Origin of the sequence: Dokdonia pacifica (assembly GCF_900188275.1) — a bacterium.
GTDB classification, from domain to species: Bacteria; Bacteroidota; Bacteroidia; order Flavobacteriales; family Flavobacteriaceae; genus Dokdonia; species Dokdonia pacifica.
The window spans coordinates 461,372-519,042 of sequence record NZ_FZNY01000003.1; the positions used below are offsets into that span (position 1 = coordinate 461,372).

Annotated in this window: 47 protein-coding genes (1 of these 47 cut by a window edge); 11 read left to right on the top strand and 36 right to left on the bottom strand. The window is 34.0% G+C overall.

The features are described from left to right. The 19 genes from CHB80_RS12215 to CHB80_RS12305 form a co-directional block, all read right to left on the bottom strand. Positions 1-592, bottom strand: partial view of an amidohydrolase family protein gene (locus CHB80_RS12215; protein WP_089371748.1) — the 5' end (the start) only. It extends 974 nt beyond the left edge of the window; 592 of the gene's 1,566 nt are visible here — the first part of the coding sequence; the start codon lies at positions 590-592; the stop codon falls past the left edge of the window. Positions 593-598: 6 nt separating this feature from the next. Further along, on the bottom strand, positions 599-1,084 hold the full coding sequence (locus tag CHB80_RS12220; protein WP_089371749.1) for a hypothetical protein: 486 nt from the start codon (positions 1,082-1,084) through the stop codon (positions 599-601). Between the two features lie 219 nt (positions 1,085-1,303). Beyond that, positions 1,304-2,398 (bottom strand): ligand-binding sensor domain-containing protein, encoded by a 1,095-nt coding sequence (locus tag CHB80_RS12225; protein ID WP_179218146.1) that lies wholly within the window; start codon positions 2,396-2,398, stop codon positions 1,304-1,306. Positions 2,399-2,541: 143 nt separating this feature from the next. Continuing rightward, entirely contained in the window at positions 2,542-3,222 is a 681-nt protein-coding gene (locus CHB80_RS12230; protein WP_089371751.1) for a transglutaminase domain-containing protein, read from the bottom strand. 10 nt (positions 3,223-3,232) lie between these two features. After that, positions 3,233-3,643 (bottom strand): carboxypeptidase-like regulatory domain-containing protein, encoded by a 411-nt coding sequence (locus CHB80_RS12235; RefSeq protein ID WP_089371752.1) that lies wholly within the window; start codon positions 3,641-3,643, stop codon positions 3,233-3,235. Between the two features lie 117 nt (positions 3,644-3,760). Continuing rightward, complete coding sequence (locus tag CHB80_RS12240) at positions 3,761-4,990, bottom strand: hypothetical protein (protein ID WP_143337118.1); 1,230 nt, start codon at positions 4,988-4,990, stop codon at positions 3,761-3,763. A gap of 112 nt (positions 4,991-5,102) precedes the next feature. Beyond that, complete coding sequence (locus tag CHB80_RS12245) at positions 5,103-5,468, bottom strand: DUF2200 domain-containing protein (protein ID WP_089371754.1); 366 nt, start codon at positions 5,466-5,468, stop codon at positions 5,103-5,105. 188 nt (positions 5,469-5,656) lie between these two features. Then, entirely contained in the window at positions 5,657-6,304 is a 648-nt protein-coding gene (locus CHB80_RS12250; RefSeq protein WP_089371755.1) for a GDSL-type esterase/lipase family protein, read from the bottom strand. 21 nt (positions 6,305-6,325) lie between these two features. Next, positions 6,326-7,090: a hypothetical protein gene (locus CHB80_RS12255; protein WP_179218147.1), complete on the bottom strand. Its 765-nt coding sequence runs from the start codon at positions 7,088-7,090 to the stop codon at positions 6,326-6,328. Positions 7,091-7,216: 126 nt separating this feature from the next. Next, positions 7,217-7,735: a GNAT family N-acetyltransferase gene (locus tag CHB80_RS12260; RefSeq protein ID WP_089371756.1), complete on the bottom strand. Its 519-nt coding sequence runs from the start codon at positions 7,733-7,735 to the stop codon at positions 7,217-7,219. An 85-nt stretch (positions 7,736-7,820) separates the two neighbouring features. Continuing rightward, positions 7,821-8,453, bottom strand: coding sequence for a hypothetical protein (locus CHB80_RS12265; protein ID WP_089371757.1), 633 nt, complete (start codon positions 8,451-8,453; stop codon positions 7,821-7,823). 45 nt (positions 8,454-8,498) lie between these two features. After that, positions 8,499-9,185: a DUF6624 domain-containing protein gene (locus CHB80_RS12270; protein ID WP_229746846.1), complete on the bottom strand. Its 687-nt coding sequence runs from the start codon at positions 9,183-9,185 to the stop codon at positions 8,499-8,501. An 8-nt stretch (positions 9,186-9,193) separates the two neighbouring features. Next, positions 9,194-10,078: a hypothetical protein gene (locus CHB80_RS12275; protein WP_089371758.1), complete on the bottom strand. Its 885-nt coding sequence runs from the start codon at positions 10,076-10,078 to the stop codon at positions 9,194-9,196. Positions 10,079-10,217: 139 nt separating this feature from the next. Next, complete coding sequence (locus tag CHB80_RS12280) at positions 10,218-10,994, bottom strand: tetratricopeptide repeat protein (protein WP_089371759.1); 777 nt, start codon at positions 10,992-10,994, stop codon at positions 10,218-10,220. A gap of 104 nt (positions 10,995-11,098) precedes the next feature. After that, positions 11,099-12,685 carry a glycoside hydrolase family 30 protein gene (locus tag CHB80_RS12285; protein WP_089371760.1) on the bottom strand — a complete coding sequence of 529 codons (1,587 nt, stop codon included), beginning with the start codon at positions 12,683-12,685 and terminating at the stop codon, positions 11,099-11,101. Between the two features lie 139 nt (positions 12,686-12,824). After that, the gene (locus tag CHB80_RS12290; RefSeq protein WP_089371761.1) at positions 12,825-13,484 is read right to left on the bottom strand and encodes a hypothetical protein; all 660 of its coding nucleotides are present in this window, start codon (positions 13,482-13,484) and stop codon (positions 12,825-12,827) included. A gap of 33 nt (positions 13,485-13,517) precedes the next feature. Next, positions 13,518-14,360 (bottom strand): GNAT family N-acetyltransferase, encoded by an 843-nt coding sequence (locus tag CHB80_RS12295; protein ID WP_089371762.1) that lies wholly within the window; start codon positions 14,358-14,360, stop codon positions 13,518-13,520. Positions 14,361-14,430: 70 nt separating this feature from the next. Beyond that, positions 14,431-14,889 carry a hypothetical protein gene (locus CHB80_RS12300; protein ID WP_089371763.1) on the bottom strand — a complete coding sequence of 153 codons (459 nt, stop codon included), beginning with the start codon at positions 14,887-14,889 and terminating at the stop codon, positions 14,431-14,433. A gap of 101 nt (positions 14,890-14,990) precedes the next feature. Then, on the bottom strand, positions 14,991-17,504 hold the full coding sequence (locus CHB80_RS12305) for a M14 family zinc carboxypeptidase (protein WP_089371764.1): 2,514 nt from the start codon (positions 17,502-17,504) through the stop codon (positions 14,991-14,993). Positions 17,505-17,636: 132 nt separating this feature from the next. On the opposite strand from CHB80_RS12305, the gene CHB80_RS12310 reads away from it, so the two are divergent. The 3 genes from CHB80_RS12310 (at position 17,637) to CHB80_RS12320 (ending at position 21,218) form a co-directional block, all read left to right on the top strand. Continuing rightward, a complete protein-coding gene (locus CHB80_RS12310) occupies positions 17,637-19,013 on the top strand; it encodes a hypothetical protein (RefSeq protein ID WP_089371765.1) in 1,377 nt (458 codons plus the stop codon). Between the two features lie 103 nt (positions 19,014-19,116). Beyond that, positions 19,117-20,034 (top strand): TolB-like translocation protein, encoded by a 918-nt coding sequence (locus CHB80_RS24625; protein ID WP_089371766.1) that lies wholly within the window; start codon positions 19,117-19,119, stop codon positions 20,032-20,034. A gap of 41 nt (positions 20,035-20,075) precedes the next feature. Next, positions 20,076-21,218 (top strand): metallophosphoesterase, encoded by a 1,143-nt coding sequence (locus CHB80_RS12320; RefSeq protein ID WP_089371767.1) that lies wholly within the window; start codon positions 20,076-20,078, stop codon positions 21,216-21,218. Positions 21,219-21,347: 129 nt separating this feature from the next. On the opposite strand, the gene CHB80_RS12325 is transcribed toward CHB80_RS12320, so the two are convergent. Both CHB80_RS12325 and CHB80_RS12330 read right to left on the bottom strand, forming a co-directional pair. Then, the gene (locus CHB80_RS12325; protein WP_229746848.1) at positions 21,348-22,124 is read right to left on the bottom strand and encodes a DJ-1/PfpI family protein; all 777 of its coding nucleotides are present in this window, start codon (positions 22,122-22,124) and stop codon (positions 21,348-21,350) included. Further along, positions 22,121-23,365, bottom strand: coding sequence for an MFS transporter (locus CHB80_RS12330; RefSeq protein WP_089371768.1), 1,245 nt, complete (start codon positions 23,363-23,365; stop codon positions 22,121-22,123). Before CHB80_RS12330 ends, CHB80_RS12325 begins: the two co-directional genes overlap by 4 nt. A gap of 255 nt (positions 23,366-23,620) precedes the next feature. On the opposite strand from CHB80_RS12330, the gene CHB80_RS12335 reads away from it, so the two are divergent. Further along, on the top strand, positions 23,621-24,262 hold the full coding sequence (locus tag CHB80_RS12335) for a DUF1684 domain-containing protein (RefSeq protein WP_179218148.1): 642 nt from the start codon (positions 23,621-23,623) through the stop codon (positions 24,260-24,262). A gap of 124 nt (positions 24,263-24,386) precedes the next feature. On the opposite strand, the gene CHB80_RS12340 is transcribed toward CHB80_RS12335, so the two are convergent. From CHB80_RS12340 to CHB80_RS12375, 8 genes are all read right to left on the bottom strand, one after another. Next, a complete protein-coding gene (locus CHB80_RS12340; protein ID WP_089371770.1) occupies positions 24,387-25,295 on the bottom strand; it encodes a glycoside hydrolase family 17 protein in 909 nt (302 codons plus the stop codon). Between the two features lie 5 nt (positions 25,296-25,300). Next, complete coding sequence (locus CHB80_RS12345; RefSeq protein ID WP_089371771.1) at positions 25,301-27,628, bottom strand: MFS transporter; 2,328 nt, start codon at positions 27,626-27,628, stop codon at positions 25,301-25,303. 188 nt (positions 27,629-27,816) lie between these two features. Next, positions 27,817-29,325, bottom strand: coding sequence for a glycoside hydrolase family 30 protein (locus tag CHB80_RS12350; protein ID WP_089371772.1), 1,509 nt, complete (start codon positions 29,323-29,325; stop codon positions 27,817-27,819). A 5-nt stretch (positions 29,326-29,330) separates the two neighbouring features. Further along, the gene (locus CHB80_RS12355; protein WP_089371773.1) at positions 29,331-30,620 is read right to left on the bottom strand and encodes a glycosyl hydrolase family 17 protein; all 1,290 of its coding nucleotides are present in this window, start codon (positions 30,618-30,620) and stop codon (positions 29,331-29,333) included. A gap of 74 nt (positions 30,621-30,694) precedes the next feature. Beyond that, positions 30,695-34,165 carry a hypothetical protein gene (locus tag CHB80_RS12360; RefSeq protein WP_089371774.1) on the bottom strand — a complete coding sequence of 1,157 codons (3,471 nt, stop codon included), beginning with the start codon at positions 34,163-34,165 and terminating at the stop codon, positions 30,695-30,697. Positions 34,166-34,358: 193 nt separating this feature from the next. Continuing rightward, positions 34,359-35,225, bottom strand: coding sequence for a glycoside hydrolase family 16 protein (locus CHB80_RS12365; protein ID WP_089371775.1), 867 nt, complete (start codon positions 35,223-35,225; stop codon positions 34,359-34,361). Positions 35,226-35,355: 130 nt separating this feature from the next. Continuing rightward, complete coding sequence (locus tag CHB80_RS12370) at positions 35,356-37,638, bottom strand: carbohydrate binding domain-containing protein (protein WP_089371776.1); 2,283 nt, start codon at positions 37,636-37,638, stop codon at positions 35,356-35,358. A 6-nt stretch (positions 37,639-37,644) separates the two neighbouring features. After that, positions 37,645-40,761, bottom strand: a complete 3,117-nt coding sequence (locus tag CHB80_RS12375) for a glycoside hydrolase family 2 TIM barrel-domain containing protein (protein WP_089371777.1) — start codon at positions 40,759-40,761, stop codon at positions 37,645-37,647. Positions 40,762-41,197: 436 nt separating this feature from the next. Between CHB80_RS12375 and CHB80_RS12380 the strand changes: the two genes are divergently transcribed. Together CHB80_RS12380 and CHB80_RS12385 are read left to right on the top strand one after the other, a co-directional pair. After that, a complete protein-coding gene (locus CHB80_RS12380) occupies positions 41,198-44,002 on the top strand; it encodes a helix-turn-helix and ligand-binding sensor domain-containing protein (protein WP_089371778.1) in 2,805 nt (934 codons plus the stop codon). 434 nt (positions 44,003-44,436) lie between these two features. Next, positions 44,437-46,605: a carbohydrate binding domain-containing protein gene (locus tag CHB80_RS12385; protein WP_179218149.1), complete on the top strand. Its 2,169-nt coding sequence runs from the start codon at positions 44,437-44,439 to the stop codon at positions 46,603-46,605. A 260-nt stretch (positions 46,606-46,865) separates the two neighbouring features. Here the strand turns inward: CHB80_RS12385 and crcB are convergent, their stop codons facing one another. Beyond that, a complete protein-coding gene (gene crcB / locus CHB80_RS12390) occupies positions 46,866-47,237 on the bottom strand; it encodes a fluoride efflux transporter CrcB (protein WP_089371827.1) in 372 nt (123 codons plus the stop codon). Between the two features lie 21 nt (positions 47,238-47,258). Then, positions 47,259-48,281, bottom strand: coding sequence for an SRPBCC family protein (locus tag CHB80_RS12395; protein WP_089371780.1), 1,023 nt, complete (start codon positions 48,279-48,281; stop codon positions 47,259-47,261). 91 nt (positions 48,282-48,372) lie between these two features. Here CHB80_RS12395 and CHB80_RS12400 point away from each other — a divergent pair, with 91 nt between their 5' ends. Beyond that, positions 48,373-50,412: a dipeptidyl-peptidase 3 family protein gene (locus CHB80_RS12400; RefSeq protein ID WP_089371781.1), complete on the top strand. Its 2,040-nt coding sequence runs from the start codon at positions 48,373-48,375 to the stop codon at positions 50,410-50,412. Positions 50,413-50,483: 71 nt separating this feature from the next. Here CHB80_RS12400 and CHB80_RS12405 read toward each other — a convergent pair whose 3' ends face one another. Then, on the bottom strand, positions 50,484-51,275 hold the full coding sequence (locus tag CHB80_RS12405) for a DUF6503 family protein (RefSeq protein WP_089371782.1): 792 nt from the start codon (positions 51,273-51,275) through the stop codon (positions 50,484-50,486). Between the two features lie 7 nt (positions 51,276-51,282). Continuing rightward, positions 51,283-52,179: a T9SS type A sorting domain-containing protein gene (locus tag CHB80_RS12410; RefSeq protein WP_089371783.1), complete on the bottom strand. Its 897-nt coding sequence runs from the start codon at positions 52,177-52,179 to the stop codon at positions 51,283-51,285. A gap of 90 nt (positions 52,180-52,269) precedes the next feature. On the opposite strand from CHB80_RS12410, the gene CHB80_RS12415 reads away from it, so the two are divergent. Next, positions 52,270-53,067, top strand: a complete 798-nt coding sequence (locus tag CHB80_RS12415; protein WP_089371828.1) for a TrmH family RNA methyltransferase — start codon at positions 52,270-52,272, stop codon at positions 53,065-53,067. 52 nt (positions 53,068-53,119) lie between these two features. Beyond that, positions 53,120-54,355, top strand: a complete 1,236-nt coding sequence (locus tag CHB80_RS12420) for a M48 family metallopeptidase (protein WP_089371784.1) — start codon at positions 53,120-53,122, stop codon at positions 54,353-54,355. 48 nt (positions 54,356-54,403) lie between these two features. Here the strand turns inward: CHB80_RS12420 and CHB80_RS12425 are convergent, their stop codons facing one another. Together CHB80_RS12425 and CHB80_RS12430 are read right to left on the bottom strand one after the other, a co-directional pair. Further along, positions 54,404-54,865 (bottom strand): hypothetical protein, encoded by a 462-nt coding sequence (locus tag CHB80_RS12425; protein WP_089371785.1) that lies wholly within the window; start codon positions 54,863-54,865, stop codon positions 54,404-54,406. After that, a complete protein-coding gene (locus CHB80_RS12430; protein WP_089371786.1) occupies positions 54,858-55,571 on the bottom strand; it encodes a peptidylprolyl isomerase in 714 nt (237 codons plus the stop codon). The genes CHB80_RS12425 and CHB80_RS12430 overlap by 8 nt, the downstream gene beginning before the upstream one ends. Before the next feature lie 2 nt (positions 55,572-55,573). Between CHB80_RS12430 and CHB80_RS12435 the strand changes: the two genes are divergently transcribed. After that, positions 55,574-56,218: an NUDIX hydrolase gene (locus CHB80_RS12435; protein WP_089371787.1), complete on the top strand. Its 645-nt coding sequence runs from the start codon at positions 55,574-55,576 to the stop codon at positions 56,216-56,218. A 58-nt stretch (positions 56,219-56,276) separates the two neighbouring features. Beyond that, positions 56,277-57,080: a lysophospholipid acyltransferase family protein gene (locus CHB80_RS12440; protein ID WP_089371788.1), complete on the top strand. Its 804-nt coding sequence runs from the start codon at positions 56,277-56,279 to the stop codon at positions 57,078-57,080. Here CHB80_RS12440 and CHB80_RS12445 read toward each other — a convergent pair. After that, entirely contained in the window at positions 57,077-57,616 is a 540-nt protein-coding gene (locus CHB80_RS12445) for a hypothetical protein (protein ID WP_089371789.1), read from the bottom strand. The two genes, CHB80_RS12440 and CHB80_RS12445, sit on opposite strands and share 4 nt — an antisense overlap. Between the last annotated feature and the right edge of the window lie 55 nt (positions 57,617-57,671).

Consider the following 57,671-nt stretch of genomic DNA (forward strand, 5'->3'; position numbering starts at 1 on the left):
CTGCTCCAAAAAACTTAATTCCATCGGCTCCTTTTTTTGCATTATCACGTACCCATTGCCTTGCTTGTTCTGCTGTTGTAATTGGGGTTTTACTCCCTTGTCCAAACCCTGTATGGGCAACAATACGAGGTGCAATAATTTCATTTTTTGCCGATCTGCGTTTTAAATCTAAGGCATAATCTATACCTCTTCCTGAAGGTTCGCGTACTGTCGTTATTCCATGTGCCATCCATAATTTAAATACATAATCCCAATCTGCACCTTGCGCAACGCCTCCTATATGACCATGCATATCTACAAAACCAGGAAGTAAATACATCCCATTAGCATCTAGCTCTTTCCCTCCACTTTTAAGTTGAGGTCTTTTTGCATTATCAATTGGAACACCTGGATAGCCTACTACTTTAACTTCTTTAATTATATTGTTTTCTACAACAATATCTACAGGACCAATAGGCGGTGCACCATCACCATTTATAACGGTAACACCACGTATGATTAATTGATTAAATGGGCCTTGCTGTGTTTGCGCTTTCGCGAAAGCGTATACACTCAAAATAATAGCTAAAGTGAGAAGTAGTTGTTTTTTCATGGATGGTTATTTAAGTAGAGTAAAACTTTGTGCAATTTTTTTTCCGCCTTCTACATCACCATCATAACAATATATGGTTGCTTCGTATATCAAATTTCGTTCTTTGTTATACATTACAACTGCGTATACAGGAATTTTTTTGCCTTCATCAATATCTGAACATCTTACATAATATCCATTGACAACATTGGGTAGTTTTTGAGCAGTTTGCACCTCTTTTAAACTAAGCATACTCGCTACTTGTTCTGTGGTACGTGCAAGATCATTGAGATAGTTTTTTGATACTTCGTTAGGAAAGAAAATCTCTGTATCTACAGCTTTATCATCACTTTCATACCCTATAACACGTTTTGATTCGGTATCATATACTTCCAAATCTGACGATGCTTGAAATGAGAAATAATATTTTTCTGTAGTATGTGTTACTTGAGAAAATCCTATATGAGAGAGGCTTAAAAAGATAATAAGTGTATAAATAATCTTTGTATTCATGGGTTGTTGATTATAAAGGTGTTTTATGAAAATTGAATGTTCACTGCTAAAGATACGTATTGTGAGGGAAATGTAGGTATTAGATTTTATAGTGGCTTTATACGCTTTAACGCTTCGCTCTCTTGATTGTCGTGAACCTGCCTGCCGGTAGATAGGTCTCACAAGCTCGATTTCGCGAAAGCGTAGACCCTTTTCAAAATATCAGAGAACAAATGATTCTTATTTCCATGGACCATTAATAGAAACACTTACAAAAGTATTTTTTTCCTTTCTGAAGAGTCCTTGCCAACCTCCAGCCCAAATCTTTCCTTGACGATCTTGAAATACAGATTGTACTCCATTGGTTGTAAGACCTTGATCTTTATAAAAGTTTGTAAATGTAGTACCGTCATAGCGATATACACCGTAATGCTCTGCTGGAAACCAAATATGTCCGTTTTGATCTTCATATAGACTCCAAACTTCATCACCAGCAATCACACCGTCTTTTGTATAGTTTGTAAAAGTGGTTCCATCATATTTACTAATTCCTTTAAAGTGAGTAGCCAACCAAAAATTCCCTTGTGTATCTTCTAAGATATCATTGACCGAATTATCACTTAATCCATCTTTTTCAGAAAGATTAGTCAATGTCTTTCCATCATATATATAGGCCCCTCCATTGGTGCCAAACCACATACGGTTTTTACTATCCTGCATAATACTATGCACAATTTTTTTACTAGTCACACCTCTTCTGTGATCTTCTTCTGTTTCAGGAAGTAGAAAGGACTTAAATGAAGCACCATCAAAAGTATTTATTCCTTGTAAAGTGCCTATCCATAGCATCCCATCTTTATCTATCGTCATACTCCATACATTGTTATCTGCTAATCCTTCTTTTTCTGTATAGTTTGTAAATGTAGTACCATCATATTTTGTGACGCCTCCATTAGTTCCAAACCAGATGTTTTTATCACGATCTTCTAAAATACTTCGTACGGCTGCTCCTCCAAATCCCTCTTTAAATGTAAAATATTCTAAAAATTTTCCATTATAACGTGCCACACCATCTCCATTTGTACCAAGCCATAAATTTCCATTAGAATCTTGGAATATTCTACGTACAAAATCACTTATAGGCGGTGCAGTAAGTTGTATGGTAGGGTATTCAACGAGCTGAGGAGTGGTCTGTTTTTTTTGAGAATTTACATTTTTTGCTATTGTAATTTCTTCTTGCACGTTTGTACCATCTTGATCAATACAAGAAGTTATGCAGATTGAAACTAATAGAATGTAATATTTCATCCTATGTAAGAGGACGTTATTTTTCATAAATGATATGTTATGCTCATTAAAGATAAACATATAATCCTTTAAAAATAAAAGATGTTATATACGCTTTCGTACTTCGACTGAGCTCAGCATAAACTTCTACGTCACTCTGCTCCTTGAAAGCGTATACTCATTCATATCTGTTATAATTTTTGAGGGAGTAATGTCCATGCTTCATCTTCTGGTTGATGGGTCTTTATAAATACCGATGGATCCATGAGGAAATATGAATTGTCATAATCAAATTCAAATAGTTCTGTCGTTACATCTGTAAAACCACTAGACCAAGTTGCATCGCAGACATACCATTTTCCATTAAGTTTAATGACATTCCAGGAGTGGTTAGGCATTTCTAAGTTTTTTGATTTCAAACTCCCGTCTAAACCATATCCATTAATAATTTTACATTCTAAACCAGCCAATCTAGATAACTCCTTAATTAAATAGGCATATCCAGTACAGAGTGTTTCTTTATCGTTGATTAATTTTTTAAAGACTTTTCTTTTAAACTCATGATTCCAAGCATGTAATGCTTCAGGATTGTCTTTCAGTTTTTGACGTTTGCGATTATTCTTTAGCATCATGCCATACTCGCCTTTAATGTTATGGCATACCCAATAATAAATAGCTCTAAAACGCTCTACATCGGTATCTAAGGTATATGTTAGATGATGTGCAAGTATGGGTAAATTAGTAAGTTCTTCACCTTTATATCGCTCTGCATTGTTTTCAGCTTTTGTAAAATCGATGTTTTTAAAATCGCTTTGTTGCGCTTGCAAGAACTGTATAAAAGTGAAGAACACTAAAAGAAGGTACCTTCTCATAGTAATATTATTAATTCTTTTCTATATCAGATGGAGGTACAGTAGCTTTGGTACGTAAAGCTGCTATAATAACAAGCGGGATATCATCTAGAAATGGCTCGATATACGTCATATTCCCTGTGATTTTAATCTCTCTATCCTTATATCCTAAGGATGTGACTACCAATACATCATTTTCTTTAAGTTTTTGAGGAAATGTAAACTTCCCATCATCATCACATACCACACCGATATAGGTGCCTTTTAAAAGTACAGTAGCAGCAGGTACAACACCATCTGTAGAAGTTACTTGTCCCGTTACGGTTCGTTCAGTTTCTTGTGCATTTACGGTGGTTGTAACTAATGAAAGAATTAGAACCATCCCGAATGCCATACACGTTTTTAATACGTTTTGTTGTTTTGGAATACATAGTGTTTTCATAATATATTTGTTTTGTTTCTATCAAACTTAGAGATACATCGTATGTATAAAAAGCTATAATGAGGTAACCCTACCAATGCTTGAGTAAAACAGCTATATTGACGAGTATTCTAATAGTTAGTTAACAATCTGATCAAACGTATAGGATTGTTTTCCATTGGTGACTACCATGCTGTAGGTGCCTTTTTTTAAACCAAGATAACAGCTATCAGCACTCGTTTTGACTTCAGTAATATCAATAGGAACAGCGGTCATAATGTCTTCTCCTTTTACATAGGCTAGTACCATAACGGGATATTCAATTGTGAGATCATCTAACGGTACAGCTGTAGGTTGATTACCATGCTCAAATAACCAATTGGGTCTACCATTCACATAGGTTGTGTTGGGATGAAATACAGCAATGTCAGACCAAGCTTCTCCTCGTTTGTATCTTAAAGGGTTTTGAACTGTATCTATGACCACAGAAGTTTCTTTTATATCCAATGCTTTTAATAACGGATGATTATACGCTGTATTCCCCTTTTCACTATATACCACTTGATTAATCGTAAGCGGGTTGATACCTGTGTATTCTGTTAATCTTCCAGCCATGGCTTTTTCCCAAGATGAATGCGTTCCTTCTAAAGCATGATCAAAGCCACAATGAATTAGAAATTTTTCATTGGGTTTGCTTTGAAGTACTTTTTGGATATTTTTTGCTTGCTCAATTTCTCTTAGTTTTCCATTAACATTAGTTGTTTGTTCATATGGAAAAACGGTATATCCAATTTGTAGAGCAGTTCTAATTAAATCACCAAACAGAGGATCTTTAGTATAATATCCCGTTTTTTGAATAGGATATCCGCGTTCATTTAATAAAGAGTCTACTTTCTCTCCATTTTCTATGGCTTCAAGACCTAAATTTCTATACCCTAGTTCATATAAATCTTCAAGAAGGGATTTTGTAAATACCCGATGTAATGAATTATGATGCGCCTCATTTATAATCACTACTTGTGTACGTTTTGCTTGTTCAATGATATACTTAGAAGCGTTTACTTTGGTATATTTTTTATGAATAGAATCTATTTGAGTAGGAGTATAGTTTTGTTCTCTTCCGCCCATTGCTAAATCCCAATCGGTGAGGGCATTTTTATAAGAACCTTTTGTGGCATAATCTGAAGCCGAGATTTGATATTTCCAAGGTACAGTATCTTGATCTACCTTTTGTTGGATGTGTTTATTAAACTTATAATCTGAAGTAAACACTATTTTTTCTATGACTCTTTTATCTTCCTTACAGCTAAAAATAATTACTAGCAGCATTAAAGAAAAGAATACATTAAGACTATTTTTGGAAGACATAACTTTCTAAATTAATTGCAGTTGTAAATATAACTAAATAATTAGTTTAACTAATTATTTAGTTTAAAAGAAAGTTTTTGAATAAAATGTAAGTAATACTAGGGCAGGAGTATTATGCTTTGCGCAATATCTTTTCCATCTTTCTTCCTCTAGCAAGTTCTTCTATAAGTTTGTCTAAATAGCGACACTGTTTTGTTAAGGGCGTTTCAATTTCTTCTATTCTATAGCCACATACAACTCCCTTAATTAATGATGCATTTGGATGTAATTTGGCTCTTTCAAAGAAGGTCGCAAAAGTTACTTTTTCATCTATGAGTTTTTGGAGATCACTTTCATTAAAACCTGTAAGCCATTCTATTACTTGATGTAATTCTTCTTTAGTTCTCCCTTTTTTTTCTACTTTACTTACATAGTGTGGGTAAACAGAAAAAAACTTCATATTGGCCACACGTTCATCGTGTTCTGGAGTTGTTGCCATGATTTTGGTTTTGTTGGACATACAATATATAAAAATAATTACGCTTTACCATTTCATTCTCCCTCCGGTTGTGAACCTCGTAAGTTCGCTTTCGCGAAAGCGTATACAGCATCATATATATTAAAATTGTGATATTTATAGTCTATAAACTTTCAAATATGAGTACCATCAAATGGCATTTCTAATGACTATTTAGTAGTAGAACAGATGATATCTTTCCATAATAGATATCCCTGTCTATTCATATGTAAGCTATCTTCAATAAAAATCTTTGATATGGGACGTCCATTTGGTGCGAGCATTGGGTTCCATACATCTATGTAAGAAAGTTGTTGGTTACTATCGCAATAGGCTTTTAGTAACGAATTAAATGCTAGGTATTGCTCTTTATATTGCCAACGAGAGGGGCTGGGTTTAGCGCTAATAAAATAGATCTTTGTTTTTGAATTTGATGCTAGAATTTTAGCAGTAATTTGCTTAGCAGTTTTTAGGATATTTTCTGGTTTTTTTTCTGAAGCAATGTCATTATCTCCTTCATATATATACACTGTTTCTGGTTGAAATCGTATTACTGTCTGGTCTATAAAATAGAGTAAGTCAGACATATGCGATCCTCCAAAGGCTGTATTGATGGCTACTACTTCATTACAATCATCACTTAGGTTTTCCCAAAAACGTATACTAGAACTTCCTGTAAAAATAGTAAGGCCTTTCTCTTTAGGAATAGGCATCTCAGCAAATTTCGCCATATCTTCATCAAAACGATGTGGGTCTTGCGCAATTAAGTTTGCTGTAGAAATGATTAAAAAAAGTGAAGTCAATACTATTTGCTGCATATCTGGTCCTATTTAAAAGTGTTATCTGATTTCTAATTCTAAAGTGTATAAAATTAAGTTTAGTTGTTTCATTAGCGGAATATAATGCGATTGCTCTGTTGCTTGACTTGTTAAGTAAAACATTAAAATATTATTTTCAAATTCTAATGATTCAAGTAAGTTTAAATTGCTAACGCTTTGCTCTCTTTTAGAGAGAGAGATTCCAGAATTAAGGCTGGTTTGTTCCAAAATAGTTCGGATGCTATTCTTATCGGTTCTGAACATATCAAGGACCTTAGCTCTTTGAATTCCAAGTTCTTTTTCTTGTCCAGAAATGTCCTCAATCGTAGAAACCCAATTTGTTAAATATATCCTTAGTTGATCGTTTGAAATATCTTTTAGACTTCCAGAATTAATCATTTCGTTTAAAAGTGAATTATTTGCATTAAAAGAAATATCAAAAGAGAAAGATTTAAAAAGTAATTCAGAAAATTCTTTTTCAGTGAGTGTCGTGCTTGGGTTTGAAATATCTTCCAATATCTTTTTAGCGCCTAAATAGTTTTGCTTATTGACGTCTATCAGTTCAGCAAGTTTTAATCTACTAGTCACAAACTCACTTTTTAAACCTTTGAGGTAGGTCTGCTCTTTTTTTTGTAAAACCTTATTTTGCTGACTATTATTTATTGCTACAGCAATTAATATTCCAATGACAACTAGAATAATTTCCCCAAGTGCATAGATTAGATATTTGCCTACTTTGTTGTCTGCAACCAATTTGTGTCTTACTTTTCTTAAAAAACGGATCATTGTTTTGTAGTATCTTTTAAATATACGCAGTTCTTTAGAAAATTAAGTAGGAGCACTAAGAATTAGCGAAAGGAACTTTTCCTTACTCACATATTCTGGTTGGTTATTGCTTTTATTTACACGCTTTCAACCCAATACTTTATTCATTACTAAGTTTTCATACGTATTAAATTCCATTGGAAAATCTACATTACCTATTGAAGTATATCCTTGCCTTTCATAAAAAGATATAGCTCTTGTATTCTTTATATATACTTCAAGATTGAATTCTGTAAACCCATTATGAAGCACTTCTTTTTCTGCTTCCTGTATAAGTCCAAACCCAATTCCTTTCCCGTAAAATCTTTCTAAAACATACAATTTACTTAATTCTGGAACAGCTATTTCTCTAATTGGACAGTTGCTATTATAAATTATTTCGGCAACTCCAACGGGGTTTTCATTTTGAGATGCAACTATTAATTGACTAGGGTTTTCTTTTATAATATTCTCAATATTTTGAGTTGAAAATCTCTTCGTTATAAAGTTTGCAAATTCAAAGGTTATTCCATCTATAGCGTATGTTTGAATATAAACTGTTTTTAGTAAAATAGAAATTCTAAGAGCGTCAGATAGCTTTGCTTTTTCATATGAAATATCGTTCATTGCCAACTATAGTTTTAGTAAGTTTCTATAAATCTTTTTCTATTATCTAAATTGAAAGTTAATAGAATCCATATTAAAATCATAACTATTTTCTTGGATATCTGTAATCAATCATAATTTCATCTTCCTGTTTTACCAATCTTTTTTTTGCAGGCATTGGAAACCCATTTTCATCTAATTCAGCTCCAAAAGAATCTTCTTCAAATTCTATAAGTTGTATATCTGTATAAGGAATTATATAGACTTCAGGAAAATTAGTATCTATATTTAAAACAGCAAAGCGTTTTGATTTTTCAAAATATATCGTGAATTCCTTCATTCCAGTATTACGATCAAAAGAAATTAATTCATAAGTTTTTGTTTTTACGGGATAGCAAAAAGATCGCTGATAAGAATATGTTTTAGAAGGTGTTTTTGCTTCAATAATTTGAGAACTATCTTTAGATATAATTTTAATTTTATCTGCTAATCCGTAATATAATATTTGAACTACTTGAGAAGTATCATTCTTAATTCTACTTTTCTTTTTAGCAATATAATTTCGAGCTTTTATTTTTTTTCTCTCCGTAAAGAGATTCCAATGCGCTATGTCTAGAGTATCAAGTGAAATTGGATGTTCAGTATGGGATTCAATGTTTTTAATTTCAGCATATTCAATTTCCTGACAATAGGTCTTTGAAAAGATTAAAGTCAATATGATGAAAATGAGTTGACGCATTGCTTGTAAATTGTTGAGAGCAGTTGAGGTTGATATTTTATGATGTTATTTCTGCTTTTTTTTCTCAAATTCTGCTGTTCGTTTTATTTGCTCTTCTAGATTCCATTCAAAATCAAATCTATTTTTTAGGAATATTGCTATTGAATCAAGTCCTATGGCAGTTCTTCGTTTATCTATGTTTTTTGGATCTAATACGGGCCATAGGTTGAAGCTTTTCGTCTCCGGATAATACTTCATTTGTCCGCCATAAATTTGCAGTTCTCCTTTTTCGGTAGCAATTCTATCTTCGGCCCTGACTAAAAATCGGGGTTCTAGTTTTTTTTCTTCCACAGCTTTTCTCATCATGGGAAGGTATTTTATTCGAACCTCATTATCGGAGTGTTGAATCACATTGCAAATTGTGAAATTCCCTTGTTCACCAGCCATTTCTTTTGTAGGCCAGCCATATTTATCGAGTATAGCAATTACTTTTTGTTCATTAATGATATGATTTCTTTTGTAGATGGCTTGCTGTTCTTTTACTAAGTCTGATTCATCTCCATGTATTTTCATTAAGGAGTCTCTTAATGTAATAGGACGTTGTTCTGTTCTCCAAATAGTATCAAGAATTGCTATTAGATTTTCAGGCTTCTTATCTGCTTGTACTACTTCTTTTGATTTGGTGTTATTAGAACAACTTATGGCAAATAGAAAACTAATAAGAAGGATATATTTCATTTGGTGATATGTCATATGTAGTTTTATTTATCAAATGTATCAGTTAGAATATATAAGCCATGTATAGCTTCTTTTCCATAAATCGCAATTGCTGTTTTGGATGAAAAATAATAGTAATCTTTATTTTTGAGACTACAACTACTTTTCTTTCCCGCTCTTGCTTTGATAAAATCTTTGTATTTAATTTTTATACCGTTGTCTATTACAATGGGATGGCTTTTTTCTGAGTAAAATCCAATCCCACCAAGATATAGCACTTCAGGCCTCGCTTTTATAACATATTCAGAATTAATTTCTTGTTTGGATAAAATATAATCAGTGGTTTCATAACCAAAAGGAATATCTTTTTTATGCGCAATATGTTCATATGATACCCTGATAACATTATCGTTATCTATTAATTCAACGGGTAATTCAATTAAGAAAGTTCCATCTTTTTGACTATAAACGCTCACTATTTTTTGAATTGTAACAAAAGTAATTTTAGCGTTTTCAATAGGCTTTCCATTTTTTATAGAAATGATACGTCCTCTAAAAGATGTAGTGGCTTTACTTTCTTTATGTTTTGAACTTGTTTGGGGTTTATTGTTTTCTGATTTCAGTCCTGAATCAGTTTGTTGAACATATTCAGTTTCAAATTGTATAGTTTCAGCCTGTGCTTTTTGAGACATTGTTAATGTAGTAGCTATCATCACTCCAGCAGCTACATTAGAAAATGGAAAGCTATATTCTTTAGCAAATTTTTCATCAATGAGTGGCTCATTTAGTTGATTTTGAGAGAAACGAGCGCATATAGACCCTTTAGTCTCTTTTACGATATTTGAAATCTCATTTGAATTTAACTGGGCGAAATCTATTACATTTTTTGAACATGAATCACAAAAACTACCCTTTGCGTTAGGCTTCATGTTTTCCCACTTTTCCTGACAAGGATTCGTAAGTTTTAAATAGTTACTTTTCATAAGTAGTACCTATCAAAATGAATGCCAATAGTCTCAAATAACGATGCGTAATGATTTATTACTATCAATTCATTTGAATCCATTTTTATTCACACAATGTTATTCCAAGTTTTTCAATACCATTTCTGTATTTGTCATTGACTCGTACTTCGCCTAGTTTATTATTCCCGATTGGTGTACTACTTCCTGAAATGTTTATATGATGTTTTTTGAGGAATTGCTCTAAGCTATCAATATTTTTTGTACAAATAATCATTTCAGTTTTACGCTGAAATTCCAGCGTTCCGTTTGCTTGATAAAATTCAAATTCGTTTCTGAAAGTTTCCAAGTAGTCTTTATTTACTTCACTCAACCATTCAATTTTTAATGCTTCATTTATCCTATCAACAGCTTTTTCTTTATATCCAGCATAGGTTTCAATCATAGCATATCCAACAAGTGGATTTAAATCAAACTCATTTTTAATTTCAATAACATCACTTAATTCATAAGCTTTGATATAATTTTCTTTTGATTTTTCCATTTTGCCTTCTAATGCATAAATTTCTGCTTTTGCCGTATAATAATAAACGGCTTTCTTTTGTTCTTTAGATAGTTTATTTACATGCTCTAAAGCTTTGTCTACTTGTTTTCTTTGTTTATAAATGCCAAGTAAATCATAATGAATATTTAGATTGGTCTTGTCAATTTCAAATGCCTGTTTGTAAAGTTTTTCTGCTTCATCTAATTCCCCACGTATCATAAACTCTAATGCTTGATTATTTAATTCCAACGCTTCTTTCTTATCTAAGTCAGATACCGTATTATTCTGGCAACTTGCCAATATAAAAAGTTTTACTATTTTTATTGTAATGTCCTTCATCTAAAATATAGCTTATTGTTTAGTATACGTATTGTAATTGGGTGAAACGTTACTTTTTATTTTCTCTAAACCTTAAGAGCTAATCTATTTTTGCCCAAAGTAGATTATCTAGACATTGTATTTTGAATATGAACGGTTTGCATAGCTCGTGGTGCAATTTCTGTTCTATACGTATTTTCTTCAAGAGAAAATGATATCTCGTATGGTTCTTCATTTTTATTAAAAATGATTACAGCTAAAGAGCCATCTATATTTTTTGCGGCGGTATAGATAACACCTTTAACTTTATCTCCTTCTAATCCGATTCTAACTGCTTGTGGGCGAATAAATTTACTAAAATGACTTAATAGATAATAAAGAGGCGTATAAGTTACTTCATCTGTTTTTGGGTTTATTAAGACAGGGGCACTATTAAAATTATCATATGGATTTGGTTGTCCTTGGTTATTGAGAATCATACACCATTCTATATATCCTTGAGTTCCATGATTTAAATCTTTAATAATGTCATAAGCATACGTATCAAATGGTACAAATGTACCAGCATAATCTGTACTCTCTCTCCAATATTGACCAATAGGGTCTTTGGAATCAATATCAATACTTGATTCAGAATGGATCAGTCCTTTTCCAGGCCAAGAGCTTCTATGCGTATCTAAATCTTTAGTAAACCAATTGTTTTCATCAAGTTCAGAATTTGCATACCAATGAAATGCAGTTCCCCATGCATATTTGGCTGCCTCAGGGTCGTTATAGGTAGGAGTTACATAGTTGTTCATGGTAGATTTATTATGATCATAAATTAGTACTTTCAATCCAGCTTCCAAATCATCAACATTTAAATGACCATCTTTTACAAGTTGAGGTCCAAGATGATCTCTTAAAAAGTCACGCCCCTGTTCAGGTGTAAACCCGTTACTATCCCATCGAGCGTCATGTGCATGCAATGGCTCATTTTGTGGTGTAATTCCCCATAAATTAATTCCTTGCGCTTTATAATCACTTACGTATTTTGATAAGTATTCTGCCCAAATTCCATAATATTCTGGAAGTAAGGAACCATTCGTCATTTCAGCAGTTTCACCAGCTTTCATCCAAGATGGCGGACTCCACGGTGAAGCGATAATTTTAAAATCTGAATCAGGTACTTCAGAAGCTTCCAAAATCATAGGAATGATATCATATTTGGAATCTACTAATTCAATATCACGAACTTGATCATTCTCGTCACCAGTAAACCCTTTCATATCTTCATATACACTAAATGTTGAGAGGGTTTTATCTCCTTTTTCAACATAGGTATAATGATTGTTAGAATAGTCACTACTATTGATGTGTGTTCGAGTAAGGGAAAATCCTGCGCCTTTAGAAGGACTGAATAAGTTCGTTAGGACTTCTTCACGTAACTCAATAGGAATGGTAGCAAGATTCCATGCAGACGATTCGGTAAAAGAAGCTCCAAAACCAATATACTCCTGAAATTCCTGATCAGGCAAAAGTTGAAGATGGATTTTTTTTGCGTTTGTATGTACCTCTTTCTGAGAAATTAATTTTAAGTTATCGCCAGTTTGTGATGTTTGATAAACATTAATGCTATAATCATGAGATGGTGCTTTTTGATTGCAGCTCCAGATGGAAAAACATAACACAATAATTGATAAATAATTACGGTTCGTATGTAGTAGTCGCATAATGTATTCGTTTTTGATTGAAAATAGCAGTGATAATAGATATATGGTTAATATAGTGGTATTCTGTAAAAGGATATGTGTTTTTGTTCTTACTCTTTAATAGTCTTTAATTTATGGGTAGCGTTTTCATTTTTAGGATTTAATTCAAGAGATTTTCCATTCTATTTTTTATAATCTTTAGCAACTCCTCTTTAGTCATTAGTGTATTTAGAAAAATATTTAATGGCCCTTCATTTTCAATTTCACAAAAATAACAGTCTTCATTTGTAGTATAAACTGTTGGGTTTTCATGATTTTTATCTGATGTGCATATATAGTAGTAAACAGCTTCAAAACGACCATTTCTTAAAAACTGACACGTATAAAATAATTCAACAAATTCAGGTTTAGAATTTTGAACTTCTAGCATTAATTCTTTCAAACATTCTTTATTAAAACTATATGAATCAAGTGTTGTTTTATAATCTTCGGTACCATACTTTAGAGGAGTATATAGCGTAGCATCGCACTTGTATTGTCCTATACAGCCCTTCTGATAAGATGTATATTTATCAATTATTTTTTTGTCTAATTCTGTTACATTGGTTTTTAATAAACTTTTATTTTCCTTTATAAAACTATCCAAATCAAAGAGAGGTTCTTTAAATCTATTAGTTGTAGTTGGGATATATTCAGGATTTTGATAAAGCGGATTATTAAATTTTAAAGAAAGAAAAAAATCTTCTAATGAAGTAGGATTGGAGTTGGATACCTCTCCACCCAAAGCCTCAATTCTTTTCAAAATATTTTTATGTAACATTTCAATATTATTACCTATTTATCACTACTATTTTTAATCAAGATCTAACTCCATTTCTAATTGTTCAAGATTCGTTTTAAGTCCTATACTATGTAGAAATGCATTTATGGGTTTCGAACTTTTGTCAACATTAATTATTGAAATAGTATTACCAAACGTATTGATCAATTCTAAAACTAATGTAGAGGCTATTTTCTTTTGCCTAAAACCTTTCTTTACGGCAATTTGTTGAATTCGTTTATTCGTTGGATTATAAATAATATAACCCACCAATTGATTTTCAAAATAGGCACCTAATGATACATTGTTATATATTAATTTATTGATAACGTTCTTTGAGTTTTGCCAAGTAGGTTGAATATCGCCAAAAGATTCCATTAATTCCCAGTTATAGTCCTGTAATTTCTCAATTTTTATAGTACTGTTAGTGTTTGTTATGACAACCTCTCCTTTATAGCACAAGAGATTTCTATTGATCTTATAACCAGACTTCTCATAAGATTTAATAGCTTGAATATTTTCAATAATTACTTCAAGCATTAGCTTGCTTATTCCTTTTTCTATTAATATTGGTAAAATGAAAAAATACATTTGTTTTGTTAATCCAAAACCTCTTTTTTTAGGAATAACGCCAGTTCCTCCGTTGTATATTACTTTCTGATTGTTAATTGTATCAAAACCATGTAAAATGAAAGCGATTAATTTTTCGTTTTCAAAAACACCTACAGATACGCTAAGATCTGTTTTATCAGCTAGCATTTTTGATGCTAATTGTTCTTCTGTTAATTTAAATGGGATGAAATAGTCAGCAAAAGAATCATTAAAAACGTTTAAGATTTCTTTTTTACTGATTCCCTCTAAAGTTTTTATTTCCATTTGATTTTCTCAATTATAACTAGCACCCTCTTCTATAAAACATAAATATGAGCTTACATATTTTTATGTTTTATCTAACTTTACTCCTTAATAGTTCAACTAGTTCAGTTAAGTTATCATTAATTTCTTCATTAACATTCCAGTCCATTTTTTTATTGTTAATTTCAAACTGGCAAAATAGCCCATCAAGAACGATCCCTCCCCAATTTGTAAGATCAAGTTTAGTATTTAATAATCTATTAATCCTTTCTAGCTCTTGTCCTGTTAATTCAACTTTTTTGTCAGTTATTGCCAATCTATCTAGATTAAAAATCCTTTTACTAAATCTCTTGTTATCATATGCAGCATCCCAAACTTTTACTATAAGTTGTGTGGAGTTTCTTTTTGTTTGTGCTATTGAAAAACCATGGGACAAAAGTTGTCCCATTTCGAGATATTGAAATCGAAAATCTTTAGAATCATATCCATTCAGTAGCTCTTTTTGAATCTGATTCCAGTAAGCTTCAGTACTATTTGAAAACCTTTCCATTTTTTTACTTACAGGTAACGGAAAGTACGTTCTTTTTTGTGCTCCGCATGTTACAAAAAACAACGTACAACCAGCAACATTCCGTTGGCATATCGTATTATTTAGTTGATTAAACTCCCAAAAAATAATGCATTTAAAAACAACTTATTTGTACCATACCAACTCCCTCTAAAGTTAGGATTATCAGCAAAAAGAACAACGCGACCATTCCCTTGCGGACTCACAACTAGTGAAGCCGATGGTTTTAAATTATCTTCTAGATTTTCTTCAGAAATAAAACCATCTATATGTGGGTTTTTAGTATACTTAGCTACGGTGTTATATTCACTTTTGCTAGGTGCTAACCACACATTATTATTTTTATAAACAGGCAAATCGCGATAACGATACCCAAATCCAAGCGGATGTGTAAGATCTAAGTCTACTTCAAAAATAGCACCTCCCAAACGTTGTTTCCCACGATTAGCACGTGCATCTACATAATTTTTACGCTCTGTGACCTTACTAGTATCCTTTTTCTTTTCAGTTAGTTTTCCAGTAGCCACTTTTCTATTAATCGCCCAAGAAGTAGCCCTTCCGATAGTAATAAGTGTATTCCCTTGTGATACCCACGTTTTAAGCTTTTGAACATCCCCATCTGAGAGTCTGCTATAATTTCCAGAAACCATGACTAAAGTATTGTACTTGCTGAGATCTGCAAATCGGAAGTTATTCATTAGGATTTTAGTGATGGGCATATGCACACGTGTATCTAATAAATGCCATACCTCTCCAGCTTCATACGAGCTTGTACCATCACCAATAAGCATAGCCGCTTTAGGTGTATCTACTTTTACATAATTTCGGCTACCTAGGTCAATTCCATTGACACTAAAACCAGTATTTGTGGCATAAATAGGCACCTGATAACGCTGTTGCGCTTCCGAGACAATAGTGTGTACCTTTGTTGCATCCATAGATTGTCTACTTACAGGCACTAGAAGCGCTCCATAATTAAAATCTATGGTACCACGCTGCGTTTTTGCAGTAAACGGCTTAAAAGCTGTCGAAACGATAATTCCTTTCTGTTGTAAATGATATAGTAATGCAGTTGCATTATAATCATCATAATTAATCAAGTATGCATACTTTGTTTTTGAAACTGGAGTAACAGTAGCAATCGTTTCGGTACTAGTAATTTCATCTCGTAGGTTAGGTACACTATTTAACCCTTTGTAACGCATATTATAAAAATTGGCAACACTCCATGCACTCGCATCATAATAGACGCTATCTCTGTATGTACTATACGTTTCAAAGAAAGATTGCACCATACGTTTTTGTGGTTGTGCCATCGGTACTACATATCGGCCATCTCCTTTTTTGTAGGTTTTAATGCGGTGTAATAAGAGTTTGTCTATAAATGCTTTGGTACGATTACGGTCATTAGGATCTCCAAACTCGTAGGCTGCAGCCTGATCTGTTTTTGCTTTCGCGAAAGCGGATACAAAAAAATCTTGCTGGTATTTGCGTAAGGTTGCTTTATTTTCGACAGCAGCTTTTACGGTAGCAAAACTAGAAGTGTATTGATTACGAATGGTAAATGGAAAAGAAATGGTTCCAAAGTCGGTGTCTTGTAAATGCCCTCTACTACTGGCTTGCTCAAAAAGTAAAGCTAAAGCACCTTGTAAATCGGGATACGAACTTCCATAGCCAGGATAGGTGCCATCAAAGGCTTCTTTAGTAAAATAGAAAGACCCGATTTGATCTAAGGCATCTGCAAAATAGGGTGCAAATAGGTTGTTGAGGTCTTCATAATTTTCCTTTGGCATGATAGGATCTAAACTTCCTATTGGGAGCATCGGTTCAAAAAAGTGTGTGCTATTGGTGCCCATTTCGTGAAAATCGGTTACCACATTTGGATACCACTCATGATACCAGTTTAATTTTCCGCGACTTTCAGGATTGATTCCTAATAACCAATCACGATTTAAATCAAACCAATAATGATTGGTACGACCTCGTGGCCACATTTCGGTATGTTCTGCATCTATATTATCAGAGACAAGCGGCGATCCTTTAAAGCTGTTAGCCCATTGTGTATGGCGATCACGTCCATCAGGATTAATAGTAGGGTCTATAAAAATAATAGCATTTTTACGGTAGTTAACGATATCAGCATGCTGAGAAGCAACTAGAGTATAGGCTGTTAGTAAAGCCGCTTCCGAACTAGATGGTTCATTACCATGTACATTATAACCTAGTTGTATAAAAACAGGAACCTGATCATAATTTGTAGCTTTTTGTGAAGTATCTGTAAAAGCAAGATGTTGTGTTTTAATACGTTCTAGATTGGTATGGTTTTCTGGAGTGGTCACAGTAAGCATTACTAATTTTCTGCCTTCATGTGTTCGTCCATATTCAGCTATCGTAGCACGGTCTGATACTTCGGCTAGTTTTTCTAAATAAGATACAATCTGATCATGACGTGTATGTTGATCTCCAATACCATAACCTAGAAACTGCTCTGGTGTCGGGATGTTTTGTTGAAAAGGAGCATATGCTGCAAAGTAATAATCTTGCGCTTTCGCGAAAGCGGATAAAAAAAGAATAATAATGAGTAACGAACGTTTCATACACAAAGTTTTAGTAGACTAAAAATAGGCAAAAAATAATAGGGGATGAGTGGATATAAGTTCATTTATTTTTTTATTAAAGTATTTCTTGCACGATATTTGATATAAATTGTTGAAAATTTAAAATAGTATATGCGTTATATAGTACTCCTTCTCTTCGTGACCCTTCCTGCTTTAAGTCAAGACATTGTTCCAGGCACCATTATTTCTCAAATAGCCTTGGATGATACTAAAAATGAAACGTACGCATTATACCTTCCCAGAGCTTACGATGAAAATGGAAATTATCCTGTTGTTTTTGTTTTTGATGAAACCAACCAAGGAGATCGAGCAGTACAGCAATTTACCATTGGAGCAGAACTCACAAATAGTATTATAATAGGGGCAAATTTTGCCATAAAAGATTCTTTGCAAACTGGATTAAAACGTACAGAAAAACTAATTAATACGCTATATCAACGCTATGCAATAGACGCTACAAAAATTATTCTAGCCGGGAGAGGAGACGGTGCATTAATAGCTACTGCAGGCGCTTATAAAACACAAAAAATTAAAGGAGTTATAGCCATAAATGATATCTATTTAGACAATACGATATTTCGTAAAAACTCAAGGATTAAGCTTACCCTCATCTCTGGAGATGAAAACCCTAATTATTATAAGTTAAGAGCTTATCAGGGCGTATTACGAAGTAGTTCTAGTTTTGCGGGCTATTATGAATATAATGGTGGTAGTGATTGGCCAGAAGCAGGATTCTTATCGGCAGCGATGGTTGATATTTTAATGACAAGAGCCACTCCCGTAGAAGATGTACAACGTTATTATGAAAGTGATTTAGCTTTTGGAGAATTGTTATACAGACAGCAAAAACACCTCCCTGCTTTTAGTTTTGTTCAAGATTTAAAAAAACAATATAAGGATCGGGTAGAGATAGATGCACAGAAGAAATTATTAAAAACAATACGCGGTAATGCTACTTTTAAAGCAAAACGATCTAGAAGAACATCCGTAAAATATGCAGAGATTTTATTGGCAGAAGACTTTCAGTATTACCTTAACGAAGATGCAAAGAATTCTTACTTTGATAATCTGGGCTGGTGGAATTTTCAAATGAATGATTTGGATGCAAAAATAGATAGTACGGCTTCCAATAATCAAGAACGTAAAGCTTCTATTCGTTTAAAGGGATTTGCAAAAACACTTGTAGAAGATAAATACAAAGAGATTTTAACGAAAAATCCTAAGATTGAGCAATTACTTTTTATGAATGTATTGCGCACCCTTGTAGATCCTAATAATCAGCAAGCATTTGTAAATGCAATCTCTTTAAGTGCCAAAGATGGAGATGTAAATGCATCTTTATTTTACTTAGAAGAGTTACTTAAGAGTGGTTTTAAAGATTATGAACTTCTATATACTATAGATGGAACTACAGCATTGCGTATAGGTGAAGAATGGAATGCTATTGTAAAAGCTTACCTAGGGAAATCTAAGTTTTTTGATGATTAATTATCGTTGAGAATTTATCTATTTCGCACTCATAAATAGGTGTATATACGCATAAATATCACTGTATCTTCTTTTATATTCGTATTTCTAAACTTTTGGAAATATGGAAGTTATCGATATACATGCTATCACACAAGTTGATTCAAGTGGATCCTCTTATGTAGATGGGCGTCCTTGTTTTAGTCCCGATGGAAGAACAGTACTTTTTGAACGAAGTGGAAGTGGTATCTCTCTTAATGAATTTTGGTCTGTACCTATAGATAATCCAGGTTCAGAAAAAGTGTATTATACATCAAGTACCTATAATTGTCTTCGTGCTGCTTGGTCATGGAATCCTAATCAAAAGAATAATCAAATTGCTTTTACTGCAAACTCTAACGGCATTTCTAAAATAATGCTTCTTGATGCTGGTGGTGCTCCTAATAGTGCTCAGGAACTTACTATACAAGGATATCAAGCAAATATAAAACTTTCGTATCCTGCTTGGTACTCATCATCAAATGCTGATGAAGAAGCATTGTTGATTACAGATTATAATGCTTTAAACCTTATAAAAGCAACGACCCATGGCGAGTTTTTAGGAGTTGTATCCTCTGCTACGAAATGGACAGGAATGGGTACTGTATCTGCCGTAAATAAAAATGTGATTGCCTATGCTGGGCAGTCAATGAGTGCAAATGGATATAACCAAAATGTAAATCAAATATGGATACAAACCCCTGGTCGTGCCCCTGCTTTATTTTCGAGTAAAGATAAAGGCACTATTGGAAGAGCCCCATGGATAAGCCCAGATGGAAAGATGATGGCTTTTGAAGCATTATCAAACGGAACATCTGGAAATATGCAAATATTTCTTAAGCAAATAACAAATGCTCCTTATGATCAACCTATTGTCTCAGTAAGTAATGCCAATAATCCCTCACAACATGCTAAGTTTTCGCCTGATGGTACAAAATTAGTATGGATGCAAACTACCGCACCAGGTAAAACACAAATTTTTTTGGGAACAATACATATGTAACTTTATACCAATTCTAACCATTATTTAAAATTAACCATCCTATGAACCGTATTATGTGGAGTAGCTTTTTAGCACTCATTTTAGTAAGTAGTTGTAAAAACAACACAGAAACAACTCAAACAACAAGCAAAGAAGAAGTCAAAGAAACTGTAGTTAAAGATTCTATTTTATTTAGTTTTTCTTTTATGGGATGTAACCGTGTGAATAGAGGAGATACAACAAGCTCGGTTCCTTCTACTGCCAATAAATATGCATTACAACGTATTTTTAGCGAGCTCACTCATAAAAAAGATCAACCAGAATTGTTTTTCTTTTTAGGAGATTTAGTACTTGCTGAGAGTACGCTTCCTAATTTAGATTCGCAATTAAAAGCATGGGATTCACTATATAAAAGTGATGCATTTAGTTCTTCAAATATTGAATTGGTAGCAGTGCCAGGAAATCATGAAATGCTGTATTCTAAGGAAGTAAAGCCTAATAAATGGAAAGAGTTTCCGTTAAAAGGAAGTACAGATATCTGGCTTACTCATATGAAGTCTTATATGCCTGTAGGACGTAAGACAGCACCAAGTTCTGATATACTGGACAATAGACTTACATTCTCATTTAAACGTCATAATGTTGGGTTTGTCGTCATGAATTCTGATAGCTATAATCCTGATAGACCAAGTAATCCTTATGGATTAGGATTGGAAGGTCAAGTTCCTGTTACTTGGGTAAATGATCAGGTAAAAGCTTTTAAAGCTGATACAGAAGTAGACCATATTTTTGTATTAGCGCATCGTCCATACTATGTAGATGGGAATATAGAAACTGGGCATGCCGGATTACCGCAAGGAGGAGAGTTATGGCCTGTATTTCAAGAAAATAAAGTGGTAGCATTATTATCGGCGCATGTACATGATTATCAGCGTTGGCAACCTATAAATGATAGTTTAGGAGGAGGTACCTATCAGATTATTGCAGGAAATGGTGGTAGTGAAGGCGCGGCTCCTTTTTTTGGATATAGTACTATCTCTGTGATGAGTAGTGGAAAATTAGCGTTTGACTCTGTAGGCTTTTGTATTGGAAATCCCTATACAAGTGCTGTTCCAGATCATCCAACAACCTCAAGAGATAAGATTACCCTCACATGGCAAGAAAATCCTAAGAAGTTTCCGCAACCATATACTGGGTGTCAATAATATTTAAAAGATACTACATACGCTTTCGCGAAATCGAACTTGTGAGATTCACGACCATAGAGAGAGCAAAGTGATAAAGTGTATAAAGAACCCCTATCCTTTACAAAGTGATAGGGGTTTTTATTATTTTTAGTCTACAATCAAATGAGGAACTTCCTCCAATTTCCAATCTATAACAAGTCCTCCAGCAAGAGAACGAGCAATTGCTGCTCCATATAAATGTTCTGCCAGATAGAGCGCTGCCTCAAAACTTTTGGCACCACCCGCTGAGGTAATGTACTTTCCATCGTGTACAAATAATACTTCTTTACGGATATCTAATTGCGGAAATGTTTCGCGCATTTTATCAATATCACTTGGGAATGTAGTAGAAACACTACCATCCAATAATCCTGCTTTTGCCAATACAAAAGCACCATCACAATGTGAGGTGATAAACTGTGCATTTTGATCTACCTTTTTTACAAAATTGATCATTACTTCATCATCCAAATCGGTATCTAGATGATGTTCTGCACTAGGTACTACCAGAATATCAATGTTGGGGAGATCTGATGCCGTATAATCAAAATCGGGTAGGAGGTACATCCCCTCAAACGTACGGATAGGATCTAGTGTATTTGCTACTGTAAATACATTCATCTGTTTGATATTTTCTCGATACTGTGTATGCTGGAAAATATCAAAAGGAGCCGTAAGCTCGGTATTATAAACACCATCCATTATCAGGAATGCTACATTATAGCGACCTTCTTTTAATGTTGGTTTTGCTTTCGCGAAAGCAGAACCAGTATCTTTACCATTTTTTAGAGTGTCTACAGTATTCTTATCAGTTTTCACATCCATAGTAGCATCTCCACAAGAGATAACACAACAGATGATGAATAGGAGTGTTATGTATTTCATTTGTCTAAATTAGATTTTAAAGATAGTTGTTTTGTCGTTGTTTCTTCCATTACTTTTCGTCTAGATAAGTACATAAAAAAACAAGCAATAACTGTGAGTCCAAATATAAATAACCAAACTACCTTAAACCCATATTTTGCAGTTATTTGCATACCCGCATTATGAGAAAAAATATTGGCTATAGCAAAAGCCATAGAATACAATCCCATAAAAGCACCTTGCTTCCCTATTTTGGAACGATCTAATGCAAATTTATTACTAAATGGAAACCCTATCATTTCTCCAAAAGTCATAAGTACAATAGAAATAAATAAAACACCTATCCACGCTTCCCATACAAGCACAATATAACTAAGTCCTGTAAACGCAATTCCTATAATAGTGAGTTGTATATTATCATACTTCTTTTTTAGTAGCCAAGCGACCAATGGCATTTCTAATAGCACGATCATTATTGGGTTGATTCCCATAAGTAATCCAATGTTTGGTTCACTTATTTCATAAACAGATCGATAATAAACGGGTACTACCGTAAATAATGGAAGAAAAGCCATAGCAAATAACATGAGTCCTATAAGAAAATAAACATAGGTGATATCCTTTTCTGGTGCTACAGGGTTTTCTACAATCACTTCTTTATCTACTTCTTTTACCGTTTTTGGATTTAAAACATACATCATTAATAAGCCTGCTAACAAACAGGTAAACCCATCGGCATAAAAGAGCGCATGATAGCCTACAGTACCAATTAAAAGACCACCTATCATTGGTCCAGCTCCCATTCCTAAGTTAATGGCAAGTCGTAACAATGTAAGAGATCGTGTTTTATTTTCTGGTTTTGAATAGGCGCTAAGTGCTACAAAAAATGCAGGACGTCCCATATCAGCAAGTGTGATCAAAATAAAAAAGGAAAAACATAATCCCCAGAAGTCAGCAACATGCATGACCCATAAGAAGTTAATTCCTGTAAAAAAGAGACTTAAAAGGATTACTTTATAATACCCTATGAGATCTGTTAGTTTCCCCCCAATATAGGACCCTACTACAGATCCTAAACCATAAGCAGACATAATCCATCCAACATCGCCTAAGGTAATCCCGATACTTTCATTAAGGTAAATAGACAGAAATGGAATTACCATCGCTCCAAAGCGGTTTACAAAAGTAATGAGTGACAGCCACCATACTTCTTTAGAGAGGCCTTCAAATGTTTTTATATAATTGCGTAGTATGAGTTTCATAACACAGGTGTTTTAGTGAGTTTATATAGATACCCTGTGCCGACTTTATAAAAGCAAAAAGTCCGACACAGTGGGTCGGACTTTCGTAATTGTTACTTTATAAATTTATTATTTAGAGACAATACATAGCGTCCGACAGTGGAAATTCCACTTCTGAGATCGGTAACATGTATTGACTTGCTTCATTTTTTCTTTATTTGATACTTCAAAACTAAATAAAAAATGTGTTACTTGTATGCTTTTAAAACAAGAAAAATGAAAATTTATATTTTTTTAGTTGTTTTTGCTTTTGCAAAAGTTGCTATTTCTCAATCAGATACTTCTATAAATACTGATGATGGGATACTTGTAGCACAAGCTCAAGAATATCAGAAATCACTTTCTGAGGATTATAAAAATCCAGAGACTTCTATTCTGAGCAAAAAACAATTAAAAGATTTTAATGGGTTAGAATTTTATCCAATCGATTTAAAATTTCGCGTAAGCGCAACGTTTACTAAAACACCAGATGCAACGCCATTTGAGATGTCTCTATCATCTGGACGTACAAGAGAATATGTGATGTTTGGTATTGCAAAATTTGAAATAGAAGATGAGATTTTTACGTTACCGATCTATCAAAACACGTATTATATAGATCATCCTGAGGATGAATATGGGCAAAGTCTCTTTCTACCTTTTACAGATTATACGAGTGGCGATGGTTCTTATGGTGGTGGTCGTTATATAGATTTAGAACAATCTGATATTGTAGATAATACATTAATTATAGATTTTAATAAGAGCTATAATCCTTACTGTGCTTATACCACTGGCTATAGTTGTCCTATTCCTCCTGAGTATAATGATTTAACGATTCGGATAGAAGCAGGAGTGAAGGATTTTGGAATGCATTAAATCGCATCTAAAATATGAAACACCCTCATTTTAAAACCTAAAATGAGGGTGTTTTGTTTAAAAGGGGTTCAAGCTACTTAATAAACTCTTTATACTGAGATTAATTAGTTTGTATTAACCATCTTTAAAATTTTAATTTTTCGCGTTTATCCCATAATCCCCAATACGCACCTACATCACCTTCAGGGCCTACTTTCCATGATTCATCAAATGATGAGAAATAAAACAATTCTATGTTCTCTTTAGCAGACCAAGCTTGTGCATTAATAAAGTATTTCATTGCATTTTCACGAGATGGGAAAGCACCTTTTAGATTGGTTCCGTGACTCGGCCATCCTGTTTCTGTAATAATTACTTTTTTACCATTTGCAGCATGGGTAGCTTGTCCAAACATTTGCTGCATGTGATTTAAAGAGTTTTCTAAATCACATCCTTCCCAATAGGGATAACAATTAGATAAGATCACATCGCATGCTTCTGTGATTTTTGGTCTATGTGAAAATTCATAATAAGCATCTACATATCCAACAGTAATATCAGGTAAGGCTTCTTTAACAAGGTAGATATAGTCTAATAATTGTTCTTCTGTAAGATCACCACGATACATAACTTCATTACCTACAGCAGCAATATCTACACAACCTTCTTTTGCTAGTGCAATAAGTGCTTCAATCTCATCTTCGTTTTTTTGCAAATCATCCCCTAACCATGCACCTACCATAGTTTTCATTCCATGTTTATGTGCTATACGAGGAATGTATTCATTGCCTTCAATACAAGAGAAGGAACGCACCCATTTTGTATAAGGTTTTATAATATTTATTCTTCGTTCTACTTGTGCTTCTGTAATCACATCACCAGGTTCTTGCCCATCTTCATACATACTAAAGCACAGTCCGTGCATTCCAGCTTTTAATGTTTTTCTCCAAAGTTTTTCTAATTCTTTGGTGGTGTACTTGCTAAAATCAACACCTTTATGGTGTGTGAAATCTGTGTTTTCAAGTAGAAAATTATGATCTCCTCTATATGACATATGAATTAATATTTTAATTTTTCACTAGTATCCCATAATCCCCATCGCGCGCCTACATCACCTTCTTGATGTACTTTCCATGACTCATCAAAAGATGAGAAGTAGAATAGGGGTATAGAACTCTTTTTAGACATATTACTGGCAGAAATGAAGTATTTCATAGCATTTTCTGTAGTAGGCATAGCACCTGCTACACTATCTCCTTGATTTGGCCATCCAGTTTCTGTAATGATTACTGGTTTTCCTTTAGAAATATCTTTTGTCACCGTATACATTTGTCTTAAGTAACGCGTAGCCTCTTCTATATTACTTCCTTCCCAGAAAGGATAACAGTTTACTAAAATGACATCACATACTTCTATAAGTTCTGGATGCTCATGAAATTGATAATAAGCATCTACATATCCTACAGGAATGCCTGGTAATTCTTTTTTAACTTTATTGATATGTACTATGATTTCTTGTACACTTAAATCACCTCTCATTAATACTTCGTTACCTACTACAGCAATATCTACAAGCTTGTTTTTTGCAAGTTGAATAAGCGCATCAATCTCTTTGTTATTTTGAGCTTTATCATTCCCAATCCATGCACCTACCATGGTTTTTAGGCCTTTATTATGTGCTGCTTGAGGAATGAATTCATTTCCATTTGTACAAGAGAATGAACGCACCCATTTGGTGTATGGAGCAATAACATCCATACGGCGTTGTATTTGCGCTTCAGATAGTTGATCACCAATATCCTGTCCTTCTGTATATGGACTAAAGCATATCCCGTGTAAACCACCATTTAGTGACTTGGAGAATAGTGATTTGATTTCATCGGTTGACATCTCGCTAAAATCTATATCGTATTTTGAATCGGTAGGTACTGAAGCACCCATGAGTGTTGCGAGCTTACCAGTTTGGTAAAAAGAAGTTGGTTTTTTGCGTTTTTCTAGTTCTGCACGAATTTCATTAGCTCTGGCTTCATCAATGGCATAATCTTTCATAATATACATAGCAGCGATTGTACCTAATACTGGGAAGGCACAAAAGAAAGCGTGTAATCCATCTACAGCACCTTGCTGATCTATCGTAGCTAAATCTGAATTAAAACCAACTAACCAAATTATTAATCCGCTAAAAGCTCCAGCAATAGCAAAACCTACTTTAACCATCCACCAATAAATGGCCCCAAAAATTCCTTCTCTACGTTTGCCAGAGTTTAGCTCATCTACATCAATAACATCTGCTGTCATAGACATCATAATGGTAAATAAACTTCCGATACCAAATGAGAAGAATGGAAGTGCAATAATATATAACCAAGGTTTTCCTGGAACAAATAAGAAGTATAGCATAATGTACCCAACTATAGAAATACTTTGAGAAATCATAAATGCTTTTTTCTTACCTATCTTTTTTGCAAGAGTCGCTACAATAGGGATTACAATAAATGTTGTTCCTAAAGCACCTAAACATCCAAATAAAGAAACCCATATACCAGATGCCCCGGCGTCTCCATTAAATAGTTTATATACAATGACAAAAAATGTTAGTGATGATACCGCCATAAAAGCGTTGTATATAAAGAATGTAGCTCCGCATAATTTTCTAAATTCTTTAATTTTAAAAGCTTCTACAAAACTTCGAAGTATTTTTTTAACACTTCCTCCTATGTTAGCAAAATTTAATGGTTCATAATCTTTATCTACTGTAGATTCGCCTTTTATAAAAAGTGCAGGAACCATGGCGCAGAATGCACATGGAATAGCGACCCATATGGCCAGTTCTCTAACGGCTACTTCGGCAGAGGGGAACCACTCAGGATCGTACATAATGATCCAAAATAATGGGGCTATTACCCAAGCCCATTGTCCAATCCACTGAGCAATGGCCATAATGCTTGTACGTTCATGGAAATCATCACTCATTTCATATCCCATCGCCACATAGGGTACACTAAAAAATGTAAGACCTAAATAAAATACAACCGACCAAAGAAAGAAGTACCAAAAATTATATTGAACTGTGTTTTCTTTAAAGAGTTGCCACATAAAGATATAAGAAACTCCCATGATGAATCCTCCTATAAGAACATATATTCTACGTCTTCCCCATTTTGATTTTGTATTATCAGAAATGAAGCCCATGATAGGATCTGTAATTGCATCAAATAGCCTAGGAAATAAATAAATCATGGCCCACATTAATCCAGTAAATTTTAAATCTTCTACTAGTACCACCATGAATATTCCTAGTATAGCAGGAAACATTTGATTGGCAAACATTCCGACACCAAAGGCAATTTTTTGACCGAGTGGAACTTTTTGGGTAGTTGTGGACATAATTTTTAGAGTTTTAATTAGTAATTAGTTCATAGAAAGTGATGATAGTTCTGGGTACGCTTTACCATTTCATTCTCCCTCTAGTCGTGAACCTGCCTGCCGGCAGACAGGTCTCACGAGTTCGATTTCGCGAAAGCGTATTCATTCTTTACCATATTACGATCTATGTTATTCATTATGTATATGTTTTATTTACGACTTGGGATCATAATAGTTTGTAATGCTTGTCCTTCAATATGAAGGTTTACAGTTTCTTCTTTAAGTGTTAAGCTAAAATCTCTTGCTTGTGGTTCTTCATTAAAAACAACAACAGCAATAGAGCCATCAGGGTTTTTGGCAGCAGTGACCATAAATTTCTTATCTGCTGTACTCTCAAGAGCAATTACTTTTGCTCCAGGGCGTATGTATTTACTAAAATGCGCCATGGTGTAGTATAGCGGTGTAAAGTATACTTCATCTTTTTCTGGATCTACAATAACGGGTGCTGCACACCAGTTTTTAAACCAGTTTGGACCTCCTTGGGTGTCTAACACCATATTCCAATCTACCCATCCGTCTACCCAATTGTTAAGGCAACCTATGATGTCTCTTGCATATCTGTTTACAGGAGCATATTTAGGGTGTAAGTATTTTTTTTCTTCTTCACGCCAATCATATCCCCAATCTGTAGATTTTTTACTCCAGTACCACATATCGTCTTTCCAAGCGGGAACTTCAGAATCGATACAACCTTCGGTTTCTATTAGTAATTTATTGGGAGCTTTATTGTGTGCGTATTGTAATTCTTCGGGAAATACTTCATAAGTACTTTCATACCAGTGTATCGCAGTGCCATCAAAATATTTTGAAGTTTCTTCGGTAGCATACATAGAGTCTACCCATTCTTTTAAACCTGCTCTATTTTGGTCATATCCTAAAATGATTTTGTCACCATGCCCATCTGTTTCTAGTTTTGGGCCTAAATGGTTTTGTACAAAATTGGTCATCTCATCAGGGGTGTAGTGCATACTTTCCCAATTGTTACCATTTCCATGCGGCTCATTTTCTACTGTGAAGCCCCATATGTCAATACCTTCGGCTTTATATGCGTCTACATATTTTGAAAAGAATAAAGCCCATGTATCGTAATATTTAGGTAATAATTTTCCTCCTACCCACTCGTTGTTATCTTTCATCCATGGGGAAGCTGTCCATGGTGATGCAAAGATTTTAAATCCATCTTCAGATGCAGCCATGGCATCTTTAATCATAGGAATAAGATCCTCTTTGTCTTCTTGAATTGTAAAATGCTCCAGTTCCATATCATCTTCAACTGGAGCGTATGAGTATTGTGATAATGAAAAATCACAAGAGTTCATATGGGTTCTCGTAAGTGAATAATTAGCCCCTTCTTTACTAAAGTAGGCTTGTATAATGGTATCTCTATTTTTCTTGCTTAAACGGTTTAGTAAATAGGCAGAAGATTCTGTAAAAGCTCCTCCAAATCCAGTAATAGTTTGTAATTCTTTTTCTGGAAACAGCGTGATTTTTTCTAAAGTATCAGCTTCAGAAATTGTTTGCACAGCCGTTAATTTATTTCCACTTGCTGAGGTCTCATAGACGTCTACTTGAAGTGTTTTTGATTGTTCTTTTTCTTTAGTGCATGCCATTACGGTAATAACAAGTATAAATAGCGGATATGTTTTAAATAGTTTCATAAGTATTAATTCACTAGTACCTTTCCTTTTTCAGGAGGAGATAACACATCGGTTAGTAATGCTTCTTTATCTCCGTTATAGGTTTTGGTTATTGGATTTCCATTACGTGTTAACCCTTTAAATACCTGTTGATCTACAAGTTTCCAAAGTGCATATTTTGCTTTTCCATCTACTGTAAAAAGACCAAAATGATTTTCTGATCCTCCGCTGTTATGTGCATCTTTCCATGGCTCATCAAAGGCTTCAAAATAGAAGCATGACATTCCATTTTCATTGGTCCAATCACGCATATGCTCATAGTATAGTGCCTCTTTATATTCATCTGTTGCCTTAGATCCATTAGGACCGTATAAGCCATTAGATGCGCTTGCCCATCCGGTTTCGCCAATATGAATAGGCTTATCTATTCCTAAGCTTTTCATATAACTAGCCACGCTATCTGTTTGAGCCATGGCATATTTTTTAGCACGTAACATAGCCACATCAATTTTTTCTAGATGTGTTCGTTCATTTTCATGTCCAAATACACCCCAAAATGCTGGGTTGTAATGTGTGTCATGCATAGGGTAGGTGTGTACAGATAGGTAATCTACTGCTTGTATAAGATCTTCTAATGCTTTGACGTGGTATTGATTTTCTCCACCTCCCCAAGAAGCAAAATTATCTGAACTCGTAATCCACAAGTCTTTTGAAAGTGTCCCTGTTGCTTTAAGATTTTGTAAATGATTTACCCATTTTAAAATAACATCTGGCTGTACATAATAGGAGGTAGCCCATTTGACCATAGCTTCATTACCTACAGCGATTATTTTTACAATATCTGGGTATTGTTGTGCTAATTTTACTGCTCTATCAATTTCGGCAGCATTATCTGGACTTTCTACATTGTGATTTGGTTCCAGTTCAGTCCATGCATTTAGACAATCTATCCAGGCGCCTAACATTACATACATTTCAAAACTAGCGTCTTCTTCTTTAAGCTCTTTAATAGCTTTTAGGATATTAGATGCCTGTGCTAACTGAACATTATAAGTTCTTAATACTTTAATATCCATTGCATGCAGCAATTTCATATCTTCCTTTAACTGTGGTATTGTGGGCTGACTGTCACGAGAAGTCATACGGTATCCACCATAAGAGATGGCTAAATAGTCTGGATTTCCTAATATATCTTTAGCAGTCACTTTTTTTATTGTTTGTTCTTTTGGTGTTTCAGGGGCTTTCATATCTTCTTTACAAGACCATCCACAAAAAGATAGAAGCAATCCAACTATGATGTGTTTTATATTTTTCATGGGTTCTTGTATTATTTTATATTTCTTATTAAAAGTATGTTGCTTTTATACGCTTTCGCGAAAGCGTATACATGCTATTTTAAATAGTTGTTAGTTACCGATACGTGTATTTGAACAATATCTCCTGTACGGCTAAATACTTGCTTACTTATGTTGTTATCTAAATGCAATGCATCAAAAGTTTGAGAAGTCCCTTCTTTTGAGCGTACTTCTATACATGCTTTTTCTGAAATGGTATAGATCACTGGTATTTGACAATAGGTAAAGCAAATAGCGTCTTTAGGGATATGAATCGTTTGTTTTTTAAGGTTTATATCTATATAATCAAATGATTGGGATGTATTTAAAAATTCTGATTTACGAAGCATATATGGACTAAATTGAAGTTTTCCATCATTCACAAAAACACCTAATTCTCCAAAACGACTTAGAATATCTTCTTTTACTTGCCCAGTCATTCCTGGTTGTTGTGCTCCTTTACCTGCGGGTGTATGGGAATAAGGATCTGTTGGGAAAGCTCCATATAGTTTTGGCGATTTATGTACACCAATACCTTCATTTATTTCATAGTAATGCTCTAATAATCTACCAATAGTTTCATCGCTTTCCTGCTCTCTAATAGCTTTTAAACAACATTCTTGCGCAGCTAGTAGTAATTTGGAAACCATATGCCAGTAGATAGAACCTAAGCCTTCATACCCAAAGAAGGTTCCTGATCTTCCAGTAAATGCTTTGTGGTTAAACACAAGCTCATAAGTATCTAATAAGAACTGACGTTCTTTAGCGACGAGTCCTTGATAGCTTGCGTCTAAGGTATCTAATGCTTCATTTAATCTCTTTGCATTATTAAAATTACCATTGAAGTGATACGTACCTTTGATGTCTTTCTGCACTATCTGAACATTATCATGATCAAGAAGTTGTTGCAAAAGCTTTGATTCGCTTATTGCTTTTTCAGGAATTTGATTTTTATCTAAAAACTTCGCTAATTCTTTGTTAGGGTAGAGGAGATAGCTGTATTGATCTTCTCTGAATAGTGCACTACTTTTTAAAGCGTCTAGTACCTCTAGATTTTCTTTTGAACTAAGGTATCCAGAACTTAATACGCTTACTTGACCTTCTAACATTTCTTCTAAATAACTCACCGCAATTTCATGATCTCCCTTTACAGTCATCAAATTATATGCGTGGTATAAGTTATCTTCTCGTTTATTTGCATCTATGGTATGTTCTATATACGATAGACTTGTTGTGATAAAATCAGAAATATTTTGTAATGAAATAGTTTCTTTTTTACCAGAAAATGTGTTTTTATATATCTGTGTTCTATAGGTGCTAGCAGCAGTACCTAAACCATCCAGAATAGTCTTACGATTTGTATCAGAAATAGTTTCGTTTAATAAATCTCTATGTGTACTAAGTGTGTAGGTTATACCTGTATAAAACTCGTGTAACTCTTTAGATATTTTAGTTTCTTCGATATCTGCATTTGCTATGATATTCCCAAAAAAGTGAAGGAATCTTCTTAGGTAATATAAGGTTACCATAGAAACCCCATTTCCTACAAGTGCATTATTAGCATCGTTCCATTCTGGACGTTGTGTATTTAACCAAATACCAGCTTCTGGAATGAAATTGGATATTTTAGCCAATACTGTTGCCAATATTTTCTCGATAAGATTCACATTGTAGATTTCATTATCTGTGGTATGTAATAGGGCACCATCTACACCTACAATAGCTCTTCTTTTGTTGATCTTATCATCAAGATCAAAATCAAAATCAATAGTATCTTTTGGGTTTTTTAGTATTTCTGTATACTCTTTTATGATATATGGGACATTTGCATATACAAAGAGATCTTTATCAAAATAACTAGCAAGCTTCCCCGGATGATGGTCTTCTATAATCTCTAAAAACTTTTGTAAGTAAATGATCTGATGGTCACCCCAATATCCAATATAAGCCCAAGGATTATCTTCTTCTATAGTTTCCCAATCAAAACCACCTTTTGTAACACGGTACGGATTGTATCCATCAAAGGTAGTCGCATTCAGAAACTTATGAATCATACTCTCAATAAAATCAGGGTAAGCGAGTGATAATGCTTCCCAGTTTTGAAAAATATCTCTCCAGTTTCCTTCGTAATCTAGTATTTTAGAACCATCTACTTCACTACGTGTGTTAATTGAAAACTTATTCCAAGGTCTACTTGGATCTCCATGCCTTCTACTAAATTTTAATGGCATGTATTCTAAGCATAATCTTTTAAAATGTGGATCATCACTTTGAGCAGCTATATCTTTTAAGAAGCCAAGTGAGAATTGATCAGGTAAAGCTTCTATTGTTGTTTTTTCTTTTTCAAAAACAGTGATGTTTGCTTTTGTGATATAGGTTTTAAAATCCCACTTTTCTATTTGATAATTATGATCAAAAATACCTCCTCTCATGATATTGAAGAGTGTATTTGAAAAATGACGTGTATTTCTGAGTTTATTGTCACTGAGTTGCATTCCATCTGATGCACCCGCTAATTCTAAAAGGTGTGTTGTTCCTTGATCAATATCTTTTTGTACTAACTCCATAAGGTTAGGAGTTGTTTTTATTTTTTCAGAAATCTCAGTGATAGAGCTTATGGTATGGTTTACATCGGCAATGAGTATCCATTCTTTTTTTCCTTTATTCTGAAGTTCAATATCTGTAGATACAAAATAGGCACCTCTTTCTGCTTTTACATCTGTTTCTTGATGAATAGTTTCTCCTCGTCTAAATGATTCTAATTGGAGAGAAGATACAAGGTAGGTAGGGTTGTCTATACCTAAAGACCAAATAATATTACTTTTTAATGCTTCGCTTGGCTCTGCTTTATCAACAATAATGGCACTAAGAGCATATAAACCAACACCAGAATCTTCTATGAGCTCGTTACGCTTATAGGCATCTACTAGGTTACTACTTGCTTTTTGTAAATCTTCACCTACACCATATGGAACAATGTTTTGTAAACCATCTAACAGTGTTACTTTTACAGATGTTTCCTGATTGTTTATGAGTGTAGATTTTTTGACAAAGCCATAGGTATCGCTAGAACTCCATTGGTATCTATAGGTAAGTCCTAAATCTGTATTATGTTCTTCAAAAATAACTTTGTTTCCATACGTGTTTTTATATAGGTTTCTAGTAATATCATACACCCCTTTGTATTTATTAGAAAAGGGTTCCCATAAAAACACCTTGTCATCCTTTTGTACTTTAAGCAACGTTTTGCTGCCAGTTACATCTGCAGATTCGGTAATTTTATCATCTGTATAATAGGGAAATAATGAATTATCTGAATCCTTCCTACCAGCAGATAAACCTCCATTACTAGCTATGAACATCCAATGATTTGAATTGCTAATGATACTCATAAAAAAGGGTCTCATTTGATCACTGTTTGATATCTTATAATATACTTCGTTATCAAATTTGAGTAGCTCTCCTTTAATTTCATGATCATTAAAAGCGGCTTGTTTATTTCCTATATAAATAGATTGTTTTGTCATCTGTGATTTTCACGTTAATGGCTCTTATAGAGAGCTCATTATTATTAACAAATAGTATTGTATCTGAAACACTAGATATAATAGTATTTTATTTTAGGGATGTCACCGTATTTTCTATAGCATCAAACTACTTGATAGTTTTTTGTTTGATGCTATAGAACCTACTATGTTGTTATTTTGTTATAAATCTTGATTAGTTTGCTATCTCGTATATACGCACATAGTCTACAATCATTTGTTGAGGTAAAGGAGTAGAGTCTACTGGAAAGCCTACAAAAGTTCCACCTACTGCAACATTTAATAGAATAAAGAATGGTTGATCATCAAAAACCCAGTCGGCACCATTAGGAATATCATCCTTAGTGATTCTATTAAAACGAATACCATCAATAAAGTAGTCTATAAAATCAGGACTCCATTCGATAGCAAATTCATGAAATTCTGTATCAAAACGCTCATCTTCTAGATCTAACTCACCAGAGATAGCACCTCCTCCAGAATATCCTGGCCCGTGTATACTTCCGATAGTTCTGAAAGGCTCTTGACCTCTCATTTCAGTAACATCTATTTCACCAACAAATGGCCATGCAATGGTAGCTGGGTCATCATCTGGTTCTGTTTCTATATTACTTCCTAGCATCCAGAAAGCTGGCCAAACACCACGCCCTCCTGGCATTTGAATTCTTGCTTCAAAACGACCATATTGTTGTTCTACTTTATCTCTAGTGTTTATTCTAGCAGATGTAAAAGCTGATCCTTGAAAATTTTCTCTACGCGCCGTAATAACCATATTTCCTTGACCATCTAAGGATACATTTTCTGGACGATCTGTATAATATTGAAGCTCTTGATTTCCCCAACCGTTTTGTCCAGTACCTATATCAAAATTCCAAAATTCTGAATTAATAGCTGCTCCTGCTTCTCCATTAAAGTCATCTTCAAATACGAGATTAAGATTTGTGAGACCAATAGAGCTTCCTTCATCGTCATTACAACTTAGCATAGCTATAGCTATAAAAGCGAAGGCAATACTTTTTGAGATTACATTTTTTATTTTCATTTTTCTTTTTTTAGTGAGTAACAAAAGATATAGGATCATATAGTACAGTTAGGTGTTGCCTAAGTACGCTTTCGCGAAAGCGTATCATGAAGCTATATCTTCTATCACTTTATTAAATAATTTTATGTCTTTAATTTTGTACTAGTGATACATTATCAATTACTAGTACACCAGTATCTGCTCCCATGTCAAATAATACACGTCCATCTGTAGTGGTAAAATCAGCTGTAAGCTCAAGGGTAAATGTTTGAGTGGTTTCGGTTACGGTGACTTCCATACTTTGGTTTGTAAATGGTGCGACAAAGAGTCCTATACCTGCAATCATGGTTCGACTACCAGTAGCTGCATCTGTAGAAGCATCAAAAGTTAATGTAAAGGTCTCTCCAGAATTAATTATCAATCCTCTTTGGCTAAGATTCACAGCAAAAGGATCACCAGCTGTAGCAACATCTACAAAGTTAAAGCTGTTACCTCCATCGGTTTGTACATTAAATCCATTTCCTTCCCATACAGTCATTCCTTGTTCGAAGTCTCCATTAGTCAATTCGTTATCACCTCCGCCGCCTCCGCCGCCGTCATTTAATTCTAGAATAACATTATCAATAACTAAAACACCAGTATCTGCTCCCATGTCAAATAGCACGCGACTATCTGTAGAAGTGAAATTTGCTGTAAGTTCTATAGTAAATGTTTGTGTTACATCTGTCACAGTAACTTCCATCGCTTGATTTGTGAAAGGAGCTTCAAAAAGACCTATTCCTGCAATCATAGTACGACTACCAGTTGCAGCATCTGTAGAAGCATCAAAAGTTAATGTAAAGGTGTCACCATCTGAAATATCTAACCCTCTTTGACTTAAGTTTACAGCAAATGGATCACCAGCTGTAGCAACATCTACAAAGTTAAAGCTGTTACCTCCATCGGTTTGTACGTTAAATCCATTTCCTTCCCATACAGTCATTCCTTGTTCGAAGTCTCCATTGATCAGCAAATTGTCGCCACCGCCACCTCCGCCGCCATCGCCGTCGGTTAATTGAATGTCATCCATAAAGTATACAGAATCATCTCCTGGAGTTCCGTTATTATATATAAGCACCATTCTATTATAACTTGTAGCAGGGTTTGTTGTTCCTGTATAATCAAAAGTAAGTTCTTGCCATTGGTTAGAAACCGTAGTAGTAGCCGTAGCTGAAACTTGAGATGCTTGCCCAATAGCTCCATCTTCAAACCCTAACAATACTGTAGTACCTGCTTCTGGAGCAAATACTAATGCAGTGACTTGCTCTGATCCTGAGAAATCTACTGAAACATCTAAATCCATAATCATTCCAGCAAAAGTTTCTGATCCTGTTACTTTTTGTGTACGTAAGACATTGTTACTGTTATTTAAACCTCCTACTTGAGGATTTGCAGCTACTGCTGAAGGAGCCCCTCCAAATTCTACAGGGTTATAGGCTAGGGTTGAAGATTCAAAACCTATAGGAAGCATTATTTCTGTATTTGCAGAGTCATCTACATTACCAGATGCGTCTACATCCATAAATGTGATTGATCCATCGGCTTCAAGACCGTTTAATGTAGCACTTATAATTGAAGAACCTGAATCACTTAGTACTGATACAACACCTAATTCATCTACAGTAGCAACAGATTCATTAGAAGAAATATAATCAAAATAAGCTGCTGTTGTTGTAAGACTCTGTAAAACACCAGAAGGTAAGTTATAAGTAGCAGATGTTCCATCTATAGTAATTGTACTTCCCGCTGATGCTGCTGTTACTTGATCTGCTCCATTCAATATTTGAGCACTCTCTAGTATAATAGTATTTAAGTTTTCAAACTTTACTTCATCTATCCATAATTGGTATGAGCTTCCGTCGTCTGCTGCTTCTGCTATCCAAAGCATTCCTCTTTCTTGTGTAAGTCTCGCCGAATTAGGAATTGGGATAAAATATTTCTGCCATGCAGTTCCTACTTGGATACCATTTACTTGTGTTCTAAACGTTTCTCCTTCGAAGGTTAATCCAAATCCTATTTGATTTATGGTTTCTCCTTTTGAAGCTCTTGCATAAAACGTTAATACATTATAATCGGTTAAATTTCTACCTACGCCTGTAGTGAATACCCCTCCTGCAAAACCTCCTTCTGGATCATTTGTGTTAGGAATATCAAATCGCATAGCTAGATCACCTTGGAATGTAATATCTGAATCTACATCAAATGCAGTTACTTTAGAAGTTCCAAAGGCTGCGTATTGTAGACCAGCACTAAATGAATCTATGAATACATCTGCTATATTTGGAAAAGTAGCTTCTGGTAAGTTCTCGTCATCTGGCTGACAACCATAATTAAAAACTAAAAATAGAGTAGCTATTAAGTAGCTTAATTTTTTTGTTGTGAATATCTTCTTCATGACTTTTTATTTTCCAATGTTAATGTGTAAATATGTTCTAATTTCCCATTCATTTCCGTTAGGGAATCCCATGTCAATTGGGTCTTGAAATTGAAATCTCGGAGAGAAATTATCTAAAGAACGCCAAGTATAACGAATACCAATACGTGTGTTTGGAAGAATAAACCAATCTGGTTTACCTACTGTAGTAGAAAGGTCTACTTTAAATTGAAATGGGAATGTAAGGTTAAAATCTCTATGGAAATCAAAAGGTCCCCAATCATCTATTTTTACTTCGGTCATTAATTTAAGTTTGTTATAAATCACACGTACATCAGTACCATATCTATAAATAACTCTATCATCACTTCCGTTTGCTTGACCATTACCTCCAAAGAAATTAGCAATAAACCCAAAATCTGGAGTAAATTTAGAAACCACTCTACCATTTATCTCCCATAAATCTTGTGCAGATGGTGCAGAGTCAAATGCAACAGGAGCACGGCTATTACCAAAGAATCCAATAGCTGCATCTTGTGTAGTTGGAAGGTGACGGTATACAAAACCTAAACTTGCAGCAAATGGAGCATCTTCAGCTCTGTCATTATCCCATTCATAAAACCATGATCCAGGAGTAGGATCGTAGGTTAATAGTATTTCTCCTGCGGTAGTTCTTCTATTTGCTCTTACAACAAATGGATCTGCAAGAATGTTTCTAGCTCTAGCAGGAGCAGGTGATCCTAATGGAATTGGATCAACTAAAGGCTCTTGCCATAAGAAGTTAGGCGCAATTTGTAAATCTCCTATAGTATATGTGAAACCCGTTAAGAAATTATATTGATTACCGCTTCCACTATCTTTTAATCTCCATCCTGTGAATGTTTTAGTATAATCTGCACCTCCACCAGCTACAAGTCCTTGTGCAGCAGCTTGAGCATACCAGTTGAATCTACCACCAGTATATTTAATTTTCACTTTACCTCCCCAATTATCATCAGAATCGATAGTGTTAACAAGAACATTCGTATTTCCATTTTCATCATTCTGAACAATTTGATATTCTCTTCCATTTAAAGGTTGACCACCCCAAATAGCACCTAATTCTACATCAAACTTACCAAATTTACGTTCTGCATATCCAGTAAATCTTCGAGTTCTTGGTTGAGGAATTGCTCCTGATGTAACACCAGCTCCTCCTTGTTGAGCAATATCTTCGTGAAAGATACCTGCTACTTTATATTTTCCTAATTGCTTCTCATATTTTACAAGAACAGCAGGATTGGCTCCCCACCATAATTCTGGACCAAATGCAACTTTAAGTCCTTTAAATTCTTTCTTTCCTTCAAATTCAAAACCAAAAGGAGCTAACCCATTATATAAATCTATATTAGGTCCGTAATTTGCTTCAGGATATAATCCGAAGAAATCGCCTTCATATCCCCAGTGATAATGACCTGTACGGTAGAAACCTTTTACATTGGCATATTTTGTGTTCCAATCAAATTCAGCCTGGTATATTTGAACTCTATTATTGTCTGTAATAGGTACAATTCCATTATCAGTCTCAACATTTATTGGTCGTCCTCTATTTTCAAAGAAAATTTCGTCAATAGGATTTCTTGCAACATTTCCTAAAATGTTGGTGATAACGTTTGCTTTTAATCCTGGCATTGGACTTGCTTCTACACCAATGTAGTATGACTCCATATTGTCAAATCCTAATTGATCAGGAAATACGTTAGCATTAGGATCTCTATCGTCTGGAGTGGTTATACGCTTACCTCCTGTATTAAATGTGGTAAATTCAGCTCTTAATGAACTTATTTTTATTTTACTTCCTCCTGAACTTCCAGAGGCAGCTTTATCACCACGAGCTCTTAATACCGCATCGATGAGTTGAATATTATTAAAGTGATTATCAACAGAGACAGCAGTTGTTCCTAATGCATAAGGATTCAATTGATGTGCTTCTTTTAATGCATAATATGCAGCTCTAGGGTATAATGTATAAAGTCCTTTAGCATTTGTAGGCCCTTTTGCACAGATACCAAACCACTCTTCATTCATATTGTTTTCTCCTTCTACAAAATCGAATTCGTATCCACCATTATCCCAAGAGGCATTATTATCATGGGTGTCTAGGTTTGTAGTTTGACCATATTTCCACCAGCCATCACTAAATTGAAAAGTGAATCCACCTAATGAATTTTCTGCTTTACCTAAACCAGCAGCATTTGCATAAATCTCTTTCCAATTTCCAACCATATAATATGCTTGGGCTTTTTGGTCTTCCTGATTTTGAACAGCATTAAAAGCATCTGATCCAAATTCAGTAAATAAGATTGGTTTTCCAAACTCATTTTTCACTCTTTCAAAAGCATCACCAAAAGAAACGCCTCGGTACATGTTTGTACCATAAATATCAATGTCTTTACATTCTTCTGCTACAATATCTAAGAAAAGTAAATCTCCATTACAAATTGCAATAGGTTGCGAAGTGATAATTTTTTTCATTTCGATAGTCGCTTCATTAAAGAGCTTATACATAGCTCTAGCTCTAGGTTTAATTCGACTATCTTCTTCTGGAATATCTTCTGTTTCAGCTCCATCCCAAAAAAGACCGTAGTTATTTTCATTACCTAATAGAAACATTAATATCCCAGGAGTATCTTTAAATTCTCGGGCCATTGCGGTAGTCTCTTTGATTAGAAGCTCTTTTACACGAGGATCTGCATAATCAGTAATAGGTTGCCATGCTCCATCTATTGTAAGGCCATAACGTCCAAATGAATGATTAATCATGGTATAAATACCATAATTTTCATAAATGTATTGAACCCATTTGGGTTTCACGCCTACATATTGTCTTATGGCATTTACCCCCATGTTTTTAAGGAGTGACATCTCTGCATCTAACGCTTCCTTTATAATATCATCAGATTGATTCCAGAATTGATAGGATGTTGTTGCTACGGTTTGACCAATTGGAATATAATCCCAATTCATACCATTAATCATAAACTTTTGCCCGTCTACTAATAATTTCGTGCCGTCACTAGCATTTTCCAGAGTTACTTTATTAGCTTGAGCAACTAATGATGTTGTGGCAAGAAATAGAAATAGTCTTAATAAATAATGTTTCATTGAATCATTGGTTTTAGTAAGTATGTATACATCATTTTGAGATAATGATGAATTTTAATCTTATGTGTCTAGTAAATATAGAATTATGAATTGTGAATAACATTAAATATAAATGCACAAAAACTATACATTTCGCTAATTTGAATGTGTTTTATTGAGAATTTGATGTTTTTAGCCTGTTATTATTAAGAATATGGATATTTGAGAGATTGTTTTTTTAACATTAAAAAATTGTTGAAATACTGCTATGTTATGTTAATTTTATGTTAATGTTGTATTAATGTTGTAGTGATTTTATTTCTTGTATAGGCATTGCTCTTGTAAGATGTAGGCAAAAAGTATCATCATTAACTATTTTTTAAGATAAATAGGGTTTGTTTATATGATTAAGAAGATCTAATCTTTTAAGTTTTCATTAAAGTAAAAAACATTTAAAATGACCAAGTATATTATACGTATAAGTTTTTTACTATTTTCCTTTGCTTTCGCGAAAGCTCAAGAACTACCACCCGTTGTAAATTATCTACCTAGTATATATGATGCTGATAATCAGAACTGGATGCTTACTCAAGGTCCAGAAAAAACAATATATGTAGCTAATAATAGGGGTTTATTAGCTTTTAATGGTGCACAATGGGATTTGTACCCTTCTCCAAATAGGACTATTCTCAGAGGTGTTAAGGCTGTTTCAGATAAGGTGTATACTGGCGCCTATATGGATTTTGGTGTTTGGGAAAAGGATGTTTATGGTGTTTTACAATATACTTCTATTGTTACTAGTCTAAAAATAGAAATGATAGAAGATGAGCATATTTGGAATATAGAAAGCTATGGGCAATATGTTCTTTTTCAATCTTTAAACCGTATTTATATTTATGATACTGTTGGGAATCAAATTCAAATGATTACTCCTGATAAACAAATTACACGTTTGTTTTTGGTAGATGATGATTTGCTTTTTCAGGTTAAAGGAGAAGGACTATATACGATACAGAAAGGACAACCTATTCTTTTTAGTGCTGACCCTGTACTTTTTCAAGAGCGTTTAATCAACCTCTTTCGAATAGATGGAGAATTGATAGGGATTACAGCAAACAATGGGTTTTATACTATAGATAAACAACAAGTAGTCCCTTGGGATGTATTAAGTAATGAGTCTATAAAAGAGTATACTATTTATAGCGCTCTTCAACGTAAAAATAAATCTATTGTATTAGGAACTATTGAAAATGGGATTGTTCAACTTTCAAAAGAAGGAACGTTTCAATATCAAATTAAACAAGGAAATGGTTTAAATAATAATACGGCACTTGCATTATTAGAAGATAAAGATGAAAATTTATGGATAGGTTTAGATGCTGGAATTGATTGTATAAATAGTCAAAGCCCTTTTCATCAATACATTGATGTAAGTGGTGAGTTAGGTACTATATATGCCTCTGCGATAGTAAATGGATATTTGTATTTAGGAACAAATCAAGGATTATTTTATAAACCAGAAGCATCACAATCTGATTTTATAAGAATGCCCGGCACTGAAGGGCAAGTTTGGAGTTTAAGAGTTATAGATGGTGTTCTTTTTTGCGGACATAATAATGGAACATATCTTATAGAAGGTATAAAACCACAATTGATTGCTACTATTGAAGGTACATGGGATATCAAGAAAATACCAGGCTATGATAACTTTCTTTTGCAAGGTAATTATGACGGATTGTATGTTTTAGAATACATTAACTCCGGTTGGCGTGTCAGAAATAAAATTAAAAATTTTGTAAACTCATCTAAACATTTTGAAATTATAGATGGAAATAGAATTCTTGTTAATCATGAATATAAAGGAGTTTTTGAAATAAAAGTAGATCCTATGTATAAAGATGCCGAAGAGGTATTTAAACATACCTCTATTAACATAGGAGAGCATTCAAGTTTATCTAGATTGGATGAAACTGTTTTTTATGCAAATAAAGAAGGTGTCTTTATATATAATCCAGAAAAACAAGGATTTGTCTTTAATGAAAAGCTTAGTATTATATTTAATGATGATATTTTCGTGACTGGAAAGCTTGTAGAAGACCAAGATAAATTATGGACATTTACAAAAGATAACCTTATTAGTATTGAAAGCGATAAATTGGATGGCGATTATTCAGTAAAAAAAATATCTATCCCAATTAGCTTACGTAATACTGTAGAAGGGTATGAAAGTTTTGTTAACATACGTGAAAATGAATATCTATTAGGAACTTCAAATGGATATATTATAGTAAATACATCTGAAGATGAGAATGAGATTCAAGATTATAAAATAAATCTTAAAACTGTTGCTGTTCATAGTTTAGGCAGTGAACCTCAATTAGTATCTTACAATGATAAAATAGAGCTCTCCTCAAGAGATAATAATATAAGCTTCTCGTATAGTGTTCCTGAGTATGATAAATTTCATACTACAGAATACTCTTATTTATTAGAAGGGTTGTATGATGTATGGAGTCCATGGACTACAAATTCAAGTATACATTTTGATAATTTACCTCATAACTCTTATACCTTTAAAGCTAAGGCTCGTGTAGCTGGAGAAGAGACTAGTAATGAAATACAATATTCTTTTAGTATTGAACGCCCATGGTATTTATCTAATCTTAGTATTGTATTATATGTTATCCTAACGATACTATTATTTATCTTGTTGAATTGGTTTTACAAACGTTACTACAAAAAACAACAAGATCGTGCTCTTGAACGAACAAAAAAAGATATGGAGCTTAAAGCTTTAGAGAGTGAAAAGCAAATTGTAGAATTGAATAACGCTAACTTGAAGCAGGATATAGATGCGCGTAATAGAGAACTAGCGGTTTCTACGATGAACATGGTTAATAAAAATAAAACTCTAAACGCTATCAAAAACGCTTTATTAAAAGCCGAAAAAATCGAAGATATAAATAAAATTGTCTCGTTAGTTGATAAGACTATCGAGAATGAAGAAGATTGGAATTTCTTTGAAGAGGCTTTTAATCACGCCGACAAAGATTTTTTTAGAAAGGTAAAAGAAAAGCATCCTACTTTGACCGCTAATGATTTAAAGTTATGTGTCTATTTAAGGTTAAATATGTCTTCTAAAGAAATTGCACCATTATTAAATATCTCCTCACGTAGTGTTGAAATAAAACGCTACAGACTCCGTAAGAAACTAGATTTATCAAGGGATGTTAATCTAAATGACTACTTCATTAATCTTTAAGTGATACAACATTTAAGTTTTAGAATACAACATTACCACAACAATGGTGTATTTTGTTTAAACTTTTTCTTTTTTTAACATTTCAGAATATTCTTTCTAAAAGCCTGTAAACATAGGCTTTTGTGTAGTTGTATAAAAATCAAAACTATAAACAAAAAATAAAATTGTGTTGTATGTTTTTTGTATAGGTCTTCTTTATGGATTCATCAAAAAATAGCTCTTAAATTTGAGTAATTCGAAATCAACGTCACATAGATTTGTCAATTTGTTATTATTTAATGAATTTATTTTCATAATCGATAACGAATTAATTATGGATGTACATTGTGTTTCGATAACCTTAGAATAAGTAAGAAAATATCCAACTTACTATTAAATGCAATTGAATTCTAAGCCACCATTATTAATGAATGCTTAATACACACACAATTATTATGAAAAAAATTACTTTTTTACTCTTTATGTTTCTTGGAGCTACTGTACTGCAGGCTCAAGAAAATTTATTAACTAACGGCGACTTTGAAGAAGGGATGACCGTATGGGAAGGAAATGGATTTAATGTACAAACGGATGGAGGAAATAGCTTCAACTTTGTAGATGTTGCTACAGCTGGAGAGCCTTTTGCTGTTAATCTAAGTCAGAGAGGACTTGACATTACAGAGGGTCAAACTTTCACCTTAACTTTTGATGCTTCTACAGATCCTACAACAGCAAGTCGTACTATGATTGCGGGTATAGGTCTTTTTGTAGATCCATTTACAAATCAAAGTCAAGAAGTTACTGTAACGGAAACTACACAAACATTTTCTTTAGAGCTTGTCGCAAACTTTACGTCTGCAGACAGCCGTGTGTTATTTGACATGGGAGCGGCTACTGGTATTGTAGTTATTGATAATGTATCACTTACTTTAAATGATATGCCACCTCCAGGTGAAAATTTATTAACTAATGGTGATTTCGAAGAAGGAATGACTGTATGGGAAGGAAATGGATTTAATGTACAAACAGATGGTGGGAATAGCTTCAATTTTGTAGACGTTGCAACCGCTGGAGAACCTTTTGCTGTAAACTTAAGCCAAAGAGGAATCAATATCACAGAAGGTCAAACATTTACTTTAACTTTTGATGCTTCTACAGACCCTACGACAGCAAGTCGTACTATGATTGCGGGAATAGGTCTTTTTGTAGATCCATTTACAAATCAAAGTCAAGAAGTTACTGTAACTGAAACTACACAAACATTTTCTTTAGAACTTGTTGCTAATTTTAGTTCAGCAGATAGCCGTGTATTATTTGATATGGGAGCAGCTACAGGTATTGTAGTTATTGATAATGTAATGCTTACTCTAAATGAAGAGATGAATAATGAAGGGGAGCTATTATCCAATGGAGATTTTGAACAAGGAATGGTTACTTGGTTTGGAAATGCTTTTAACGTACAAACAGATGGTGGAAATAGTTTTAATCTATCTGATAATGAAATCTCAGGAAATCCATTTGATGTAAACCTAAGTCATCCAGTTGAGCTGGAAGCGGGTGTTGCTTATACTTTTAGTTTTGATGCTTCTACTTCAATGGAAGATGGTAGTAGAACAATCATAGCAGGAATAGGACTCAATGAAGGTGATTTTTCGGCAGCTATAGAAACAGTGACGGTGACGTCAGATTTACAAACCTTTACATTTACATTAACACCACCTGCAGGTAGTGCTAATAGCCGTGTATTATTTGATTTAGGAGCAGATGATGGTGTTTTAGTATTAGATAATGTATCATTGATGGTAGATGATGGTGGTGGAGATCCAGTAGTGCCATTAGTAGCTGCACCAACGCCTCCAAATAGAGCTGAAGATGCAGTATTCTCTATTTTTAGTAATGCGTATACAAATCAACCTAATGTAGTCTTCGGTGCATTTGGGGTAGGAACTCAAGATATTACAACAATTCAAATAGAAGGAGATGACACACAACAAGTAGTAGCTACACAGCCAGACCCTCAGTTCTTATTAGTAGATTGGGGAGAAGTGGTAGATAATACGGCAATGACTCATTTCCATATGGATTATTGGATTGATACTCCTTTATCAGCAGGTTTAATCGCAAACCCATTATGGTCTAATCATGTTGGTGATGATGGAGAAACTTCTTCATTCGGATTGACAAACCCAGTAACAACTTTTGGAGAGTGGGTATCTATAGATGTGCCTCTTACAGATTTTGATTTCGGTAATAATAGTAATGATCAACAAAGAGATGCGTTAAGACAATTTGTACTTACAGTTGCAGGAGCAGACAGTGGAACTAGAACAATATTTTTAGATAATATATATCTTCACAATAACACAGTACTTAGTACAGAAGAATTTACAGTGGTTGATATCAATGTATATCCAAACCCATCTACAGATCGTTGGACAGTTTCTACAAGTGCAGAACTGATTACATCTGTAGCAGTATATGATCTTTTAGGAAGAAGAGTAGCTATTGCTACACCAAATGCAAATACATTTGATATAAACGCTTCAAACCTAAGAACAGGTATATACTTAGCAACGGTTACTACGAGCCAAGGGCAAGAAACAATAAAACTAATTAAACGCTAGATTCTTAATCCTAGGGGGATTACTTAATTTTAGTAGGAGAGGGCTATCATTAATTTGATAGCCCTTTTAGTATTTATATCTTATTATAGTGGTTTGCTATAAAAATAGGAAGCACTTTACTTTTATTGAAATGTGATTTTTTAATGGAAGTTATTCTTTATAGCTTTTCGCTTTAAGCGAAAACACATACATACTTATTGAAGAACTACAACTCTCTTACAGTTTAAAAACGAATTATTTTTAGATATAATTTCTTACTATTATGTCATCTTCACAATCCACATACCTCCAAATACGGCAAGGATACCAACCACAAAACTAGCAATTGCATAGATAGCAAATTGCATAAGGTCACCAGATTTTATGAAATTATGATTTTCATAAGCAAATGTAGAAAAGGTCGTAAATCCGCCACAAAAACCTGTAGCTAATAATAGTGTGGTGTTGCTGGAGAGTGTATTGTTCTTTATAGCCCAGCCTAAAATTAAACCTATGATGAGACTTCCAAGGATATTTGCTGTAAACGTTCCGTATGGAATACCTGTAGTAGAAGTATTCCAAACTTTACTAAGCAAATAACGAGCAATACTACCAGTACCGCCACCTATAAAAACAAGAAATAACTGTTTCATCATATTGTAAATCTCTTTCTCTTATTCTATCGGAATATAGATATCTGTTACCCAATCTGCAGGATTAGGATAGTCTCCAGGGTCATTAGTGTATATTTCAAATGGTTTTTGCTCGCTCTGTATTAATTCATACTGCTGTATATATTGCATTGCATCTGCCCATGCTTTTCCAAGGTAGCTATAATTTCCTTTTAAAGTAACTCTCACGGCTTTCGTTCTAGGTAAATAACCACTTAAAACCGTACTTTCTTCAGTTATTTCTACTGCATTAGCAACAGGAATTGCATTACTCATAATGATATTTCCATTGGGATTCATCTCATTATATATCGTAAAAGGCATACCAGATTGTGAGATCCCTTTTTGTTTCATAAACTGATTGATCTCACTATAACTCTCTCCCATAATAGCACTAATATTAGTATTACTAGCAGAGGTAGTCTTATAGACATAAAACCCGCCTCCATATTCTGTAATACCATGTATAGTAACATTATGATCCTCCATCTTTTCCCTTACGTAGGTTTCTAAACCATTCAATCCAGAAATATACATTGTACGCATGTCACCTTCAAAGTCTGTTCCTGAAAAAGCAAAATATACTTTATCCATTAAGGTATGTTCCCCCTCAACTTTCCAAGATACTTCAACCGCACCATTTTCTGTAGGAGTAAATTCCCAACCCACTTTAGAAAAGCGTTCTCCTCCGGGTGTTACTATAGTAAGATCTTGTTCTATAGCTACATTTTCTTGCACAGCTGTAGTTTTCATAGATCCTGGAAACTCACCATCCCAAGAGTATCCTCCACCTATTCCTATCGTTTTAGCATCATAACTAAAAGTCATTGTAGAATCTTCTTTTTTCCATGGACCCCAATGTTCCCATGTCGTATAATCATTTACAGTATTGTATAAGATAGATGCAGGTACTTGAATAACTTTACTCTCTTTTATATCATAATGACCATCTTTTGAAGCAAAATAAATAGCACCACCAATTAAAAATATGAGTAATAGAAAAAATAGAAGCTTTAAAAATTTCATTGGATGTAGGGGTTAATTAGTGAAGCTAAGATACTAGATTTTTAAAACTTCTAAATTTGGTATATTTACGCACAAATAAAAACGAATCTCAATGAAATTTAAAGCGTTATATGGCTTTGGACTTGCTGCTTTATTAGCTGTAAGTTGTGGTCAAGATCAACAAACTACAAAAAACGAGGATGGTAAAAATGCCGCTTCCGCGAAAGCAGAAATTGGAGAATTTAACTACCAAGTAGATCAATTTGCAGATGTCAAAATCTTGCGATATCAAATTCCTGGATTTGAAGACTTGACTCTTAAGGAGCAAAAACTAGTGTATTATATGACACAAGCTGGTTTAGCAGGGCGTGATATTATGTGGGCACAAAACTATCGTCATAATTTAGAAATTAGAGATGCTCTTGAAAAAGTATACACTTCTTATAGCGGAGATAAAAACACCGAAGATTGGAAGCATTTTGAAGAGTATTTGAAGCGTGTATGGTTTTCTAATGGGATTCATCATCATTATAGTAATGCAAAATTACAACCTGCCTTTTCTGCAGACTACCTCAAAGAACTCTTATCAGCTTCAGGTGCGACATTAGAAGGAGAAGCATTTGATGTGATATTTAATGATAAAGACGCTAAAAAAGTAAATCTTTCTAAAGATGCAGATATCGTATTGGAAAGTGCTATCAATTTTTATGGGCCAGATGTAACGACTGCAGATGTAGAGACCTATTATGGAGCGATAGAAGTAGATAAAAATGAACCTATTGAAGTAGGTCTGAACACCCGTCTTGTGAAAGAAAATGGAAAGCTTGTTGAGCAAGTATATAAAAGCGGAGGTTTATATGGAACAGCTATCGATGAAATCATCGGTTGGTTAGAAAAAGCAAAAACAGTTGCAGAAAATCCAAAACAAGGAGAAGCATTAGGACTTCTTATTGAATATTATAAAACCGGTAGCCTTGATACGTGGGATGATTACTGTATCGCATGGGCAACCTCTACCGCTGGAAATATAGATTGGATTAACGGTTTTATAGAAGTATATAACGACCCAAAGGGATATAAAGGATCTTACGAAACGATCGTACAGATTAAGGATTTTGATATGTCTAAAAAAATGGCTGTACTCTCTCAAGATGCACAATGGTTTGAAGACAATTCTCCATTAATGCCAGAGCATAAGAAAAAAGAAGTAAAAGGTGTTTCTTATAAAACTGTGATTGTTGCAGGAGAAGCAGGAGATGCATCTCCTAGTACACCTATTGGTGTGAATCTTCCAAATAACAATTGGATCAGACAAACACACGGAAGTAAGTCAGTATCCCTAGGTAATATTATTAATGCATATGCAAATGCAGGAGGATCTGGACGTTTAAAAGAATTTGCACATGACCCTGAAGAAGTAGAATTAGAAGAAAAGTATGGACAATTAGCAGATAAGCTTCACACGGCATTACACGAAGTAGTAGGGCATGCTTCTGGACAAATTAATGAAGGAGTAGGAACTCCTAAAGAAACATTAAAGAGTTATAAATCTACTATAGAAGAAGGAAGAGCAGATTTATTTGGACTTTACTATTTAATGGATCCAAAACTTCAAGAACTAGGATTGGTAGAAGATTGGGAAAAAACAGGAATCGCTGCCTACGATGGATATATTCGTAATGGATTGGTATCTCAATTAGTCCGTCTGGAATTAGGAGATGATGTAGAAGAAGCACATATGCGTAATCGCCAGTGGGTGAGTGCATGGGCTTTTGAGAGAGGCGCTAAAGAAAATGTAATTGAAAAAATAACTCGCGATGGAAAAACGTATTATAATATAAACGATTATAAGAAGCTTAGAGAGATCTTCGGAGAGTTATTACGCGAGACACAACGTATTACATCAGAAGGTGATTACGAAGCAGCTAAAGCGCTTGTAGAAGATTACGGAGTAAAAGTAGATCAAACACTTCACAAAGAAGTATTAGATCGTAATAGTAAATTTAAAAGTGCTGCTTATAGTGGTTTTGTAAACCCTGTGATTGTCCCAATTATAGGAGATGGAGAAATTACTGGTTTTACAGTAGAACAACCAGCAGATTTTCAAACGCAAATGCTAGAATATGCTAAGACCTATGGTTTCTTAAAATAATCGTAGCATACCATATATAAAAAATGGCTGTCTAGATAGACAGCCATTTTTTATATAATTTATTAATTTTTTTATTCTTCAACTTCAGCCCCTACTGGGATATCAAACTGAGATGCATCTAGTACTTTGTTAGATATCGTTGCATTTGCAAAAACACGTTCGCCACTCATTTCTGTAGGAACTCCATCTTCTACTTTATACCATTGTAATACCTTAGGTAATTGTAATCCTCCTATAGTATTCCATTGATCATATTTAATATAACTAAAGCGGTCACTTTTTTCGTTTTTACCATAGGTTACGGTATACGCAAGCCATTCCATTTGATTTGTTTCTGGATTACGGTATACGATATATTCATCATCAGGAGCATCTCCAACACCACTTCCAAAAGAAATTTTAGTACCAGGATATGTAACTCCTTCAAACTCTAGTGCTGGTGTATCACTATACGTAATACCATCATCACCTAAAACAAAAGGCATTGCATAAAAGTAAAACATCAAGTTATGATAGAAACGAGCACGCCCGATTGGGTAATGAGCAGAATCCTGAGCTACCCATACTTTTTCGCCATTAAAACCTAATGTGTATTTATCTGTTTTGATCGTTACTTTACGAGATTTTAAATCTACCGTATGTAACTCATCACCATTATCTTTTTTTAGCGTAAACGTTAGATTATTCATGTCATTCCATGTCTGTATACCTCCATGTGCTTTAAACACAGGAGCGATACCTTCCGGATATTCTTTTACAATAGTTTGAGCGACTTCTTGAGTTGTTGTTGTAGCTTCTTGTACTTTTTCTTTACAGCTTAAAGCGAAAATAGCTACAGCAACTAAAAAAATAATTTTTTTCATTTGATGATTAGTTTTTAATGAATGTTACTGGTTTTTTAGTGTCAACTTCCATAAAATAGAGACCTTTAGGTAATGAGCGTATATCCATAGCATAACTGATAGGGTTATCATTTATAAAGGATAATACGGTACGACCTAAGGTATCATATATGGTTATTGTAGCCTCTAAGTCGATATTTTCTACAGTAATTACAGAAGAAGCTGGATTTGGATATATTTTAACAGAAGACAATAGTTCCTCTTGAACACTTAGTTCTGGATCGGCAATGATTTCAAAAGTTGCAATTGTTACACATTCTTCTTGAGGTGCATTTTGAAAACGCACATATACCGTTTGCATTACGGGGACTACATTGGTATAATTTTCAGGATCTGCAATTGGATTTACATTAGATTGCGCATCTTCTAAGCTTTCGTGGTATGTGATATCTAGCGGAAAAGCATCATTGGTAAATTGTGGGATAATAGCAGTTAAGTCAAATACCTGAAATCCATCTCCTTCTGGGTCAAAAATAACCAAAGGTTCTGGTGTAGTTGTATCAGGTTCAAATGGTAATCGTACCTCAATTGTAAAGGTGGTAATTTGACTATCTCCATTCCCTTGTACACGTACAAATACCAATTGAGGATTTACTACATTTTCATAACTTTCTGGATTTGGAAATCCATTGTCGTTACCTAAAGCACCTCCAGATGTAAGATGAAAAGTAACAGTTACGTTAGTTTGATCTCCAATAATTTCAGGAATAGTTGTCGTAAGGTCAAAGATTTCAACTCCATCCCCTGGATTATTAATATCGCACATGAATAAGTCCTGTGGCTGATTTGCTGTTACTTGAGAAACAGCAGTAAACGAGGTAAGAATACACAGTATTCCTAGCAATTTTTGAGTAGTTTTTTTCATCCTATAAAAGTAAGGAACTTTGTAGAATTCTTTTAAAGGTATTTTTTGTCACATTTGATTGTTATAGGGATAACTATGTACCTTTGTGATATGCATAAACATATCTCAAGTTCTCAAAACCCTACTGTAAAAAAAATTTTACAATTACAGGAAAAATCACGTTCTCGTAAAAAGGAGGGAGGATTTCTTATAGAAGGGTTGCGTGAGATCAGTTTGGCTATTTCTGGAGGATATACCATTACAGAACTTTATATAAAAGAATCTTTTATTGAAGATGTTTCCGTAGTTGCACTTATTGCTTCTTTAGAAGGCGTTATGGTCACATCACTAGCAGATGAGGTATATCGTAAGGTTGCGTATCGAGAAGGGACGGAGGCTGTGATCGCTTTCGCGAAAGCAAAAACAACAACTTTACAAGAGTTACAATTACCAGAAAACCCGTTGGTACTTATCGCCGAAGCTCCTGAAAAACCGGGTAATATAGGTGCTTTATTACGTACCGCCGACGCTGCTGCAGTAGATGCGGTGATTATAGCAAACCCGAAAACAGATTTGTACAATCCTAATATTATTAGATCTAGTGTAGGATGTGTATTTACAAATCAAATTGCCATGGCTGCGACAGATGCTGTTATTTCGTTTTTACAAGATCGAAATATTCAAATTTTTAGTGCGATTCTACAAGAAGCACAACCCTATCATACACAGGATTATACCAAAGCCAGCGCCATTGTCGTAGGTACAGAAGCTACAGGGCTTACTGCACCTTGGAGAACTGCAAGTACTCAAAATATTATCATACCAATGAATGGAGACATTGATAGTATGAATGTAAGTGTAGCTGCGGGAATTCTTACTTTTGAAGCAAAACGCCAACGTGGATTTTAATTATTTTCACAAAACAATATCAACATAACACACTTTAGTTAATAGCATATTTATGACCTCACAAACACTATTTTATAGTATTATCGCCATTCTCGTGATAGGATACTTGATAGACTTTATAATGGGATATCTCAATGCAAAACACTTTAATGACCCTATTCCTGAGGCTTTAAAAGATGTTTATAATGAAGCGGAATATTTAAAATCACAAGCTTATAAAAAGACAAAAGACCGTTTTGGTACGTATACGTCTACCTTTAGTTTACTATTGATGCTAGGATTTTTCTTTTTTGATGGTTTTGAAATTGTAGATCAATGGGCGCGATCTTTTACGACTCATCCCATAGGAGTAGCTCTGATCTTTTTTGGAATTATTATGTTGGCAAGTGATGTATTGTCTACCCCATTTTCTTATTACGATACTTTTGTAATCGAAGAAAAATTTGGTTTTAATAAAATGAAACCAATTACATTTTTTATGGACAAGCTTAAAGGATGGGCCATGAGTATTGTGATAGGAGGAGGTTTATTAGCATTAATTATTTGGATTTATGAAGCCACGCAAAGCACTTTTTGGTTGTACGCATGGGGTGTAGTTACTATATTTTCTGTGTTTATGAATATGTTTTATGCTAAATTAATTGTCCCTATATTTAATAAACAAGCACCTTTAGAAGCTGGAGAATTACGCTCAAAAATAGAAACCTATGCACAACAAGTAGGATTTAATCTCACTCATATTTTTACAATAGATGGTTCTAAGCGAAGTACAAAGGCAAATGCTTATTTCTCTGGTTTAGGTCGCGAAAAGCGAATCACATTATATGACACCCTGATCAATGACCTAGACGATACAGAGATTGTAGCAGTACTTGCACATGAAGTTGGACATTATAAGCGTAAGCATGTGATAACAAACCTTTTGCTTTCTATTGTGATTACAGGAGTAACACTTTGGTTATTTTCTTTATGCTTAGCACAGCCTATTATTGCTGAAGCAGTGGGTGTTTCTGAGCCTTCTTTTCATATAGGGATGGTCGTTTTCGGGATTTTATATACACCTATTTCGGCGGTAACGGGATTTTTTATGAGTGCGCTTTCGCGAAAGCATGAATATGAAGCAGACAATTATGCGGCTCAAACGTATAGTCCAGAACCCCTTATTAGTTCGCTTAAAAAGTTATCAAAAAACAGTTTGAGTAATTTAACACCACATCCATTATATGTGAAGTTAAACTATTCGCACCCAACCTTATTACAACGTGTGGAGAATTTAAAGAAATCGTAATTGAGCTATATGTTCGCTTTCGCGAAACTAAAATGACATCATAATTTCTTATGTGCAACTCGTTTCTTTTAGGAATGTAAATAAAAACATGAATGTTAGAATAGGTGCTGTCAAGAGTACTGTTGAGTAAAGATTATAATATCTTTTATGATGTAATTTTCCTTTATTTTTTGTCCAAATACCATCAGATAGCGTGTTTTTATATATCGCAAAGGGTTCTTTTTGAAATAGATGTATAAAAATATAGGTGATAGATTTTACCATAATCAATGCAATGAAGGGCGAAAACATAAACAAAATACATTGAAAAGGGCATAAGTAATTCCAGCCGATTACTTCCATAAGGATTCCTATACTTCCTATTCCTGCAGCAATTTTTAGAAACTTATAAAAACGCTTTGTATCCTTTGTATCTTCTGAAGTAAACAGTATAATCAATGCAATAAGCGTTGATATAACGAGAATCATATAAAAGTAAACTTGAGAAAGTGTGATAGGTTCGTTACTCAATGATTTCTATTTTCATGTATATATTCTCTTCTGGCCACTCCGTTCCATCTACAGAGACTTTATTCATTTCATCTACAACACTCATTCCTTTAGTGACTCTCCCAAAAACGGTATGTTCTCCATCTATATGATGTGCGCCGCGGTGTGATTGCACAATAAAAAATTCAAAAGGGGAGGAGGCTTTACTGATATTTTGTTCACTATACTTTGCCGCCGAAAAAGCACCTCGTGTATGTGGATGGTGTTTTTTTGCTTCATTAGGTAATAAGTATTTTCCCATAGCTTGTCTATTGCGAGCGGTTGTTCGGGTATCGTTATTACCTCCTTGTACTACAAAATCTGGTGATACTCTATGAAATTGAGTGGTATTAAAATATTCATTTTTCACAAGCATGATAAAATTTGCTCTATGTAGCGGAGTATCTTTAAAAAGTTCGACTTCTATATTTCCAAAACGTGTGATGATACGTATTTTAGTTTCTGGATTTTCTTCTCCATACTTTTTTAAGAAGGGCTTAAGTTCTGCTTGAGAAGCAATCATAGGATTTTCTGGAGTTCCTTTTGGATGTTGGATTTCAGGTTCCTTTTTTTCTGAGATAGTATCTGTAATAACAGCGGGATTAGGTGTCTCTTTTTTTGTAGATTTAGTATCTTGACAGCCTAAGCAAATGGGGATTAGTAATAAAAAAATAATAGACCTATACATACATGAAATTTGATACGTGTTTACGATTACTTTCAAAAATAAGCAATTTGCCATTGCCAGGTAAAAAAGCACAGTTTCTAATGGCACCTATGGAGCGTGTCAAAGAATTTAGTGATTTGGATGTCGCAAAAATGAATCCTCGTAAAGCTGGTGTGATGGTGCTATTCTATCCGAGTCAAGAGGATATAGCAACCATGGTTTTAATGCTTAGAAAGACGTATAAAGGTGTGCATTCTAATCAAGTGGGCTTTCCTGGTGGGAAAGTAGAGAAGGAGGATACCACAATGCTAGATACTGCTTTACGCGAAACAGAGGAAGAGATAGGTATTTCTAGAGATCAGATTACAATCGTAAAGGAAATGAGTGCAACCTATATTCCGCCTAGTAATTTTTGTGTGTATCCATTTATAGGATACAGCGATGCTGCCTTAGATTTTATACCTCAAGAAGAAGAAGTAGAAGGGCTTATTGAAGTATCTATTGCCGATTTTTTGGCTGAAGAGGCTGTAATTTCTAGAAAAATGTCAACTTCCTATATGGATGATATCGATGTCCCTGCCTTTTTGTTAAACGGTCATGTGGTGTGGGGAGCTACTGCAATGATGCTTAGTGAATTGAAGGAGTTATTACTTTCTGGTCAGGAATAACAGGGTTTTGTATCTTTGTGATTCTGTTTTTACGACAGTGCTATATTTAAAATAATACATGGGTCTATTTAAAACCAATCCATTCGGACATATACTTTTCTTAAAAAAATGGCTTATTCGCATTGCTGGTGCGATGACTCATAGACGTTACCGAGGATTTAATGAATTAAAAATAGAAGGTTCTGATATCTTAAGAAACTTACAAGATACCAATGTGTTATTTGTCTCAAACCATCAGACTTATTTTGCAGATGTGGTATCTATGTTTCATGTATTTAATGCGAGTTTGAGCGGCCGTGAAGACTCGATTAAAAATATTGGATATCTCTGGAATCCTAAATTAAACTTATATTATGTGGCTGCAGGCGAAACGATGAAGAGTGGTTTATTACCCCGTATTCTAGCGTATGCAGGTGCTATTACGGTAAGTAGAACTTGGCGTGAAAAAGGAAAGGAAATAGATCGTAAAGTAAATTTTCAGGATACAGAAAATATTGGAATTGCATTGGATGATGGTTGGGTAATTACGTTTCCGCAAGGAACTACAAAACCTTGGAAACCTATCAGAAAAGGAACTGCGCATATTATTAAACAGTACAAACCTATTGTAGTACCTATTGTAATAGATGGGTTTAGACGTAGTTTTGATAAAAAAGGATTACGTATCAAAAAGCGTAATATTTTACAGACGTTTGAAATCAAAGAGCCTCTTAAGATCGATTATGAAAATGATACTGTAGAAATGATTGTAGAGCAATTAGAATACGCTATAGAACAGCATCCATCTTTCTTAAAAGTGATTCCTTTAGAAGAGCTAGAAAAAGAAGAAGAATTAAATAAAAAGAGACAGTGGGAGTATTAATCTCTTGCTTTTGATGATATAGAAATTTCACCTTTCATAATTTCATCATGATCTTCATCACTTATTTTAATATTAGAAACTCCCCAAGATTTTTTATAAGTATAGGTTGACCAAACGTTTAGTTTTTTATCAATCCTAATTGAAAGCATATCGTTTTCTTGAAAATTAATAGGTGTGTCAAAACACATTCTATTGTTTAATGCTAATTGAATATTAACACTTGTGTTTTTATATTCATCTTTTTTCTGTTTTCTTAATTTAGTAAGTAAATGATCTTGATTAATGAGATCATCAAAGATACCTTCCATTTTAATATGGTATTCCTCAATTTTTTCGGGTAATTTTGTCTTAAAATCTTCTGGAATTTTTATCATCCCTGCAATATTACTAAGACCTCTATAGAAAGGATTGTTTAACATCCATGTTTCTAAATTACTTGTATTAGGTTTTCGTCTTCTTAGCCTCCAATCAATGTCATCTTTTTGTAGATTATCTGTACAAGTACATAATATAAAAGTATTATCAAATTGGCACATATTATTCTAATAGTTAAGTTGAGGTAATAGTACTATTATTTTTCTATAACCTTTA

Coding starts and splice junctions, on each gene's coding strand:
- CHB80_RS12365 (WP_089371775.1), bottom strand. CDS start 35,225: ATGAAAATAAAAAATGTAATCTCAAAAAGTATTGCCTTCGCTTTTATA.
- CHB80_RS12230 (WP_089371751.1), bottom strand. CDS start 3,222: ATGAGAAGGTACCTTCTTTTAGTGTTCTTCACTTTTATACAGTTCTTG.
- CHB80_RS12335 (WP_179218148.1), top strand. CDS start 23,621: ATGAAAATTTATATTTTTTTAGTTGTTTTTGCTTTTGCAAAAGTTGCT.
- CHB80_RS12380 (WP_089371778.1), top strand. CDS start 41,198: ATGACCAAGTATATTATACGTATAAGTTTTTTACTATTTTCCTTTGCT.
- CHB80_RS12290 (WP_089371761.1), bottom strand. CDS start 13,484: ATGTTACATAAAAATATTTTGAAAAGAATTGAGGCTTTGGGTGGAGAG.
- crcB (WP_089371827.1), bottom strand. CDS start 47,237: ATGAAACAGTTATTTCTTGTTTTTATAGGTGGCGGTACTGGTAGTATT.
- CHB80_RS12415 (WP_089371828.1), top strand. CDS start 52,270: ATGCATAAACATATCTCAAGTTCTCAAAACCCTACTGTAAAAAAAATT.
- CHB80_RS24625 (WP_089371766.1), top strand. CDS start 19,117: ATGGAAGTTATCGATATACATGCTATCACACAAGTTGATTCAAGTGGA.
- CHB80_RS12220 (WP_089371749.1), bottom strand. CDS start 1,084: ATGAATACAAAGATTATTTATACACTTATTATCTTTTTAAGCCTCTCT.
- CHB80_RS12395 (WP_089371780.1), bottom strand. CDS start 48,281: ATGAAATTTTTAAAGCTTCTATTTTTTCTATTACTCATATTTTTAATT.
- CHB80_RS12275 (WP_089371758.1), bottom strand. CDS start 10,078: ATGAAGCCTAACGCAAAGGGTAGTTTTTGTGATTCATGTTCAAAAAAT.
- CHB80_RS12330 (WP_089371768.1), bottom strand. CDS start 23,365: ATGAAACTCATACTACGCAATTATATAAAAACATTTGAAGGCCTCTCT.
- CHB80_RS12295 (WP_089371762.1), bottom strand. CDS start 14,360: ATGGAAATAAAAACTTTAGAGGGAATCAGTAAAAAAGAAATCTTAAAC.
- CHB80_RS12435 (WP_089371787.1), top strand. CDS start 55,574: ATGAAATTTGATACGTGTTTACGATTACTTTCAAAAATAAGCAATTTG.
- CHB80_RS12265 (WP_089371757.1), bottom strand. CDS start 8,453: ATGCGTCAACTCATTTTCATCATATTGACTTTAATCTTTTCAAAGACC.
- CHB80_RS12400 (WP_089371781.1), top strand. CDS start 48,373: ATGAAATTTAAAGCGTTATATGGCTTTGGACTTGCTGCTTTATTAGCT.
- CHB80_RS12305 (WP_089371764.1), bottom strand. CDS start 17,504: ATGAAACGTTCGTTACTCATTATTATTCTTTTTTTATCCGCTTTCGCG.
- CHB80_RS12310 (WP_089371765.1), top strand. CDS start 17,637: ATGCGTTATATAGTACTCCTTCTCTTCGTGACCCTTCCTGCTTTAAGT.
- CHB80_RS12385 (WP_179218149.1), top strand. CDS start 44,437: ATGAAAAAAATTACTTTTTTACTCTTTATGTTTCTTGGAGCTACTGTA.
- CHB80_RS12370 (WP_089371776.1), bottom strand. CDS start 37,638: ATGAAGAAGATATTCACAACAAAAAAATTAAGCTACTTAATAGCTACT.
- CHB80_RS12280 (WP_089371759.1), bottom strand. CDS start 10,994: ATGAAGGACATTACAATAAAAATAGTAAAACTTTTTATATTGGCAAGT.
- CHB80_RS12445 (WP_089371789.1), bottom strand. CDS start 57,616: ATGTGCCAATTTGATAATACTTTTATATTATGTACTTGTACAGATAAT.
- CHB80_RS12375 (WP_089371777.1), bottom strand. CDS start 40,761: ATGAAACATTATTTATTAAGACTATTTCTATTTCTTGCCACAACATCA.
- CHB80_RS12300 (WP_089371763.1), bottom strand. CDS start 14,889: ATGGAAAGGTTTTCAAATAGTACTGAAGCTTACTGGAATCAGATTCAA.
- CHB80_RS12235 (WP_089371752.1), bottom strand. CDS start 3,643: ATGAAAACACTATGTATTCCAAAACAACAAAACGTATTAAAAACGTGT.
- CHB80_RS12410 (WP_089371783.1), bottom strand. CDS start 52,179: ATGAAAAAAACTACTCAAAAATTGCTAGGAATACTGTGTATTCTTACC.
- CHB80_RS12225 (WP_179218146.1), bottom strand. CDS start 2,398: ATGAAAAATAACGTCCTCTTACATAGGATGAAATATTACATTCTATTA.
- CHB80_RS12440 (WP_089371788.1), top strand. CDS start 56,277: ATGGGTCTATTTAAAACCAATCCATTCGGACATATACTTTTCTTAAAA.
- CHB80_RS12285 (WP_089371760.1), bottom strand. CDS start 12,685: ATGCGACTACTACATACGAACCGTAATTATTTATCAATTATTGTGTTA.
- CHB80_RS12245 (WP_089371754.1), bottom strand. CDS start 5,468: ATGGCAACAACTCCAGAACACGATGAACGTGTGGCCAATATGAAGTTT.
- CHB80_RS12260 (WP_089371756.1), bottom strand. CDS start 7,735: ATGAACGATATTTCATATGAAAAAGCAAAGCTATCTGACGCTCTTAGA.
- CHB80_RS12345 (WP_089371771.1), bottom strand. CDS start 27,628: ATGTCCACAACTACCCAAAAAGTTCCACTCGGTCAAAAAATTGCCTTT.
- CHB80_RS12360 (WP_089371774.1), bottom strand. CDS start 34,165: ATGACAAAACAATCTATTTATATAGGAAATAAACAAGCCGCTTTTAAT.
- CHB80_RS12350 (WP_089371772.1), bottom strand. CDS start 29,325: ATGAAACTATTTAAAACATATCCGCTATTTATACTTGTTATTACCGTA.
- CHB80_RS12255 (WP_179218147.1), bottom strand. CDS start 7,090: ATGATCCGTTTTTTAAGAAAAGTAAGACACAAATTGGTTGCAGACAAC.
- CHB80_RS12325 (WP_229746848.1), bottom strand. CDS start 22,124: ATGAAATACATAACACTCCTATTCATCATCTGTTGTGTTATCTCTTGT.
- CHB80_RS12430 (WP_089371786.1), bottom strand. CDS start 55,571: ATGTATAGGTCTATTATTTTTTTATTACTAATCCCCATTTGCTTAGGC.
- CHB80_RS12250 (WP_089371755.1), bottom strand. CDS start 6,304: ATGCAGCAAATAGTATTGACTTCACTTTTTTTAATCATTTCTACAGCA.
- CHB80_RS12270 (WP_229746846.1), bottom strand. CDS start 9,185: ATGACATATCACCAAATGAAATATATCCTTCTTATTAGTTTTCTATTT.
- CHB80_RS12355 (WP_089371773.1), bottom strand. CDS start 30,620: ATGAAAAATATAAAACACATCATAGTTGGATTGCTTCTATCTTTTTGT.
- CHB80_RS12320 (WP_089371767.1), top strand. CDS start 20,076: ATGAACCGTATTATGTGGAGTAGCTTTTTAGCACTCATTTTAGTAAGT.
- CHB80_RS12340 (WP_089371770.1), bottom strand. CDS start 25,295: ATGTCATATAGAGGAGATCATAATTTTCTACTTGAAAACACAGATTTC.
- CHB80_RS12240 (WP_143337118.1), bottom strand. CDS start 4,990: ATGTCTTCCAAAAATAGTCTTAATGTATTCTTTTCTTTAATGCTGCTA.
- CHB80_RS12420 (WP_089371784.1), top strand. CDS start 53,120: ATGACCTCACAAACACTATTTTATAGTATTATCGCCATTCTCGTGATA.
- CHB80_RS12405 (WP_089371782.1), bottom strand. CDS start 51,275: ATGAAAAAAATTATTTTTTTAGTTGCTGTAGCTATTTTCGCTTTAAGC.